Genomic DNA, 43,953 nt, shown 5'->3' with positions numbered 1-43,953 from the left:
GGCGCTGGTTATCGGCTTCCGTCCGAACGCCGATGTACTGGAGTGGCTGGCTGCCTTCGGGCTGATTACCGCAGTGATCTTCGCGCTCAGCTGGTTGGCCGCGGCCTTCGGTCTGGTCGCACAGAACCCGGAGAGCGCCAGCAATCTGCCCATGCCCATCGTCATGCTGCCCTTCCTGAGTCTGGTGCCCGCGAGCACCATGCCCGTCGGTGTGAAGCAGTTCGTCGAATACCAGCCCTTCACCCCGATCGGTGAAACCATCCGCGGACTGCTCATTGGCGCGGAGATCGGGAACAACGGAATCCTGGCGCTGCTCTGGATCGCGGCCATCGCCATCGGCGGATACTTCTGGGCCACCAGTCAGTTCCGCCGCCGCATCAACTGAGGTGAATACCGCGAAACCCCCGCTGCGGCGGGGGTTTCGTATTGTCGCCCCGCGGGCCCACCGCTAATTGCGTTCGACCTCGATGGGGTGGGTCGCCAATAGCGACAGCGGGAGCGGCTGGCGGCGCAACACCTGCGCCCACAGGTCGCCCCGACCCGCGATCGGATCGGTCGGCAGCGCCGACAGCACGAGCCAGTCACCGCGATCCAATTCCCCCTCCAACTGTCCGAAGGTCCAGCCGGCGTACCCCGCGAATATTCGTAGACCCTCGACCAGCGGGGCGATCCGGTCGGGATCGGAATCCAGATCCACCAGCGCGATGCGCCCATCCACCCTGCGTAAACCCGACACCCCGTCGATGTCGGTGCCCACCCTCGTCAGGGCCAGACACAGCGCGGCATCGCGTTTCACCGGCCCGCCGATGTAGAGCGACTGCGGTGTCGCCGCCAATTCGGCCCACTTGGGCAGCACATCGGCGACCGCGGTTTCGCTCTGCCGGTTCAACACCACGCCGAGAGTGCCCGCGTCATTGTGTTCGACGATGTACACGATGGTGCGCCGGAACGAGGACTCCACCAGGTCGGTCGCGGACACCAATAAGGTTCCCGGCCGCACCACGTTTTCGTCGTGCCGGGATTCGCGTCGAGATCTGTCGCCGTGATCCTCTGCGCGTGCCACCCCGCCATCATTCCACCGGGACACAATATTTGGAGTGCCTATTAGGGTGAGGCCATGGAACGTCCCGAGGTAGTCCTCGAGAACAGTGATGCGGTTTACGAGTTCTATCGCGATCATCAGCAGAACCGGTGGCAGGCCCGGGGGGCCTACGCCCTGCTGGCGCGGCGCTATCGGGCGCGCGTCGCATATGCGCCAGCGGCGCGGGAGCGCCTGCGGGAGTTGGTCTCCCAGCGGCGGCCACTGCTCATCTCGATCAATCACCTCTCGCAATTGGATCCGTACACGGTGGCCGCGGCGGCCTGGAGCAGTGTGTTGCGGCCCGTCATCGGACGGACCCGGGTGCTGGCCAAGGACGAACTCTTCCTCGAGGAGAAGCTGCGGCGGCGGATCGACATGATGGGCGGGATCCCGGTATTCCGCGGTAAGGACCACGGGTTGCGCGCGGTGAACGCCGCCGGTCAGCAAATGATCGATGTATGCGCCGAACGGTTGCGTCGCGGCGACGGGGTGGCGGTCTTCCCGGAGGGCACCTGCAATAACGTGGATCCGACCCAGGTGCAGTCGGTGGGCAGCGGTATCGGGCATATCGGTTTCCGGGCCATGAAGCTGGGTGCGCAGCCGGTGCTGGTATCCCTCGGCCTCAGTTACGGTCCCCGCACGGATCCGACGGTGGAGCCCAGCAAGGAGGAGGCCAAATCGGCCAGCTTCTATTTCGGGGTCCCGGTGGAACTACCCGCGCGCCCCGCCGAAATCGCGCGCCTGGTCCGCGCCGAACTCCAGACGGCCCTCGACGGGGCGGTCGCCGCTTACTGATCAGAGGTCTATTGGGGCAGGTTCAATCGTTGTCGGGACCACAGCGGGACCAGCACCAGATATTCCGGACGGGATTCGACGAAGTGATGCACCATCGGACACAGCGGGAGGATGCCGTAACCCTCGTCTCGGGTGGTGTCCAGCGCCATCTGGACGAGTTTGCGCCCGTAGCCCTGCCCCTCGAACTGCGGATAGATCTCGGTGTGGACGAACGCGCGCTCGTTCGCGGTGTCCTGGTAGGCGGCGATACCGGCCACCACCCCCTCGACCAGCAGTTCGAAGCGATCCAGTGCGGTGTTCTTGCGAACTTCCATCGTCTTGATCGACTCACTCGGCATGTCTGAAACGCTATCGGGTGCGTCGCCGTCGGTTTGCCCGGTTTGCGTATCTCCGCCCTACGGGCGTGTCGCGAAGGCCGAAACCGTACACACTGTGGGGGTGACGCAGCAGGGACCACACCGGGTAGTGCTCGCCCCCGACAAGTTCAAGGGTTCACTCACGGCCGCCGAAGTAGCGGCCGCACTCGCCCGTGGCATTGCCCGTACCGCGCCCAGCGCGCATATCCACCAGCTGCCGATAGCCGACGGCGGCGACGGCACCGTGGCCGCCTTCCTGGCCGCGGGGTGGAACCGCGTGGCGCTGCACGCCCCCGGCCCCACCGGCCGTCCCGCACCCACCGTCTACGCCCGGCGCGCCGATACCGCCGTCATCGAACTGGCCGCCGTGGTCGGCCTGTCGAAACTGCGCGGTGGACAACATGATCCGCTGCACGCCAATACCTACGGTCTCGGCGTGGTGATCGCGCACGCCCTCGACCACGGTGCCCGCGAAATCGTCCTCGGTCTCGGTGGCAGCGCCTCCACCGATGGCGGCGCGGGTATGCTCCAGGCGCTGGGCCTGCGGATTCTCGATGCCGAGGGCCATGAATTGCCCAGTGGCGGTGTATCTCTCCGGCATGCCGCCGAGGTGGACCGGACCGGTCTGCATCCGGCGCTGGCCCGGGCGCGCATCACCCTCGCCAGCGATGTGGACAACCCGCTACTCGGACCGACCGGGGCCGTCGCGGTATACGCGCGGCAGAAGGGCGCGGGTCCGGACGACCTGGCGATTCTCGAAGCCGCCCTGACGAATTGGGCTCGACTGGTCGCACCCGAACAGGCCGCCCGCCCCGGCGCGGGCGCGGCCGGAGGTACCGGTTTCGGTGCGATGGCGGTGCTGGGCGCTTCTCCCCGGCCGGGCATCGAGGTGGTCCTCGACCTCATCGACTTCTCCGCCCACCTCACTAACGCCGATCTGGTGGTTACCGGCGAAGGCTCCCTGGACACGCAGAGCCTGCACGGCAAAGCCCCCATCGGTGTCTGTCACGCGGCCCGGGCCGCGGGCATCCCGGTCATGGCCGTTGCGGGTCGCATCCGTCTGTCCCGCGCACAACTGCAGGCCGCGGGTTTCGCTGCCTCCCAAGCGCTTTCCGACCTCGAATCGAACCCGTCCCGCTGTATGGCCAATGCCGCCGACCTGCTGGAACGCGTCGGCAAGCAGATAGGTGCGAACGGCACCGGGCTCGGCTAGGACGCGGCGGTCAGGGGTTGGCCGAGGATTTCGTCGCGATTGCATTCGCCCCATTCTTCGAGGGGCCGCAGGGCTACGTTGAGGCTGTCGCCGAGCGCCGTGAGCGAATACTCCACGCGGGGTGGGATTTCGGGGAAGATCTCGCGGCGGACCACACCGCTGGCCTCCAATTGCCGGAGGTTCTCGGCCAGCACCTTTTCGCTGACCCCCTCCAGTAGCCGTCGGATCTCGCCGAAACGTCGCGGTCCGTCGCCGAGTACCCACATGAGGTGGAGCTTCCATTTGCCGCCGACCACATCGATGGCGACAGACATGCCACAGATTTCGTGATCCGCGTCACTGTTGTCTCGCATCGCGACCTCCTGACCAGAATTCGAACCTCGAGGTAAGCAACCCCACTCGAACGTGCGGTCTTCCCGAGCCTATCCGGCGACGGCAATATCGATCTCGTCGAACAGCTTCCAGCCTTGAATTCCTTCAGGAGAAAAACATGTCTCAGCAGCAGTTTTCCGTATCCGTCATCGGTCTCGGACCGATGGGTCAGTCGATGGTTCGCGCCTTCCTGAAGGCCGGGCACGAGGTGACGGTGTGGAACCGGAGCCAGGGGAAGGTCGACGCCATGGTCGAACTCGGCGCCAAGCGCGCCGCGACCGTCGCCGACGCCCTGGACGCCAATGCGGTGGCGGTACTCAGCCTCACCCACTACGCCGCCATGTACGACGTACTCGGCCCGGCCGCCGAGCACCTGTCCGGCAAGGTGATCGCCAACCTGTCCTCCGATTCGCCGGAGCAGGCGCGTGAGGGCGCGAAGTGGGTGCGATCGCATGGGGCGCAGTTCATTTCCGGCGGCGTCATGTCGGCGGGCGACGATATCGAGCACCCGGCGTCCTACATCTTCTACAGCGGCCCGCGCGAAGTATTCGACGCGCACTCCGAACTGCTGCGGCCATTGAGCCCGCAGGAGTACCTGGGTACCGATGACGGTCAGGCGCAGGTGTTCTACCAGGCTCTGCTCACCATGTTCCACCCCTGGCTGCTCGCCTTCGACCAGGCGACCGCCATGATCGATCGGTCCGGGGCCGATATCGCGCAGTTCGTCGCGTTCGCCGTCCGGTCCGCCGCGGCATACCCGACCTTCATGGAGGAGTTCGCGGCGGCCAATCAGAACGGCGGCTGGGCCGATCTGGCGAGTCTGAAGATGATGGATGCGGGCGCGCAGCACATTATCGACGCGAGCGAAGAGGTCGGTGTCGACGCGACCTTCTCGCACACCGCCCAGAACTACTGGCGCAAGGCCATTGCCGCCAGCGAGCAGGCGGGCCGAGCCGTCTCCACCTACGAACTCATGCGCGGCGATGAGCGCTGAATCGAAGGGGCACAGCATGTCTGAACAACAGCGCATGGTGACGGTAATCGGTCTCGGCCCCATGGGGCAGGCCATGGTGCGGGCCTTCCTCGCGGCGGGTGTGGCCGTGACAGTGTGGAATCGCAGTGCCGAGAAGGCCGACGCCATGGTTGAACTCGGGGCGAAGCGGGCCGACACTGTCGCCGAAGCGCTCACCGCCAATGAGGTGATCGTACTCAGCCTGACCCACTACTCGGCCATGTACGACGTACTCGGGCAGGTCGCCGATCACCTGCGGGGCAAGGTGATCGCCAATCTCTCCTCGGACTCACCGGAGAATGCCCGCAAGGGTGCGGCATGGGCCGAAGAGCATGGCGCACAGTTCCTTACGGGCGGCGTCATCGCCGACGGCGAGAGCATCGAATCCCCGGAATCCTACATCTTCTACAGCGGTCCCCGCGCGGTCTTCGACGAGCACGCCGATCTGCTGCGGCTGCTGACACCGACCGAATACCTGGGCGAGGATCCCGGCCTCTCCCAGGTGTATTACCAGGGCCTGCTCATCCTGATGCACCCGCTGATCCTCGCCTACGAGCAAGCCCTGGCGACGATCGAACGCTCCGGTCAAGCTGTCGACGACTTCGTCCCGCACGCGGTGCGATTCCTCGACAGCATGAAAACCTCATTCACGGTTTTCTCCGACCTCGCGAAATCCGGCGGCTGGGGCGATATCTCGACCATGCGAATGATGGATGCCAGCACCCAGCACGCTATCGAGGCCAGTACGGATGTCGGCGTCGACGCCGCGCTGCTCCGCACCGCACAGGCGTATTGGCGCAGGGCCCTGGCAGCCACCGAGGCGGCCGGGGAACCGGTCTCCACCTACCGCCTCATTCGTGGCACCTGAACTCCGTGGTCCGTGACCCGCTCCGGTCTGGACCAGCGAGCGGAGGCCGGTGCGGTGCCCAGCAGCGTCCAGGGGGTCCGCGCCGCCCCCGTCATTCCGGCATGCTTTTGGCCGGAATCCACACTGCACGTGGTAGATCCCGGCCGAAAGCACTACGAGATGACGAATAGGTTCACCCGCGAACGATACCGACACCGCCCTAGCTGGGCTCAGCACCGAGGCGCGGGAAGGGCTTCGTAGCGAAGATAACCTCCACCGGTACCTCGAAATACTCCGAAATCCGCAGTGCCAGATGCAGACTCGGACTGTATTCGCCACGCTCCAGGTACCCGATCGTCTGATAGTGCACGCCGAGCGCTTCGGCCAATTCCCGGCGGGAGATGCCGCGTTCGGCACGCAGCATGGCGATCCGGTTGTAGATGACCTCAGTAGGCACGCTGCAGTGCTTTCTCCCGGCGGGAAGCCACGGTCGAGCCCGATTCACCCCGGGCCATGCGCCGCAACACCATCGGTGCCACCAGTAGTCCGATCAGTGCCCAGACACCCAGCACCGCGACCGTCTCCAGATGGCGCCAGGACTGCCCGATCTCGACCACCACGGTATCGGCGGGCAGCAGCGCCGATCGCATACCGAGCCCCAGCCAATACATCGGAAACACCTGGGCCAAGGCCTGAACCCAGCCGGGCAGGACCGTGATCGGATAGTAGATCCCCGAAATTCCGATCAGTGCCATCAGTGGCATGGTCAGGAAGAAGGTGCCGCGAGCGCCCTCGATGATCGAGCCCAGGATCGCACCCAGCGGCAACACCGCGAGCAGCCCGAGTGTCACCACCCACGCCAGGGTCAGCCAGCCGCCGACTCCATCGACGGACAATCCACCGACGATCAACCCGCCCACGACCAGCAGGAATGCCACCTGAATCAGCACCTGGCCCGCGCTCGCGCCGAGCTTGCCGATCAGGTACCCCACCATGCCGTTCGGTATTGCCTTGGCGCGCAACAATGTTCCGTCTTCCCGGTCGAGAACCAGGTATTCCGTCATCCAGTACAGACCGTTGAATGCGAGGACGCTGCCGAGTACGCCCGGCAGTGCTAGCGTGCCGAGCTTCAGTCCGGTCTCGTGAAAAGACCCGTGCCGCATGAAGAACAGCGCGATCAGGATGAGGATCGGAAAGAGGAACAGATTGAGCAGGCCCTGGGTGCTGGTGAACGCTTGCCGCAGCTCGATCCATGCGCGGGTGCCCCCGGCCCGGATCGCGACCGTGGTCGGATTCATCGTGTGACCTCCTCCAGAGTGCGCACGTCGGCCTCATTACGGCCGGACTCGTATTGGCGTACCAGTGTCATATAGGTGTCTTCCAGCGATGCACGGCGCACCTCCAGTTCGTTGATCCGATCACCGTGCTGTTGGAAGAGTTCGTGCACGAACTTGGTCGATTCGGTGGTGGTGTGCACGAAACGCTGGCCATCGCAGGTCCAGCGCACCTCGGCTTCCCCCGCGATGCGGCGGGACAGCTCATCGGCCGAGCCGTCGGCGATAATGCGCCCTCCGGCCAGGATGAGTATCCGGTCGGCGAGTTTTTCGGCCTCGTCCAGATCGTGGGTGGTGAGCAGGACGGTGGTCTGCTGGTCATCCGCGAGCCGATGCACCAGGTCGTGGAATTCGCGGCGCGCCTCCGGGTCGAAGCCCGCGGTCGGTTCGTCCAGAAAGAGCACCTCGGGGCGTCCGACAATGCCGATCGCCACGTCCATCCGGCGACGCTGTCCGCCGGACAGGGAACTGATCAGGGAGTTCGACTGTTCGGTGAGGCCGACCATTTCGATGAGTTTGTCGGCGTCCCAGGGGCGTTCGACATCGGCCGTGCCGTAGGGGGCATAGAACGAGCCGAGGTAGGCGAGCAGTTCGCGCACCCGCCACCTGCTGTGGTCGCGCCACGACTGCAGTACGACTCCCACCCGCGCCCGCCACTGTTCGTCGCCGTGGGCGGGATCGATGCCGAGCACTTCGACCCGGCCTGCGGAGCGCGTGCGGAACCCTTCGAGGATTTCGATGGTGGTGGTCTTTCCCGCGCCATTCGGGCCGAGCAGAACCAGCACCTCGCCGAGCTGCGCCTGGAATGTCACATCGTGCAGAACGTCGGTACTGCCGTACCGCATGCGCAGATTCTCGACGTTGAGAACTACGCCCTCACCCACTGTCATGGTTTCCCTCCCTGTCGTGGGTTAGTGATGACTCGTAGTATATGTACTACATTTCATGGCGCACAAGCTATTCCTTGACCGGAGGTGCGGGCACGCAAAAAGCGGCCCTATGACCTTCCGGTCACGGGGCCGCTCGGTGCTCTCGGTATCAGCGCCTGTTCAGCGGGTGCAGAGGTATTCGACCGCCGCCGCGTAGCCCTGGATGCCCATTCCCGCTATGACGGCGGTGGCGATGGGCGAGATATAGGAGTGGTGGCGGAAGGCCTCGCGGGCGTGCACATTGCTGATGTGCACCTCCACAATGGGGACCTCGGGAATGACGAGGGCGTCGCGCAGCGCCACGGAGGTGTGGGTGAGGCCGCCGGGGTTGATGACAATGGCGGATTCCACGCCTCGGGCGGCATGGATGCGGTCGATCAGCGCGCCTTCGTGATTGGACTGGAAGGCGCTGATCTCCCGGTCGAACCGGGCCGCCGTCCCGCGGCACAGCTCGACCACATCGTCGAGGGTGTCGCTGCCGTACACCTCGGGTTGGCGGGTGCCGAGCATATTCAGGTTCGGGCCGTTGAGCACGAGGATCGGGCCGCTGGATTCAGCCATGAACGACACTGTATTGGAATCAGCGCGCCGGGCGGGCCGCGGCTCGGTGCAGACGATCGGCGAGTTCCCGGGCGCGGTCGCGGAATTCGGCGGGCTCTTCGATGGTGAAATCCGCGCCGAGCAGCCCGATCCGGAGGATCAGCCATTCGCAGGCCGACCACATTATCGACCTCTGGCCGGGGCCGGGACGGCACGGTGGACGCCTGGTGTACGAGGACACACCGGACGGTCTCGCCAACCATCCCGAATCGAAAACCGGTCGTGCGCTGCACGGTTGACGTCGACCCTCCGGCGAGCGGCTACAGATCGCGGGGGCCCTCGGAGCGGAGCTCATCGACCTTGCGCATGGCGTCGCGCAGTTCTTCGAGCCACGACTCCGCATGTTCGCCCGCCAATCTCACCGTCCAGGCGAGGGCATCGGAGCGAGACCGGGCCACCCCGGCGTCGACGAGGGTGTCGAGGACCTTGCGTTCGGGCTGGCGCAGCCGGGTCATGACCGGTACGGCCAGGTGGGTGAACATAATTCGTTCGCCGCCGACGGTGACACCCCAGGCCACGCTGCGGCCGTAGCGATGCTGGGCCTCATTGGCGATCTGCATGCGGGCGGGGCGGGTGGATTCGCGGAAACGGGCGATGAGCCCATCGCGGGTGGCCTGGGATACCCCGGCGGGTTCGGCGGCCGCCTCCGGTGCGGGTTCGGCCGCTTCCTCGGCGGCTGGGCGTTCGGCTTCGGTCTCGGGGAGGGGGAGTTCGCCGACCACGACAATCTCGTCGCGATCGATCTCGAGTGTTGCCGGACCGGTGAACCATTCGGATGGCAATCGACCAGCAAACCAATCGGAAGCGTCCGCGGGGTCCGGGAGATCGGCCTGCTGCCAACCTCCGGGTCGTCCGAATCCGCGTCCGCGCTGTCCGTATTTCATAGCGGGCTCTCTCACTTACTGCCTGGAGTTGTAATGCTGATTACAACGTTACAACTCTTCGGCGCGTGTGGATTCCGCTCTCCGAGAACGTGATAGAACTGGTGCGAAGGGTTGGTGACCGCCTCGGGCGGGTATTCAGGACTGGTCTGCCAATCGGTCGGTCAGAGCCGTTCGGCATGGAAGTCGTTGGCGGACCACCTATCCGGTAATCGGCGTCGACCGTACGTTTCCGGCACTATGGTGGTGGTGCTCGGCGTGGCACGCCAGGTGTGAAGGTGGCACCGCGGGCAACCGCTTCGCGGTACCGTGGTCTTGTTGCTGAAGTGGCAAGAGTGAAGAGTGGGCGATATGGATGTGTGGGGCTCCCGCCGCTTCCGGGTACGGGCCGCGATTGCACTCGCGGGGGTGGTTGCCCTCGCGATTGGGATGGGTTCGTGCGCGGTACGCGAGCGGGCGAACGGCCCGGAGGCCGTGGTCGAGAAGTTCACCGAACTGCTCGATGATCAGGACTACGACGCGGCCGCACGGCTGACGTCTTATCCGAGTGGCGCCTCGGCAACCCTGAAGCAAGTTTTCAATGGGCTGAACCCGGGCAAAGCCGACTACGAAATGACCCAGTTCATCAACCTCGACGGCACCACCGGTCTGTTCAGCCTCACCGCTGCTTGGGACTTCGGCGAGAACAAGACCTGGAAGTACGACCTGGAAGGCACCATTCGCAAGCTCAGCCTCGGCTGGCGCATCTCCTGGGAGCCCACGGTCGTCATGCCGCGGCTCGAGAGCAATCGCACGGTGAAACTCGTCCGCACCTACGCCGAGCCGCCCCCGAAGGTCAACGACATTGCGGGCGCGCCGCTGATGAGTCAGCAGACCATCAATGTGATCAAGCTCGACCCGACCAAGACCGGTGATCCGGTGGGCTCCAGCCACGCCCTCTCCGACGCCATCGAACCGGTCGCGCCGCTGATTACCGGAGACTCGCTGCTGCAACAGCTCTCGGCCTCGCAGGGTAAGCCGATTGTCGCCGTCAATCTGCGTGACGGCGATTTCGCCATTCTCGAATCGCGAATGGCGGCCATTCCGGGCGTGGTGATGGAGAAGCAGCCGCGCCTCATCTCCGCCGACCGCCGGGTGTGGTCGCCCATGCTGGACGCGCTGCGCAAGGTGTGGCAGGACAAACGCGATAGTCGCGCCGGTTGGGGTGTGCAGCTGTTCGAATCCGACGGCAGGTTCGTCACCCAGCTCGCCGGTGAGCAGGGTCCGCCCACGCAGGATATTCCGGCCACCATGGATCAGCGATTGCAGCGCGCGGCCGAGGATGCCGTGGTCAGTTACGGAACCCCGGCCTCGATCGTGGCGATTCAGCCGTCCTCCGGCGCGGTGGTCGCGGTTGCGCAGAACAGTCAGGCCAGTGCGCACGGATCGGTGGCGTTCACCGGGCTGTACCCGGTCGGCGGCATGGTGGAGCTGTTCAAGAATGTGGCCGCGCTGGTGAAGAACAAGGCGCCGCAGGATGTCTCGGCCAATGATGTCGCCGAGGCGGCGACCGTGCTGGGTATCGGTGTCGATTTCAAGGTGCCGGGCCTGGACGAGGTCAGTGGCCGGCTACCCACCGGCGGTCGCGGTGAACAGGTCAAACAGGGCGGAGCGGGGGATTCCCTGCTGGCCAGCCCCTGGGGAATGGCCATTGCCGCTGCCGCCATCGCTCGGGGCGAGACCCCCAAACCCATGATCGAGATCGGTAGCCCCGCCGCCGTCGACGGCGAACTCGCCCCGCTCCCCGGCAATGTCACCGACAAGCTCCGCACCATGCTCCGCGACGCCAGCGGTAGCCCGGCGCTCGTCAGCCTGCGTCGTTACCAGGACGTCAATGCCTACGCCGCCACCGCCGGATCCAATGGCTGGCTCATTGCCACCATGGGCGACCTGGCCTTCGCGGTACACATCGACGATGTGGACAGCGCCGACGCCACCGCCCGCATGGCGGCGCGCATGCTCCAGTCACTCGCCAGCCCGGACGACGCCTAGGGGATCAGTTCCCGCGCAGGGCTTTCCGTGCACCACGGGGGCCGAGTAGGAAGAGCGCCAGGGCGGTGGCCGCTACCAGGATGAAGCTGAAGGCGGTGCCCTGGCCGCTGACCACGCGCAACAGCATGCCGATGACGAGGGTGGTCAACCAGATAATGACTCCGGTCGGCCACAGCGCCCAGCCGTCGAAACGTCGCACCGCGGTATCGAACTCACGATCGGCCTGCGAGTAGCACAGCGCGAACGCGATCGCCCAACCCACGATCAACCCGATCTCGAACGGCCAGGCGGTACGTGCTAGTCCGGTCAGAATCGCCTCGTCATGGCTGCTCCGCCCGATTGCGCAAAACAAGACCACCAGCACGGCATCGATGACGAACGGCAGCGGTTTCTTCACGCCGCACAGGGTAATGGGCGGCTGCGCCGCCGCTGCCGCGACCGTCAGGCTGGGCCGGTTTCGGGCTCGGTATCGGTGCGGCGCTCGCTGACCAGCGGGGCGCGGCGTTCCTCGAATTCCTTCTCGTATGCCGCGTCCTCGGCTTGCGGTTTGCGGAAGAGGAAGGCGAAGACTATCCAGCCGACAATGGCGACCAGGATAAAGCTGACCAGGCGGTAGACGAAGGCGGCGGCGACCGCCTGGGCCGCGGGCAATCCGGCGAAGGCGGTGAGGCTGTAGATGAGAGTGGCATCGACATAGAGGATGCCGCCCGGAGCCAAGGGGATGGTGCCGACGGCTTTCCCGGCGGCGAAGGCGAGCATGAGCCCGGCGAGGCGGGGGTCCGCGCCCACCGCGTAGCAGGCCGCGCCCAGGCAGGCGACGTCGGCGAGGCGGTGCACCATGGCCCAGCAGGCGACCCACGCGCCGTCGCGGCGGCCCAATTCCACCGATTCCAGCTGGTTGAGGATCTCATCGACCTTATCCATGCCCTCAGCGGTCGGCCGGTGCCGAATCCGGTTGACGAGATGCAGGATTCGGCGCAATAACCCTTCGACGGTGCCGGGGTGGTTGGAGATGTAGTTTCCGGCCCACACCAGCAGCGCTACCGCGCCGAGCGTCACGATCAGCTTGACCGGCCCCACCTCGGAGCCCGCCAGCAGCGCGCCCAGCACGCTCAGAACGGCCAGTCCGGCGGCGGCCACCACGCCGGACATGACCAGCTGCCACGACGCCACGATCGGGCTCGCGCCCCAGCGCCGTATCTGCCGATAGGTGAAGGTCGTCGAGAACACCTGCCCGGCAGGCAGTGTCAATGCCATTCCGGTGGAGCCGTACACCACCGATACCGATTTGAGCTGACTCACCCGCACGCCGCCCGCGCGCAGTAACCGCTTCTGGATACGGCCGTACCCGCTCATGGAAATCGCCTGCATCCAGACGCAGGCGATTACCCATCCCCAATGGATTTCGGTCAGGTTCTTCCAGGATTCGTGCAGGCGGGGGTATAGATAAACAGCCTCGGAAATCAGCAGACCGCAAAGTGCGACGCCCACTACCCATTTCACCCACCAGAATCGGCGGCGCGTTTCACTCTGGGCCGTCACGTGTTCACCCTAACGAACTGATGGCAGCCGCGTCTGCATCCATCGGGTCGACGCTTTCCTTTGGCCAGGCCAACCGGGTTTTCCGTCTACGTCCACGCAGCTGCACCTCCTCACCGGTCTCCCAATGCCGCTGTTCGGGTTCATCGGCGAAGTACAGTGCGCTCGAACTGGTGAGCACCCGTTCGGTGCGATCCTTGGCGAGTTCGGTCAATCGCGCCGCCTCGTTCACCGGATCTCCGATAACCGTGTACTCGAAGCGATTTGCCGCACCAATATTTCCGGCGACCGCCAGACCTGCGGAAACGCCTATGCCGATATCCAGGCCAGGTACCTCGCGCAGGGCTTCGCGCAGCTCACGGGCCGCGGCCAGAGCGGCGGTGGGCGCATCCGGGCGGTCCAGGGGTGCACCGAAGATGGCCAGGGCGGCATCGCCGACGAACTTATTGATCAAACCGTGATGGCGGTCGATCACATCCACCACGATGCGGAAGAACTCATTGAGCAAACTGACGACTTCGGTCGGCGGACGTTCCGCGGCGGTAGCGGTCGAACCGACCATATCGACGAACAAGACCGCGACGAATCGCGTTTCACCACCGAGTTCGGTGCCATACTCCAAAGCCCGTCGCGCTACGTCCTCGCCGACGTGTTGACCGAATAATTCCTGCAGTTCGCGTCGTTTGGCGGCTTCGTCCATCATGCGGTTGAAGCCAACCTGCAGCAGACCGATTTCCGAACCGTCGAATACTTCCACCTGCACATCCCGCGCGCCTTCCTGCACGCGATCAATGGCCTGGCTGAGCTGGCGAATCGGATCGGAAATACTCGATGCGGTCAACATGGACAGTGCCAATGCCTGCATGATCACCACACCGCACAGCAGCAGAATCGATACCGCCAGCGACTCGGCGGAAAACTGCACGCGCGAGGAAATCTGGGTGACGCACAGCAGCACGATGGCGATCACCGGCGCGAAGGTGCCCATGCCCCAGGTCATCGCCATTCGGGTGCCGACACCGGGGGTCAGGGTGTGGTCGAACGCGCCGACGGTCAGCGCTTCCGCCGCGACCGGCCGCAGAATCCGCTCGCCCAGCATGTAGGTGAAGCCGAAAACAATGGTGGCGGCCATACACAGCGTCACGATCACCGCGGCCGCCAATCCCGGCGCCCGCACAATGATCAGCGACGCCAGCACGCCGCCGCACAGTAGCCACAACGCCAGATGCACGATGGCCTGTCGCAGCGGCGCATGCAGTGCCGCCATCTGCTCCTGCCGACTCGGTGGGCCGCCGCGCATCTGCCAGCGCATCACCGGTCGCAGCATGAGCGCCGACGCGAACAGGCTGAGAAAACCGCCGACCATGAAGACCAGCGCCGGAATCAGCAGACCGGTCTGGCGGGTCGCGGCCGTCTCGCCCTCGGGCACCGGCAGCCCGTACTGAATGAACGCCCACACCAGGACAGCACCGAACGCATTGGCCGCCAGCATGGATGCGAGGTACAGCGGCCAGCGGGTTCGCATGGTCTGTTTGACCGCTTCGAGGGGCGCCGACACGCCCACCAATCTAGCGGGAAGGGCTGCGTTCCCCCGCCTCCCCGCCTCCGCCCTGAATCTTCGTCGAACTTTGCGTCATAGCCCGAACCCGCCCGCTTCCTCAAATCGGGACAACTGATCTCGTAAGGATCGGGGTAACTCACCGGGTACGCCCACAATCGGCTCGGCTCCCGACCGCCGGCACGCGTACACAACAGTCAACGGCTCTCAGCCGTGCGCTGAAGTCTCGGGGAGGCGGGGGAGATCGGGGTAACTCCCGGGGTACGCCCAGAATCGGCGCGGCTCCCACACACCGGCACGCATTCATAAATGTCAACGGCTCTCGGCCGCGCGCTGAAGATTCGGAGAGGCGGGGGAGACAGTAGGCTCGCAACGTGAGTGAGGGGCAGTCAAGATCGGCAGTGTCGGAAACCCGCGGTGCGGGTCGGCGGCGGGATACCGAGGCGGTGCACCCGATTGTGCGGCAGGGCGCGGAGTGGTCCTGGCGGCTCTTGCTTATCTTCGCCGCGGTGCTGGCGGTCGCCTGGATCGCTCAGCGACTATCCACTGTCACCATTCCGCTGGCCATCGCGCTCCTGGGGGCGGCATTGCTGGCACCGGCGGTCGATGTGATGCAGCGGTACGGGGTGCCTCGCTCGATCGGGGTGTTCGTAGTGCTGGCCGGTTCGCTCGGACTGCTCGCGGGGGTGATGACCTTTGTGGTGGAGCAGTTCGTTATCGGTGTGCCGCAGCTGTCGGAGCAGTTCAAGCACAGCGTGCAGGAGATTCAGGACTGGTTGATCACCGGGCCGCCGCATCTGAGCAATGAGCAGATCCAGAATGCGGGCGACGCCATTGTCAAGACCATCGAGGCGAATCAGGACACGCTGACCAGCGGGGCACTCACCACCGCCACCGCGATCGGCCATTTCGTCACCGGTATCTTCCTGACGCTGTTCATTCTCATCTTCTTCCTCTACGGCGGGGATCAGATCTGGGGATTCGTCACCCGGATCGTGCCGAATGTGCAGCGCGAGCGGGTGCGCGAAGCCGGACGGCTCGGCTTCGGGACGCTGACCGGATTCGTGCGTGCGACCGTGCTGGTGGCGGCGGTGGATGCCATCGGAATCGGGGCGGGGCTCGCGATTCTCGGTGTGCCGCTCGCGCTACCGTTGGCGTCGCTGGTATTCATCGGCGCGTTCATTCCGATTATCGGATCCTTTATCGCCGGATCGGTGGCGGTATTCGTCGCGCTCATGACCAAGGGCCTGGTCACCGCCTTGATCGTGCTGGGTATCACCATTGCGATCATGCAGCTGGAAGGACATGTGCTGCAACCACTTCTGCTGGGCCGTGCGGTGCGCATCCATCCGCTCGCGGTGGTGCTGGCCATCACCACCGGTGTGGTGTTGGCCGGAATCGCGGGCGGTCTGCTCGCCGTGCCGTTCGTGGCCGTACTGAATACCGCCATTCGATCGCTGCTGGCCGATTCGCCCGAGGAGCGGTATCAGGAATTGCATACCGGGGATCCGCGCAAGCCGATGTTCGATGCGGGGGAGCCCGATGATCCCGATCCGGATCGGTACGGGCTGAAACCGCCCGTACCAGCCGGGAAGGCCGAACCGGAGCGGTCCGACCCGCCGAACTCCACGCGGAGCGATACCGGTGACGGCGAGGACTGAACTCGATCCGGACTATGCCGCCGCCGCGCCACTGTGGCGGGCGGCGCAGGTATTTCGGCTCGTCACTCTGATCTACGCCATCGGCCAGCAGATCGCATCGGTGCGGTACTACACCCATCAGGGCTTGAGCTGGGCGCTCATCGGGGTGATGGTGCTGTGGTCCCTGGTCTCGGCGATTCTGCTGTCGCAGTGGTTGATTCGAAACGCGCCCCGGCTACGGACCGCGGTGGTGGTGGGCGATCAGGTGGTGGTGATCGCGCTCATGTTCTCCACTCGACTGGTTTCCGACTTCGACTGGTACCACGGGCATCAGACGCTGCCCACCACCCTGTGGGCCGCCAATGCGGTGATGTCCGCCGCCATTGCGTGGGGGCCGCTCGGCGGGATCGGCTCCGGCGCGCTGATTTCCGTTGTCGCCACCACCGTTCGCGCACAATGGGATGTGGATCTGTGGAAGGACGCCACCACACCCGTACTCATCTCGGTCGGGCTGGCAATCGGCTTGGCGGCCAATACCGCTCGGCGTGCGCAACAGCAGTTGCAGGAGGCGGTGCGATTGAATGCCGCGACCCAGGAGCGCGATCGACTGGCGCGCGAGGTGCACGACGGGGTGCTGCAGGTACTCAGCTATATCAAGCGGCGGGGGAGCGAAATCGGCGGACCCACCGCGGAATTGGCTGATCGGGCGGGGGAGCAGGAGGTCGCCCTGCGGGTGCTCATCTCCGAGCAGGTCGGGCGCACCGACAGTGAGGGTGGGGAGGAAGATCTGCGGCCGCTGCTCACCACGCAGGCGTCACCGTCGATCTTCGTATCCACACCGGGCCAGCCGGTGCCACTGGGGCGGTGGACCGCGCGGGAGATAGCCGGCGCGGTCGGCGCGGCCCTGTCCAATGTCGCCGAGCACGCCGGACCGGGCGCGAAAGCCTATGTGCTGGTGGAGGACACCGGTGACGAGGTGATTGTGAGCGTGCGCGACGACGGCCCGGGAATTCCCGTCGGTCGACTCGCTGCCGCCGAAGCCGAAGGACGACTGGGGGTTACCCGGTCCATTATCGGCCGCATCGCCGCACTCGGTGGTACGGCGCAGCTGCTCGATGACGATGAGACCGGTACCGAGTGGGAATTCCGTATTCCGCGACACAATGGGAGGTGAGATGTCGGAAACCGCTGGTGAGCAGCAGATTACGATCATGGTGGTGGATGACCACCCGATGTGGCGCGACGGTGTCGCCCGTGACCTCGCCGAGGCCGGATTCGAGGTGATCGCCACCGCGGACGGTGTCGGCGCCGCCACCCGCCGCGCCGCCGCCGTGCGGCCCGCCGTGGTCCTGATGGATATGAACCTGCCCGACGGCAACGGTGCCACCGCGACCACCGAAATCCTGCGGGTCTCCCCGAAGAGCCGGGTACTGGTGCTGTCGGCGTCGGCCGAACGCGATGACGTGCTCGACGCCATCAAGGCCGGTGCCATCGGCTACCTGGTGAAGAGCGCGTCGGCGACCGAACTGCTCGATGCCGTCCGCGCCACCGCCGCCGGTCAGGCGGTCTTCACGCCCGGCCTGGCCGGACTGGTCCTCGGCGAGTACCGCCGTATCGCCAATGCCCCGCCCGACCGTGACGAACCGCACCGTCCCGCCCTCACCGATCGCGAAACCGAAGTCCTGCGCATGGTCGCGAAAGGCCTGTCCGCCAAGCAGATAGCCAACCGTCTGAGCCTCAGCCATCGCACGGTGGAGAACCATGTGCAGTCCACGCTGCGCAAGTTGCAGCTAGGCAATCGCGTGGAGCTGGCCCGCTACGCGATCGAGCAGGGTCTGGAGTAGTGCTGTAGCCCCTCGTCGTTCCGGCGTGTTTTTGGCCGGAATCCACCCTCATGATTCAGGGATTGCCCTGATGCGCGAGCACCCGGTTCATCGCTAACCTCGAATGCATGGGTGGTCCTGAAACGGTTTCCGAGCCGGGTACCGAGCATGTGGTGGGCGACCGGGATCTGCGGATATCCGACGCCGAACGCGAACACGTCGGACGGCTGCTGCAACGCGCCGTCGGACTCGGCATGCTGTCGCTGGGTGAATTCACCGAACGCATGGATACGGTACTGGCGTCGAAGACACGCGGTGAACTCAATGCCGTACTCATCGATCTGCCCGGTATCCGGCTGGTCGGTCAGCCCGCGCCGCAGCAGCAGCGGTTCGTGAAACCGCCGCATGCGCCGGTACCGCACCCCGCGGCCGCACCGCGCACCAATGCGACCGGGGATGTGATTCGCAGCCGACTGTCCAATACGACTCGCAAGGGTCCGTGGCATGTCGCGCCGACAATGCTGCTGGACAATATTTTCGGCGGTGTGACCTTGGACTTCACCCAGGCGATCATGTCCACCCAGGTGGTGGAGATCCGGATGAACGACAATTTCAGCTCGCTGACGCTGATCGTGCCGGCCGAAGCCACCGTCGACCTGAACGGACTCGACCTCATCGGCTCCAGCGTGAACAATAAGGTCCGCACCGGTCCTCCGATAGGGCCACTGCATCTGGTTGTGCACGGCCGTATCCGTTTCGGCTCCGTCACCGCCAAGCACCCATTCGCGGCGCACTGGCGGAAGTTCATGCACGGGATGTAAGCCCAGCGTCGGACAAACCGGCCGATCGTGGCACGGCGGACGGAAGTCGCGCCCGGTATCGTCACGATTATGGTGGATCACGACTCGGCCGATTCGATTCCGGCACCCGAACCGAGTCGGCGCACCGGCCGTGGCGAGCCGGTGCTACTGCTGCACGGATTCGTGCTCACCTGGCAGTCCTGGGAACCCATTATCGAGGACCTGGCCCGCGACCACGAGGTGCTCGCCCTCACCCTCCCCGGCCACTGGGGCGGACCGGCGGCACAGCGTCCCGCCACCATCTCCGCGCTGGCGGACTTCGTCGAAGCCTGCCTCGACGAAGTCGGTTGGCGCACAGCCCATCTCGTCGGAAATTCACTGGGCGGTTGGCTCGCCTTCGAACTCGCCGCCCGCGGCCGCGCCACCACGGTAACCGCCATCGCCCCGGCCGGATTCTGGCCCGACGGCCTCGCCGCCCAATCCCTCATCCGCAAATTCCGCTCCTTCGGCCCCCTGGTCGGCCTCGGCACCCCCAACGGCCGCCCCGTCATGCCCTCCATGCTCCGCAGCCTCCTGGTCCCCCTCCTCGCCCACCGCCCCGCCGCGGTCTCCAACCGCCTCGCCACCGCCATGTCCGCCGCCCCCGGCCGCTGCGACATCATTACCGACCTGGCCGAAGACCCCTCGGTACCAACGGGTTTCACCGAACTAGCCGATCTGGACATCCCGGTGACGGTGCTCCTGCCCGAACACGACCGCATCCTCCCACCCCACTTCTACGCCCCCAACGCCTTCGCGAACCACCCGACAACCGAGGTCCGCCCCCTACCCGGCGTAGGCCACGTCCCCATGCTCGAAGCGCCCGACCTCATTACCGCTGAGGTGCGCGCTTCTATGGCGCGAGCAATCAGACACGTGGCCTGAACTCAGTTCGCCGGGCCTGCCGGGGATTGCGGCGACGGGGTCGGTTGTTCCTCCTCGAGGCCGCCAGTCCGCACCCAGTCCGCGAATTGCTCGCGCAGGCGACGGCGTACTCGATCAGCCTCATCGGGCGGAGTGTCGGCGATATTCGGATCAGTCATCGTCTGCCTCCTCATGGGCGCAGCGCTGTGCCGGGAACTTTCATTCCTAGCTGGTACGTCGGACCGCAGCAGCATCGTACCCGCCTCGCCATCACCGAGGAGTTGGAGTGGCCGGCGGTCTAGGCAAGTTGGCGGGATACGCAGCGCCAGGGCCGATTTCCGCCGGTTTCGACGCAGTGTCGCCGCGAGTATCGGGGGATGACCGCCGATTCGCTTGCCATTCTGGAAAATTTCTACGCTGCTGAGGCCGCCTATATTCGAGGCGACGCCGGGATCGAGGCGATGACCGACTATCTCGCCGCGGATGTCCTCATGGCCCAGGCTCCTGCGCTGCCCTATGGCGGAGATTGGCGGGGGCGGGACGACTTCGCGCGCTTTCTGACGGCTTTTGGGGACGCCTGGAGCGCATTGGAATTCATCGAACAGCGGTTCGTCGCCGATATCGACACCGTCGCTGTGTACAGCCGTGGGCGGCTTACCGCCCGTGCCAGCGGACGAGTGCTCGAGACCGAGCTGGTGCAGTGGATCACTTTCCGCGACGGGCTGATTACCGCTTTCCGCCCGTTCTACCTCGATACCGCCGGTGTCCTGGCGACGCTGGACACCGGAGGTTTCCGCAGGGACTAATCGCGGTTCTGGCGGCGGAGGAGTTCGTTGACGCTGACCGTGCGGCCCTCGTTGCCGCGGTGGCGGCCCTCATCGTCGTCGACTTTGTCGTCCTTGGCCGGGCGGCGGCGGGAGGTACGCAGGTCGGACATCCACTGTTCGATACTGCCCCGGGTGACGCCCTGCGAGTTGTCCTCGGCGGAGTGTTGGGTCGGCGAGTGCTCGGGGTCGACCGGATCCGACGGGGGTGTGGCCGGGGTTTCGACCGTGGGGTCATCGGGGGTCGCGGTCGAATGCTGGCGTGGCCTGGGTGCCGGACGTTTCGCCGGGGTTGGGTCCGAATCCTGTGTGGGAGTTGGATTCTGGGGCTGCACCGGTGCTGGTTCCGGGGCGGGACGCTGTTCCGGAGCATGCGTCGGTACCGTCGGCTGCGGCTCGGGGGTGTGCGGCTGGTAGAGCTGGGCGCGGGTGGCCGGGTGCGGGGGGAGCTTCGGTACGCCCGGGGGCGGGAGAACTCGTTCGGCGCCTCCGACGGGCGAATCGCCTTGCTCTGCGTGCCCATCCGGCTGCGAGATCTGCGGAACCACACCGCTGGCCGACTGGGCCGGGGTGTCCGGCTGTTCGGCCGATGGTGCGGGGCGGGACGCGGTTTCGCTGCCGGAGGGCGCGCTGTCGAGGTTCGTCAGGGCCCTGGGCTGCACGCCTACACCGGGCTGCGCGGGTGTGTCGGAGATCGTCGCGTTGCGGGTGTTCGCGTCGGAACCTATTGGTGCCGTGGTCGATTCCATTGCGGTCGGTGAGCTGGGCGGGCGCGTGGTCCCGGGTGTGCCGCTGGTCCGGGCGATCGGCACATTGGTCTGCGCCACCGAGCCCGACGGCTTGATGATCGGCAGTACGGCCGTCGCATCGTCCAATCGTTGCGTCGGCGCTTCGCTGTCGACGTCGACCATTCTGGCGGGCCGTGGTTTCCGGAAGGTGCGCGGCTTGGTGCCGGGGGATCCGTCGGTGACAACCGGCATCTGCAGCGTGACCGGATCGGTGACCGGGGTGGTCTTGACCAGGTCCACCATCTCCCCGCCGCCGGGGCGCTCATCGTCGAGGATCGGCTCACCCAGCCCGATCTTCTCCTGGATTCGCTTCATCCAGGCCGGAGCCCACCAGCAGTCGTCGCCGAGCAGCTTCATGGTGGCGGGCACCAGCAGCATGCGCAGAACGGTCGCGTCGATGAACAGCGCCGCCACCATGCCGTAGGCGATGTACTGCATCATCACCAGATCGGAGAACGCGAACGCGCCCGTCACCACCAGCAGGATCAGTGCGGCCGCGGTAATAATGCGCCCGGTCTGCGCGGTACCGATGCGCACCGCCTCGGTGGTACTCGCACCCTGCGTGCGGGCTTCGACCATGCGGGACAACAGGAATACTTCGTAGTCGATCGATAGGCCGTAGATGATCGCGATGATCAGCACCAGGACCGGCGACATAATCGGCTGCGGAGTGAAATTGAGCAGGCTCGCGCCGTGGCCGTCGATAAAGATCCAGGTCAGAATGCCCAGCGTGGAGCCCAGGCCGAGCGCGCTCATGAGTGCCGCCTTGAGCGGCAGCACCAGCGAGCCGAAGGTGAGGAACATCAGAATCGTGGTGATCAGCAGCACCAGCGCGATCATCAACGGCATGCGGTCGAGCAGCGAATTGATGCTGTCCATCATCATCACCGGCTGGCCGGTGACCATTACTTCCGCACCCTCGGGCACTTCCATCGACCGCAGATAGTCGACGGTCTCCTCGGGATCGGCGCTGTCCACGACGGTGGCCTCGGTGACCCACACATTGGAATCGTTCGGCGGCTTGGCCGGAATCCCGAACTGCGCGTTCCGCACCAGCCCCGGGGCCTTGTTCGCCTGGGAGAGGATCGGACCGATGTTCTTCGTATTGTCGGTGACAATGATCAGCTGCACCGGATCGGACTTGCGCAGCGGGAAGATCTCGTCGAAATGCTCCTGCGCCACACGGGTCGGATTGTCCGGCGGCAGATAGGTTTCGCTGATTCCGCCGAACTGCAGGTTCTTCACCGGGATGATGAGCAGCAGCAGCCCGATGGTCAGCGGAATGGCGACCTTGAGCGGATGCTTCATTACCCACGCGGTGAGCTTGCCCCACCATCCGCTCTCCACCTCGTCGGCGGTTTTGGTCCGGCGAATCCACTTGAGGCCCAGCATATCCACGCGCCGACCCAGAATGCTGAGCAGCGCGGGCAGGACGGTGAGCGCGGAAATCATGGCCAGCAGGACCGCGGCGATGGTGCCGTAGGCGACGGATTTGAGGAAGCCCTGCGGGAACAGCAGCATGCCAGCGCTGGCGGCGATAATCATGGTCGCCGACGACGTCACCGTGCGGCCCGCCGTCATTACGGTGCGGCGCACCGCGGCCCGCGTGTCATAGCCCTCGGCCAGCTCCTCCCGGAACCGGCTCACGATGAACAGTCCGTAGTCGATGGCCAGGCCCAGACCGATCATCGATACCACGGCCGAGACGAACGAGTTCACCTCGGTGAACTTGGTCAGCCCCATAATGATGCCGTTGGAGGCGAGGATGGTGAGCCCGCCGATGATCAGCGGCAGCGCGGCGGCGACCACACCGCCGAAGATGAAGAACAGCAGGACCGCGACGGCCGGAATCGCGAGCAGCTCCATGCGTTTCACGTCGCTGGCAATGGTGTCCTGCAGGGTGAACGAGATCGGTTGCAGACCGGCGACCTCGACCTTTACCCCGGGAATCGCGAAGGCGTCGGCTTCGGACAACGTCTTGGTATTCCGCAGCATGTCATTGTCGTTGTCGCCCTTGACGGCGACGGTGGCGAAACCGTACTTCTTGTCCTGACTGCCCGCCACATTCGGAATCCACTGGCCGGTATCGGTTTTCCAGTACGCGCCGTTGACGCCGGTGATCTCCGGATAGTCCTGTGGCAGGGAATTGAGGCTGTCGACGACCTGCTGGCTGAATTCCGGATCGTCGATGGTCTTTCCGTCGGGCGCGGTGTACATCAGTACGACGTCACTGTTGTGATCGCGCCCGTATACCGAATCCTTCAGTTCCGCCGCGTGCACGGACTGTGAGGTCGGGTCGAACCACCCGCTGGCGCTGAGATGGTTTTCCAGCCCGAACCCGAAACCACCGAGTGCGAGCATGCCAGCCGCCACCATGCCGAGAACGGCGAAGCGCAGCTTGTAGACCAGGTCGCCCCAGCGGGTGAACACTAAGCGACTCCTTGAGCGGGGCGGGAGGTGAGCAGTGCGGTAAGCGGCCGGAATGGCTGCAACCACGCTCCCTCGTCGGGCAGCGACTCGAGGCTCACCCTGGGCAGCGGTTCGCGGAACACGCCCGGGATGTCTTCCAGATCGATGAACTCGAGGATATCGGACGTGACCGCCCAGCTCGCGTGCTCGCGGAATCCGAGCACCTGAACGGGAATACCGGTCGCGGCGATCTCCTCGAGCGGGGCACGAAACGCCTGCCCGTCCGCGGAGGCGACCATGATGCCCGCCAGGCCCGCGCCACGGCGACGTAGCTCGATATGGGCGAGCATATCGCTGTCGACGTCGGAATCCTCGTCGATCTTCGGTTTTGCGAAAACCGCGTAGCCCACATTCCGTAGCGCCTCCACCCATGGCCGCACCACATCGGCGGTGCCGGGCGCGATATTGGTGAAGACGGTGGCCTCGGGCTCGACCCGGCGCGGGCTACCTACCGACAGTTCGGCAGTGCGGGCCAGCAGCCAGCGGCCGAGGGCGTCGAAGCGCGGGCGATAGGCGGCGGTCGGGCGCCCGCCGAGGATCGCGCCGAGGCCCATATCGAGATTCGGTGCGTCCCATACGAGCAGGACGCGCCGCACATCCGGGGTACTGACACCGAGGCCTGGGGTGCCGGGCACTTCCGCGGAGGGGGTGCCGTGCATTATTCCGGCAACATCCGTGACCTCCGGGGTCATCTCGCTGACACTCATGATTCGATCTTCCCCCAGATGAACTCGTTGATCGCGCTACCCGCGCGGAGTCCTTTGCTTTCGAACTTGGTAATCGGACGTTCGAAACCGATTGGTGCGGTTTTGCGCCAATCGTCCGAATTGCCCCCCGTGGCCTCATTGAGGCCGATGAGCTGCGGTTCTCCCGCGCCGACTTCGGCGATCCACTCCGCGTAATCGGCATGATCGGTCGCCACGTGCAGTACCCCGCCGGGGCGCAGTCGCGATGCGATGAGCTTCATGGTGGCGGGCTGCAACAGCCGCCGCTTGTGATGGCGAGCCTTCGGCCACGGGTCCGGAAAGAACACCCGAACGCCGGTGAGCGACTGCTCAGCAATCATGTTTTCCAACACATCGACGGCATCGCCGCGCAATACCCGGAGGTTCTCGATGTTCTCGCGCTCGACCCGCTGCACCAACTGCGCCAGGCCAGGCTTGTAGACCTCGATACCGATCAGATTGAACTGTGGCTCGTCGAGGGCCATGGCCGCCGTGGCGGTGCCGGTGCCGCAGCCGATCTCGATAATCAGCGGTGCGCTCCGGCCGAACCAGGCATCGGCGTCGAGGGGTTCGTCGGAGACATCCCGGCCGATCCGCGGCCACATCCGCTCCCAGGACTGCTGCTGAGGCGGGGTGAGCGCGCCCCGGCGCGACCGGAAGCTGGTGACCCGGGGGTAGAGGCGGTTGCCGACCGAGGTGGACCGCGGCCCGGGACCTGACTCGGCGGTGGGGTTCGCGGCGTCGTTCACGGCGTCCATTGTCCAGTATTGGATGATTAGCGCAGCAATCGACCACGCGTTTCCATCCCGGACGGTTTTCAGGCCGCCAGTTCTCTCACCTCGCCGACCAGGGGCTCCGATACCGGGACCAGACGCAGTCCGAGCGTGACTCGTAGTGCGGTACTTGCCATTTCCGCCAGGCCGCGCAGGCGGGCGGGGCCCATCGCTACCGACCATACGGTCTTTGTTGTGGGTGTCTCCAGCGGTTTTCCGGCGAGCCGATCGGCCAGCCAATCCAGGCTGATCGGGGTGGAGAGGGGCAGGAGCGAGAAGTGCTCGCTCAAACGGTCGCGGAGGTACCAGACCGCGGCGCCCGCGCGGCGGTAGCGATCCACCTGACCGTCCACGCCGGCCACATCGATGCACTGGTCGTGGACCGGTTGAATCACCAGCAGCGGGCAGGTCGGAGTGGAATTGCCCAACCGCATATCGTCGAACATGCCGTCCAGGTCGGGCAGTACCTCGGCCAGCGGGCGGGTGAGGTAGTCGTCGATATCGCGACCGATCAGCAGTGGCAGGACCGCGATCGGACCCAGCCGCTCGGCCAGGGCGAGGACGCGGCGACCCTCGTCGGTCATCTCTTTTCCCACCACCTCGGCCAGCGCGGGATAGACCCGATGGAGCGCCGCGATGACGATGGCGGGGAAACCGGCCCACAGTCCGCCGTTCAGGCTGAGGAAGACATGTTTCGGGTCGCCCACGGGCGCACCCAGCACCGCACCCACGATCGCCAATTCGGGAGCGTAGGTCGGAGCCATCTCCACCAGCCACGAACTCGCCATACCGCCGCCCGAATAACCCCAGACCGCGATCTTGGTGTCCGGTCGCAGGCCGAGCGGGGCGAACCGCAGCGCCGCGCGAATACCGTCCAGGGCGCGATAGCCGGGCTCACGGGCCGCGCCGAAGTTTCCGTGCGGTCCCTCATGGTCGGCGATGGTCACCGCCCAGCCGCGCCGGAGCGCGTTGGCGACCAGCAGCCACTCCAGCTGTGTCACCGAACCCGGCGCGAGCGCGCCGCGCCGCAGGGCATAGGAGGGAGCACAGCGATCGGTGACCGCGTCCACGGCGGATTGGAACGCCAGTAGCGGACGCCCATCATCGGGTGCGGCCCCTTCGGGGAGCAGCACCGTGGTGACCGCCACCTCCGGCTTTCCGTGCAGGTCGCTGCTCCGATACAGCAGCTGCCATGCCGATACCCGCTGCGGCACCAGGCCGAACAGGGCCAATTCCACCGGGCGGGTGCGCAGAATCGTGCCGGGAGAATGTGCGGCGAATCCGGCGGGCGCGCGGAGGAACGGGTCGCGGCTCGGTGGCAAAGGCAGGCTGCGGTCCGTCGTGGTATCGACATCCCGCTGTGTGGGCATATCGACTCTGCCGATGACGTCGGTGCTGACGGCCATCGCAACCTCCTCATCGAGTCCCGGACGACAGTCCGGACCCGACGGGCCGCACCGCCGAAGCCGTACATCGGCGGTGGTGCCGACTATTTCGCAACAGTAAGGGAAGTGCGGATGTCTGGGAAGAGTAGTTTCACCGAATTGTGCTGTCGCACAGGTAGAAACGTATGGGGTAGGGAATTGTCGTCCCGTTCAGTGGAACTACCCCGCGGGGCAGTCTCGCTCAGCGGAATCCTCGAAAGTACCGTGTGCCGCAATTTCCGCGTCGTACCGTGGATTCCGTGGCTAGGATTCCGCTGTACTCGCGATCGACCGGCGTGAGTACACGGTTGGCCGTGGGGTGAATCGTCAGCCGATTCGGTGCCCGCACCGTGTCCGAGCGGCATCTCTGCCGGAAAATACGTGACGTAATTGCGTTGAGCGACAGCGAGATACGCGATGGATGAGGGTCGAATCGAACCGGAGCGGCTGGTGGCGACACTGCGCGGTCGCGATTCGCCGACCGCGCCGCAACTGGCCGCGGCGGTGGACCGGTGGCGTCGACCGCCACGTATCCAGGTCGCCGGGCGGGCCCGCGCCGGAAAGACCACCGTGCAGCGGGCTTTGGCGCTCATCTCCGCCGAGGAGACCGCACCCGTGGACGAGCCCGGGCGCGACGCCCCGCTCCTCGATGCCGATCTCGTCCTCTATGTACTGGGCGGAACACTGTATCCGGCGGATTGCGCTGCTCTCGGTGCCGCGGCGCAGCGCACCCTCGTGGCGGAATGCGGTGCCGCGTCAGCGGACACCAGGTCGGACGAGCACGAGGACCGGAGGGCGGTGCGGTCGGTAGACATCCCGGTGGACACACGGTCGGCGGACCGAATTCTACTGGTGTTGAACAAGGCCGACGCCATTGGAACCCGCTGGTCGGACGCCGTGGCAGCCGCCGACAGGTACGCGGCCGAGACGGGGCTGTCGACCTTCCCGGTTATGGCGACCCTTGCCGCCAACACCCGCAGCGGCATCCTCACCGGCGCCGACCTCGCCGTCCTGCGTCGTCACACCGAGCAATCCGACCCAGCCTTCACCCTTGCCGAGGAACGCTTCACGTCCCCCGCGTTCGGCCCCGACACCGCCGAACGCGCCACCCTCATCGACCGCTGGACCCTCCCCGGCATCGCCTACGCCCACACCGCCCTCCGGCACCAACCCGAGCTCCCACCCCGCCGCCTCCTGCAGATCCTGCACGCGGCCAGCGGAATAGACCCCCTCCATCACGAACTGCACCGCCGCTACGAACAACTCACCGTGACCCGCAACGCCGAATTTCTCGACGCCCTCGCCTATTTGGCGGCCCGGGCCGATTCCGACGCTCCCCTTCGAGCTGATTCCGGCCCCGACCACCTGCTATCCGATCGCGACCTCATCGAGCGATACCTGCACGGCGCGGAGGAGCGCAGCCCCGCCGACCGCCCACCCGCCGCCGCGCCACACCGCGCCGCGATGACGGCTGCCTCAGGGAACGGATGACGATGTCCGACTTCGACCACCCCGCGATCGACCGCCATCCCGACCGCCCCGGCAGCGCCCACGACACCGACGAAAGACCTGCCTCGGATGGTATGCCCGGCATCGGTGCGACGCCCGCTATCGACCCGCTCCCTTCCGGTCACCTACCGCTGCGTCGAGGGCAGCCGCGGCCGGAATCCTCAACGCCATCCGACGCTGAGGTGCGGACCGGCCCTGGTCCTGGTTCGGTAAACGCTGATAGTGCGCCCTCGCCGCTCCATCCCAGCGTGTCGACGCCGCGTGTGCTGATTCCGATACCCGCCACGGCGAAAGCCGTTCTGGAACGCTGGAATCCGCAAGGCCTGGCGCTGTTGGAGACCGCGCGGGCCGGGGATGGCGCGGTGCGGGATGCGGTGCTGGTGGGTGTGGACGACGCGAATACCGCTCTGCTGCGGGCCGGATTGGCGAAGTTCACGCCGCGGATCGGATTGTCGGAACCGGTCGTGGAGCCGGAGCGTCCGGTGGGGGTGGCCTTGGTACTGCTCGATGCGGGCGGCCCGGCCGGGGCGCACACCCTGGAGGTTGCGCACAGGCTGTGGGCAGAGGGGGCCCGGGTTGTTTTCGGGCTCAATGGTATTCACGCGCACTCCGAGTGGCGGGCGGTGCTCGATCGGGATCTGGACCTGTTGCGCGCTGTGCGGCCGAATGGGGTCGATGTCGACATCGTGCCGGTATCACCGCAATTGGCCCTGGCTGCGGGCGCCGGTGATGATGCCGCACTGCTGGATCGGTCGGGGTTGGCGCTATTGCACGCGCGGCTCGCGGCTGCGACGGGTGCGGTGACGGCCGCTGACCAGGCTGCGGCGGTGCTGAAACGGGTGATCGCCGATACCCGTCACCGCGTCGACGAGCAGATCGACCTACTGCGTTCCGGTTCCGATGTGGCCGCCCTGCGGGAGGAGCGCGTCATGCTGCTCGCGGCCAGCGATGGCGGGCGCTCCGTCGCCATGGCCACGTTGCACAGTCGGCTTCAGCTCGCCCGAGTCGATCTCGTCCACGAGGTCGGTGCGCGCATCCGGCAACTCAATATCGCCGCACGGGCCGATGTGGAACGCCTCGGCCGCGCGGAACAGCGCGACTATCCACAGAGTCTGCAATGTGCCGTGCATGAATTGACCGCCGTCATCGACACCGAATTCCTGCACCGCTTCGCCGAACTGACCCAGCTCATCGAGATCGCTATGGAGCCATTCGACCGCGTCATTCGGTCCGCCGCAGCCGCCAGCGCCGCCGAATCACTCGATAGCGAGCACGTTCAGGAGCCGACCGGCCCCGACGAACCGGACCCACCCGTGAAATCGCGCCGTACCCAGCGCCCCACCACGCCGCGGGTCGGTCCGGGGCCGGAGCCACGGCATCCCGGCGTGGAGGACCGCTTGATGATCGCGGTCGGCGCCTCCGCCGGATTCGGGCTGGGCCGGTTGATCGTTTCTCCCTTCGCGCTCGTACCCGCTCTCGACTACGCCACGGTCCCGGTGACCCTGCTGCTCGGTGCGGCCGTCGCGGCCTGGCTGGCACGGGCGCGCGGGCAGCTGGCCGACCGCGCGCATCTGCGGCAGTGGATCGCCGACGCCCTGGTCAATGTGAAGGCGCAATTGGAGCAGCGCGTGGCGGCGGTTCTGGTCGACGCTGAGGAACAACTCACAGACCATGTAGTCCGTTCTACGACCGCGCGGATGGTCGTGGCAGACCGCCGAGTGGGTGAGATCGAGGCGCGGCTGCGCACCGCGGCAGCCCGCCGACCGGCGCAATTGGCGGCCTGCGAACGTGACCTTGACACACTGGGATTCGCATAGTCGCAGGTTGGCGGTATCGACCCGGTACCGACTGGACAACCCGATTCCTGCCGGGGGGATATATGGCGTTAACCTCTATAGCAGGAACGTGGGCGTCCGCTTCGTCCTTGTACGTCGTCCAGCCGGGACGTGCTACAGGCAACGCCGGAGCGGAGGCCCGACCGCAATTGGTTGCACCCGGGTGTCGCGAGCTGGTCTGTCGCCCGCTCAGAGCACCCATGCCGCCCATCTCAGGAGAGTTTTCATGACCTCAGCGACCATTCCTGGTCTTCACGATGGCACCGCGCCCACCGAGCACAAGGAACTGCTTGCCTGGGTACAGGAGGTCGCAGAACTCACCCAGCCAGATCGCGTGGTCTGGACAGACGGTTCCGAGGAAGAGGCGGAGCGCCTCTCCGAGCAGCTCGTCGCCGCGGGCACCTTCAAGAAGCTGAACGAGGCGAAGAAGCCGAACTCCTACCTCGCGCTGTCGGATCCCTCCGACGTCGCCCGCGTCGAATCGCGCACCTACATCTGTTCGCACGACGAAGCCGACGCCGGCCCGACCAATAACTGGGTCGATCCGTCCGAGATGCGCGCCACCATGACCGAGCTGTACCGCGGATCCATGAAGGGCCGCACCATGTACGTGGTGCCCTTCTGCATGGGCCCGCTGGGCGCCGAGGATCCGAAGCTGGGCGTCGAGCTCACCGATTCCGAGTACGTCGTGGTGTCGATGCGCGTGATGACCCGCATGGGCGCGGCCGCGCTGGAGAAGCTCGGCACCGACCGCCCCTTCGTGAAGGCCCTGCATTCCGTGGGTGCGCCGCTGGAAGCGGGTCAGGCCGATGTGCCGTGGCCGTGCAATGACACCAAGTACATCACCCACTTCCCCGAGGACCGCGAGATCTGGTCCTACGGTTCGGGTTACGGCGGTAACGCGCTGCTGGGCAAGAAGTGCTACTCGCTGCGTATCGCATCGGCCATGGCTCACGACGAGGGCTGGCTGGCCGAGCACATGCTCATCCTCAAGCTGATCTCGCCGGAGAACAAGGCCTACTACATCGCCGCCGCGTTCCCGTCGGCCTGCGGTAAGACCAACCTCGCCATGATTCAGCCGACCGTCCCCGGTTGGCGCGCCGAAACTCTCGGCGACGACATCGCGTGGATGCGTTTCGGCGAGGACGGCCGCCTGTACGCGGTGAACCCGGAGTTCGGTTTCTTCGGCGTCGCGCCGGGCACCAACCACAGCTCGAACCCGACCGCGATGGCCACCATCGATGCGGGCAATACCGTCTACACCAATGTCGCCATGACCGATGACGGCGATGTGTGGTGGGAGGGTCTGGAGGGCCACCCCGATCACCTGATCGACTGGAAGGGTAACGACTGGTACGAGCGCGAGTCGGAAACCCTTGCCGCGCACCCGAACTCGCGTTACTGCACGCCGATGTCGCAGTGCCCGACGCTGGCTCCGGAATGGGACGACCCGCAGGGCGTGCCGATCTCGGCCATCCTGTTCGGCGGTCGACGCAAGACCACCATCCCGCTGGTGACCGAATCCTTCGACTGGCAGCACGGCGTTTTCATGGGCGCCACCATGTCCTCGGAGCAGACCGCCGCGGCCGAGGGCAAGGTCGGTACCGTGCGCCGCGACCCGATGGCCATGCTGCCGTTCCTCGGCTACCACGTCGGTGACTACATGGACCACTGGGTCTCGCTCGGCAAGGGCGCGGACGCGAACAAGCTGCCGAAGATCTTCTATGTCAACTGGTTCCGTCGTGGCGAGGACGGCCGCTTCCTGTGGCCCGGATTCGGCGAGAACTCCCGCGTGCTGGAGTGGATTGTCGGCCGTATCGCGGGTTCGGCCGAGGCCGAGGCCACCCCGGTCGGCAACGTCCCCTCCGCGGCCGATCTCGACCTCGAGGGCTTGGACGTGAATGCCGCCGATGTCGACGAGGCCCTGAAGGTCGATGTCGAAGAGTGGAAGCGCGAACTCCCCCTCATCGAGGAGTGGTTCGAATTCGTCGGCGACAAGCTGCCGTCCGGCGTTCGCGACGAGTTCGAGGCCTTGAAGCAGCGTCTCGGCTGACGCTCACCCAGCCTGAACGGCCCGCTCGCACCCACGGGTGCGAGCGGGCCGTTCGCGTGGGGTCAGGCTCAGAACCCCATCGGCATCAACACGGACTTCTGCTCGCAGTAGGCATCCAGGCCCTCCGGACCGCTTTCGCGTCCGATACCCGAGTTCTTGTAGCCGCCGAAGGGGGCACAGGGATCAAAGGCGTACCAGTTGATGGCATAGGTGCCGGTGCGCACCTTGGACGCCACCTCCACGCCGTGGTCGATATCGGTGGTCCAGACCGAACCGGCCAGCCCGTACTCGCTGTCATTGGCGATGGCGATGGCTTCCTCCTCGGTATCGTAGGGGAGGACCGAGAGGACCGGTCCGAAGATTTCCTCGCGGGCGATGGTCATGGTGTTTGCGATATCTGCGAAGACGGTGGGCTCGACGAACCATCCGCGCAGGCCGTCCGGGCGACCACCGCCCACGATCAGGCGGCCACCCTCGTCCTTACCTTTGGCGATATAGCCCTCGACCCGTTCCCGCTGCCGTTCGGAGATGAGTGGGCCGAGTGTGGCGGTCGGATCGCTGGGTTCGCCGGTCTTCATGGCGCGCACGGATTCCGCCAGGGCTTCGACAATCTCGTCATAGCGACTGCGCGGGGCGAGAATGCGAGTCTGGGCAACGCAGGCCTGCCCGCTGTTCATGAGTCCGGAGAAGGCGAGTTTCGGCATGCTGTCGGCGATATCCAAGTCCGGCAACAAGATTGCGGCAGATTTGCCACCAAGCTCCAATGAGCAGCGCTTGAGCTGACTTCCGGCGATCGCGGCAATCTTGCGGCCCACAGCGGTACTGCCGGTGAACGTCACCTTGTCCACATCCGGATGCGAAATCAGGTACTCGGAGACCTCGGTGTCGGCGGGCAGTACCGACAGCACGCCCTCCGGCAACCCGGCCTCGGCGAAGAGGTCGGCGAGCAGGTTGGCGCTCAAAGGGGTGAGTGGTGCGGGCTTGAGCACGATGGTGCATCCGGCGAGCAGTGCGGGAGCCAGTTTATTGACCGCGAGGAAGATCGGCACATTCCAGGCGATCACCGCCGCGACCACCCCGACCGGTTCACGCGATACCCGACTGGTGCCGAACATGCCAGTGCGAGTCTCGGTCCACGGGAACGACTTTCCGAGCCCGGCGTAGAAATCGAGGGTGGCCTTGGCGGGGAAATAATTGAGCGTATTGGCCGTCATGGCGGGTGCGCCCATTTCGGCGCTGAGGGCGTTGACCAGGTCTCCGACTCGCTGATCGAGCAGCTGCGAGACGCGGGCGAGCACCTCGGCGCGTTCTTCGGGCGCGGTGGCCGGCCAGGGCCCGCTGTCGAAGGCCCGCCGTGCGGCGGCGACTGCGGCATCCACATCGGCGCGGCCCACTACGGGCACGCTGCCGACGGTTTCGAGGGTGGCGGGGGAGATGACGGCGGTACGTCCGGCGGTTGCCGGGGCGGTCCACTCGCCGCCGATGAACAGGCTCTCGTAATCCATGAGAACACGTTACAGTTTCGGGTCGACGGTTGTATGGATCATGGTCCAGACTGGCGTCTCAGGTTATGTGAACAGCATGAAATTCACCTTGCCGGTAGCGGTTTCGTTTCACGGCCTTTCGCATTGTCTGCGCGGTTCGCAATTCGGTTTGCCCATCGGTGGCTTATGCTCACTGTGGATTTCGTCTCGGAGCTTTCTGCTCAATTGCTACAAGTTAGCTATTCTTTTCAACTGAGGTTGTCACCGCTCGTCTTCGGCAGGTGTGTTCAGCCGGGGGTGCGCTGAACCGACTCGCGAAAGGTAGGCGATGGCATGACCGATCTGGACTTCGAGGCTTTCGTTTTCCCGGAGATAGCGGACATTGCGCCGATATCCGCCAGTACACCACTGCAGCGGGCTGCGGGTAAGTTGCAGCGGGCATTGCCGCCGGGGTGGCGAGTCGAGGTCGTCGAGGGTCCGCGGCGGGATGGCCGGACCGGTCAACCGGTGCTGCGATTGGTCATGTCGGACAGCTGAGGTGCGAGAACCACACGCGCGCAATCGCTTCCGCATACGGATGGCTAACTTCAGGCTTTCCGAAAATCGAATTCCGACCTGTCGGTTCGTGTTTCGCTGAACGCACTATTGCATTCTTCGAGCGCGGCGAGCATGCTTATAGCAACCATGGATAGCTCGCTAGATTCATAAACCGTTATCGCGCAGGGGAGTCCGAGTCATGGCGCTGCAAGTGATCGATCGATCGTTGATGACCAGCGATCTCACGCCGCATCAGGCGAAAAGCGTCGGAATCGGGGGGTGGGTGGTGTCATTCCTGCCAGGGCGGACCCTCACGACCGAACAGGCGACCGCCGCATTGCAAGCGGCCGAAGCGGTAGCTGCGGTGAAGGCGTTCGCCGGACAGGTGGGGCTGACGGCCATGGAAACCGTGGGGCTCGCAACCCAGGAGTCACCATGGAGCGAACCCGAATGCGCCGGTGGATTAGGCCGACTCTGGCGTCGCGGGCAGCTCAACCGCTGATCGCTGGCTCGTCGCGGCGTTCTGCCCGGTAGCGGGCGCGCGTTTGGTGGCGACCACGACCAGATTGCTGACCAGCAACTCGCGCAGCGCGGGCACCCGGACGAGCCACCACGCCCAGCGCGGGTGATACCGCGGGAAGATCGCCAGAATCTCCACATCTTCGGGCACGGCGCGTGCCCACTTCAGTCCGTCGGCCGCGCTCACGGAGAACAGCGACTTCCCGAACCGGTTCTTCGGTTCCTTCCCCGTTCTGCGCAGATACCGCCGCGCCGCGTATTCACCGCCGAGGTAATGCCACGGACCGGTCTCGTGCCCGCCGAACGGTCCGCACCACACCGTGTACGACAGGATCATCAATCCGCCCGGTCTGGTCACCCGCATCATCTCGTCGGCCATTACCCACGGCTGCGGTACATGTTCGGCCACATTCGAGGAAATGCAGATATCCACAGCGTCATTGCGGAACGGCAGGGCCATTCCCGAACCGCGCACCGCCCCCGGTACCGACAGTCCGGCCGCATGCATTTCCGAAGGGTCCGGTTCGACCGGAATGTAGCGCGCACCTTCCCGGGCGAATTCCTCCGCGAAATACCCCGGACCGCCACCCACATCGAGGACCGTGGTCCCGCGTAGTGCCCGACCGGTCAAATCGCTGTAGAAATCGCGCACGAGCTGCGAGGTATCGACGGCCAGTCCCCCATAGAACACCGCCGGATCCGTCTGCTCGAATTTGAAACTGCCCAGCAACCGCAGGGACCGCCGCAAAGTGGCGCGATGGGCGAAGCGCGGACGGCGCGTCCCGATATGCGCGGCTCGAAGCATGGCAGCGAGTCTCGCACAGCGACCCGGTAGCGACATTGCCCGCCCATACCTATTCGCCGCCGTCGAGCCGCCAATAGGGGGCGGTTGGTTTGGTCGAGTGACCACTGACGGTCCGGGAAAAGGCGTGGGCAGTTAGGGTGGAGCCCGTTGTCTGTCTATTCCCGTGAGAACGACCTGGAGAAGCCCGTGCGTGAAGTGCTGCTGCTGTGCTGGCGCGACACCGGACATCCGCAAGGCGGGGGTAGTGAGCGGTATTTGGAGCAGGTCGGGGCGCATTTGGCCGCGCGGGGCGTGAAGGTCACCCTGCGGACCGCCGGATATCCGGGTGCGCCGAAGCGCGAGCGGGTCGACGGAATCGAGATCAGCCGGGCCGGGGGCCGCTACACCGTGTACCCGCGAGCGCTCGCCGCTATCGCGCTGGGTCGGTTCGGAGTCGGGCCGCTCAAGGGGCTGCGGCCGGATGCGGTAATCGACACGCAGAACGGGATTCCCTTCTTCGCCCGTGCCGCTGCCGCCGCGCCGACGGTGGTGCTGGTGCATCACGGGCATCGGGAGCAGTGGCCGGTGGCGGGCCGCCTGGTCGGACGGATCGGCTGGTGGATCGAATCCCGGCTGTCGCCACGGGTGCACCGCCACAACCAGTACCTGACCGTTTCCCTGCCGTCGGCGGAGGAGTTGGCCGCACTCGGCGTCGAGCAGTCGCGCGTCGCCGTGGTCCGCAATGGTGCCGAACCGGTGCCCGCGCAGGTGGCCGCCGGATCCGACGCCACCCGCACCGCACACCCGAGCATTGTGGTGCTGTCCCGCCTGGTCCCGCACAAGCAGATCGAGGACGCGCTCAATGCCGTCGCCACCCTGCGCCCGGGTATCCCGAACCTGCACCTGGACGTTATCGGCGGCGGCTGGTGGGCCGACAACCTGAAGGCCCACGCCCACCGCCTCGGTATCGCCGAAGCGGTCACCTTCCACGGCCATGTGGACGAAACCCGCAAACACGAACTCCTCGCCCGCGCCTGGGTCCACGTCCTGCCCTCCCGCAAGGAAGGCTGGGGCCTAGCCGTTATCGAAGCGGCCCAGCACGGCGTCCCGACCATCGGCTACCGCAGCTCACGCGGCCTCACCGACTCCATAGTCGACGGCGTCACCGGCCTACTGGTCGACGACCCCACCCAACTCACCGAAGCCGTCGGCGACCTACTCACCGAACCCGACACCCGCACCGTCCTCGGCGAAAAAGCCCGCACCCGCGCCCACGAATTCTCCTGGGAGCAAACCGGAAACGGCGTCTACGAGGTCCTGGCAGCCGTCGCCCGAGGCAACCGAGTCTCCGGTTTGGTCGCCACCGCAGCAGCGAACCAGTCCTAGCCGCAGCGTATTTCGCTCACGTGGGCTTCGCGCCGCTGACAGCGGTCGGCCGAGGTGATCGTGTCTTCGTCTTGTGGCCGCCGCGCCAGCGCACCATTCCTGAGCAGGTGGCCGGAAGTACCGCACGTTTCGCGACCGAACCGCCCCGTCATCGCGGCCCGGCCACATACACGCCGGAATGACGAAGGCGGCTGGGCGGCGAATCGGCCGCCGCGGATTCGGCGTCTTCGAGATCAGGTGGTGGATGGTTCTGTTGATGCCGATGGTTCCTGTGGGCGGTTGCGGTGGCGGGTGGGTGTGATCGCGGCGAGGACACCGGTGGCGAGGAGGGCGGCCCAGAGGAGGTGGGCGGCTCCGGCGGTGCGGCGGGCGGTGGGGGTGGCGTCGTGGTCGGTGATGGGGCCGGGGATGCGGTAGAGCTGGACGGCCGGGTCGGTGTAGACCGGGGTCAGTTGTGCCAGGGTGGTTTTCGATTCGCCCAGGGGGCCGGGGGTTTCGCCTTCGACCAGCACCCAGCCGACGCCGAGGCGGGCCAGGGCGGTGGGGGAGCCGCCGCGCAGGAGGAGCTGTTCGACCTCGCGGGCGCGGGCGCCTTCGCCGGTGACCGTCGCGCCCCGGACCGGTAGTTCACCGGTTTGCAGGACGTCGCGGGGGAGCATGCGGGGGGCGGGGTCGAGAACCGGAGCAGAACCGGAATAACGGAATTTGCGGAACATGCCACCGGGGAGGACCGCGATATCACCGGGGGTATCCACCAGGGTGGCGACGCGCTGCCAGCCGGGCGGGTAGTGCACTGGGCGCAGGGCTCCGCCGACGCCCCAGGCCAGGTCGGGCAGGGCGGCGATCAGCAGTGCGATGAAGAGCGCCGCGAGGTAGGGGGTCTTCGGACTGATTCCGGCGGTGTCGGTGGCCGATTCGAGCCGATCGCCGTTGGTTGCGGTTGTTGCGAGTTCCGTTGGGGCACTGGGCTCGTCGGTGCTCCCGGGTGCCGGATTTCGGTGCGCGCGAGATTCCGCCTCGGAATGCGACTGGGCGGGCATCCGACCGCGCCCGGCCAATTTCTCGGCGAGGACCCCACATCCGGCGGCCGCGCACAGGGCGAATGCGGGGACGGCGAGGGCCACATACTTCTGGGTGTCCCGAAGTAGACCCGCTCCGGGCACGTGGACAACGAGGAACTCGCCCGCCGCGAGTCCCCATCCGGTCGCCCCGAGAGCGGGCAGCACGATCGCGATAGCGGCCAGTACCAACAGAATTCGACGGACGTGCAGGGTATTGCGATCGCCTTCGGTGGCGACCCGGCGCAGGCCCGAGACCACCATGGTGAGCAGTATCAATGTCCCGATCAGCGCGAAAATCGTGGTGCGCGAGTCCGGTACCGCTGTGCTGTTCCAGATTCCACCCAATCCGGCCAGACTGCCGATCGTCCCCAGTCCGGGTTCGGCGCGGGCCGCGAAGGCCGCCACCCCGGCCGGATCCGACGGGTCGCCCCCGGCCCCGGACAGCGCGGTGGCTGTCAGCCACGGCAACGCCGTCGCCACCCACAGTGCCGCCGCCCCAATGAGATTGCGCCGCCCCACCAGCAGGAGCCCCGTCAATCCGGCGAGCAGCGAGCCGGTCGGTGTCAAACCGGCTGCGGCCCAACAGCCGCCGAGTATTGCCCACAGCCGCACCCGATCGAACCGGTCACCCGGCTCCGAATCTCGGTCGCCGCGCAGGCGATTGGCCAGCACCGCAATCCACGGCAGCGCCGCATACCCGGTCAGCAGACTCCAATGCCCTTGCAGGAGTCGCTCGCCGACATACGGATTCCACACCGCGACCGTGGCCGCGACCAGCTGCGGACCGAGCGCGACGCGAAGCAGTTCGCGCGCCAGTACCGCGGCTCCCCACCCCGCCAACCACAGCGCCGCCACCAGAATGGCCTTTACCAGGAATCCGCCATCGACCACCGACGACACCGCGGCGACGAGTGCGTCCTGCGGTACCGCCCGCGGCGCAGCGTCCCCTACGCCCAATGCCGCATCGGTCAGATACGACCGCGGCGTGCTGACCGCATCCCGCAACAGTAAGTACCCCGACCTCAGCAATGGCCCGAGCACCACAAGCGCCAGTGTCAGGCTGTACCCGGCGGGCACCAGCCCCAACCATTGCCGCTTGTTACCGACCGCTGTCACGTCCAGCACCCTACGTTCACCGCTGTGGGTTCGGCCGGAGCGCCCGACCGGAGGCGCGTGGAGTGGGTACGGTTCTGGCCGGGTGGGCGACCAACTGCTGTTCTCGGGGCCTACGTGGCCAAGTCGAGAGAGGGCGCTGCGGTTCCAGCGGTATTCGGGAGAAGCAAATGACAAATCAGTGTGGTGACGTCGTGTGCCGTACCCGACCCGGGCTCCCCAGTTGAGAGCCGTCATCTCCGCATTCCAGCCTGGCTGGCTGGCTGTGGTCCCGTTCCGAGACCACAAACAACAAGAACGAAGGAGACCGATCGGTCAGGGGGACATGAGGGCGGGGAGCACTCGGGCGTTGCCGCCACCATGTCCCCCTGACCGCGCGGTCTGTTCTCTGCCCAACTTTGCGGGGGAAGCTCGGGGTGGGGATGAGCCTGGTGGGGGCGGGTGGGAGCATTGCCGTTGTGTCCGCTGTACGCCGTCTGCCTGTTGTCGCGGATCTGACGTTGGTGACGGTTGGGGCGATGACGGCCAATGTGGCCGGGTATCTGCTGCAGCTGCTGGCCAGCCGGTGGTTGGGGGTCGGGGGATACAGCCCGTTCGCGAGTTTGATGGCCGTGCAGTTGTTGTGCGCTGTTCCGGCGTTGGCGTTGCAGAACGTGGTGGCACGCGAAGTTGTGCGGGGTGCGTCGGTGGGGGCGGCGCGTGGCGTGGCTTGGCGGTGTGCGGCGCTGGTGGCGGCGGTGGCGGTGCTGCTCGTGCCCGTGGTGAGTTCGGTATTGAAGGTGGGAGTGGGGGCTTCGGCGGCGGCGTTGGGGGCCGCGCCGGTACTGGTGCTGCTGTCGGGGGAGCAGGGGATTCTGCAGGGGCACAGGCGGTTCCGTGAGCTGGCCATGGTGCTCGGCGGGGCGGGGATCTTGCGGGTGACGCCGGCTGTCATTGTGCTGGCGGCGGGCGGCGGGACCGCTGCCGCACTGTGGGCCGCTGCCGCCGGTATCGCGGCGGCGAGTGTGGGCGCGCGGTTCGCGGCGGGAGCCGCTTCGGGCGGCCCTGATTCGCGCGGCATTCGGAGTGGCCCCGACCGGCCCGCCGACAGTCTCGGAACTCCGGGCGCAGCCGGGGAGTCCGCGAACGATACGGCCTGGGGTGTCGTACCCGTGCTCCGCGCGGCGCAGCTGCAAGCCGCACTCATGGCCCTGTCCTCCGCGGATCTGATCGTGTCCCGGATTGTGCTCGAAACCGATGATGCCGGGCGATACGCCCTCGGCGCGGTCGCCACCAAGATCGCGTTCTGGCTACCGCAGGCCGTCGGCGTGGTGCTGTATCCACGGATGGCACAGCCACAGCATTCCGCGCAGGCGATTCGATCGGCGCTCGCGGTGCTATCCGGGATCGGTGTGCTCGCGGTCCTCGGCGCGGCGATCGCCGCCCCACTCGCCCCACTGTTCGCCGGACAGGACTACGCCCCGGTGCAGGGCACGCTCTGGCTGTTCGCCCTCGATGGCGCGCTGCTCGCCGTCCTGCAGGGCGCGCTGCTATCCGCGATCGCGGCCGACCGCACCGCCCCGGCAGCCCTCACCTGGATAGGGCTGGCCGCCGGAATCACCGCCATGCTCACGCTTGCCCATTCCGTACTCGGGCTGATCACCATCGCCACCGTCACCGTGGCGATCACCACGGTCGTTATCGCGGCCATCGCGCTGAGCGCCACTCGGGTCGCACCGGCGGCGAATCGCCTGCACCGGGGGTGAACCCGGCATCGCCGCGGTCCGTCATCCCGGCCTGCTTTTGGCCGGGATCCACTTCTGCGGAGGTGTGGATTCCGGCCAAACGCACGCCGGAATGACGAGAGGGCACGCCGGAATGACGAGTGGGCGTCGGATGGGGAGGCGGCATGTCGGATGGGGAGGCGGCGCGTCGGATGGGGAGGCGGCGCGTCGGAATGACGCAGGCGGACAGGCGACATCGCCGATCTCGGTTTCGATCCCGGTAGGCGGATGGCACAGCTGCATGCGGGAGGGTGGCGAACCCCCAAGGGTAGGGGCATTCAGGGGGTAGTCCGGCGCGACCATTCCGAAAGCGAAGCGGCTCCCCACCTGTGAAAGGTGGGGAGCCGCTTCGATGTCAGTTCGGCCGATCAGGGCTGCTTATCGCTCTTGCTGATGTCGATCTGCTGGGTCGGCGCTTCCGAGAACGGCTGCCCCTGACCCGGATTCGGCGGCGTCTGACGCGGCGTACCCGTGCGGGCACCACCCGCCCGAGCCGGGGTACCCCGACTGCCGAACAGGCCGAGCACCAGGCCCGCGATCAGCGCGATGGCGCCGAGCACACCGAAGGCGATCGGCAGGACGCGACCGTAGACGGCCAGCTTGTCGATATTCTCCTTGGCCACCGAGATCTGCGATTCGACGGTGTTCTCGTCGAAGACGAGGTCGCCCTTGAGGACGGTCACTTCCGGCTTGTCGGCGCTGCGGGCGTAGTACTGGTGGATCTGCTCGCCACCCTTGACGACGGTACCGGTCTCGGGCTCCACCCACAGGTCGCGGACGTTGGTGTACCAACGCGACATGGTCACCGGCTCCTCGCCGCCTTCCACGCCCCACTTGGCGGCGGGCAGGGAGAGCTTATTGGCGGGGCTGTTGACCACGGTCGACAGATCGACGGGCGCGATGGACTGCTGGAAGTGGTAGACCTTCGTGCTGTTGATCTCGGTCTCTTCGACGAACTTGATGTCGTGGGTCTGCCGCGCGTTCATATCGAAGTAGGGGTAGTCCTTCTTCTCCGTGCCCAGCGGGAAGCGGTATTGCAGACCGACGTGCTGCACCGGATCCATCACGGTCTGACCGTTCTTGTCGACGGTGGCACCGATGGCGCCGTTCGGGCCGCCGTCCACCTCGTCGACCGGCTCACCGGTCTTGCGGTCCACGGTGACGCGGTCGATGGACGCGGTCAGCAGTCCGGTGTCACCCTGCTTGTCGGTGCGGCGCAAAGTCTGACCGGCCTGGATGGTCAGCACGTCGGCGCTGACCGGATCCTCGATGGTCACGAAGCGCTGCGAGAACAGCGGGACGCCGGTGTCGACCTTCGCCGAGCCCTCGGGCGAGGTCAGCGACGTGGCGTCGAGGACTTCGCCGGGCTTATCCGGCGCGGTGGTCGCTACAGTGGTGATCTCCAGGTCGAGCGGCGTCTTGGCGAGCTGTTTGACCGTGTAGGTGGGGATCATCACCGCAGCGACGAGCAGCAAGGCGCCCAACCCCACGAGTAGGCAGGCCACTGTCCTTCTGGTACCGGCACTCAGTGCCATGCGGGTTCTCCTCGTCGTCAAAACAGGTCGTTCCGGCGGTACTGCGGTCGCCGCGCAGCACGCGTGAGCCCCGACACTAACAGGCTGGTCTGCCCTTACGCTGTGCCGAGGCCGGAAATTCCCGCGAAACGGCCTTAAGTCAAACGCGGAGTGCTCACATATGGGCGGACAAGGCAGACTGGAGCCCTATGACCGCAACCCTGAACTCGTCCCCCGAACCGGCCCGGCCGGTCCGGTTCGGGGGGCATTCCACTGCCGCGGGGGATGCGATCGACCGGGATTCCGAACTGTCGGTAGCGAATACGCATAACACGCCGGTCGTCGCGGACCCCGGCACCTCCCGCCGCGTCGGCGGGTTCGTGCCCGCGCTGGAAGGTATGCGCGGTATGGCCGCACTCGGCGTGGTGGTCACTCACGTGGCCTTCCAGACCGGCGCGACGAGTATGCCGGTGCTCGGGCGGGTGTGGGAGCGCTTCGATATGGCGGTCGCGGTGTTCTTCGCGCTGTCCGGATATCTGCTCTGGCGGCCGCACGCCGCCGCCGCGCGTGGACTCGGCAGCTCACCGCCAGCCGGGCGGTATCTGCTGCATCGCGCGGCCCGAATTCTCCCCGCCTACTGGGTGGTGGTGTGCGCGGTCCTGATCCTGCTGCCCAGCGCAGCGCACACGGCGGGATTCCGGGTCTGGCTGTCGAATCTCGGTCTGACGCAGGTATTCGTACCGCTCACCCTGACCGATGGGCTCACCCAAATGTGGAGTCTGTCGGTGGAGGTGGCGTTCTACCTGTTGCTGCCGCTGCTGGCCTGGAGCGTGATGTGGTTGCGCGGAGCGCGGGCGCGGTGGCGGGTTCCGGTGGTGCTGACACTGGGTCTGGTGTGTCTCGGCTGGAATCTCCTGCCGGTGCCGACCCCGGAGGCCATTCACGCCGATAACTGGCTGCCCGGATATCTGCCGTGGTTCGCGGCGGGCATGCTGTTGGCCGAACTCGCCGACCTCGAGGTGCCGCGCCTGCGTCGGCTGGCCCGCAACCAGTGGATCCTGTGGTCGGTGGCGCTGCTGGCCATGCTGCTCTCCACCACCAACCTGGGTGGGCTGCCCGGCCTCACCCGCGGCGAGCCGTGGCAGTACGCCGTGAAGATGGCGCTCGGCATGGTCCTCGGCTTCGCCCTGCTGGCCCCGCTGGTGCTGCGACCGGATATTCGGCACCGCTGGCTGGAAAGCAGCGCCGCCGCAATCCTCGGCCGCTGGTCCTACGGCATCTTCCTCTGGCACCTGGCCGTGCTGTCCATAGTCTTCCCGGTCTTCGGCATCGTGCCGTTCCGCGGCAACTTCCCGCTGATCCTCGTCCTCACCATCGCCTTCACGATCCCCTTGGCCGCCGCGAGCTTCGCCCTCGTCGAAGAGCCGTGCCGCCGCTGGGCGCGCCGCCGCGTCGGCTGATCCCGTAGTCGGGACCCCCGGTCATGCAGGTCACGTCCCGCCATGCTGGCGTCTCCGGTTGTCGCGGTCGTCCTCGGCGGTCCTGGTGCCTCCGGTTGTCGCGGTCGTCCTCGGCGGTCCTGGTGCCTCCCGTTGTCGCGGTCGTCCTCGGCGGTCCTGGCGCCCCCCGTCGTCCCGGCCATGCCCGTCGTCCCAGCCAACCTCGTCATCCCGGCATG

41 protein-coding genes are annotated in these 43,953 nt (G+C 66.3%); 20 read left to right on the top strand and 21 right to left on the bottom strand.

Features of this window, described 5'->3' with window-relative positions:
- Nucleotides 1-385: ABC transporter permease (locus NU1_RS42105; protein ID WP_371859744.1), on the top strand; the 385-nt coding region annotated here is incomplete at its 5' end.
- A 63-nt stretch (nucleotides 386-448) separates the two neighbouring features.
- On the opposite strand, the gene NU1_RS00350 is transcribed toward NU1_RS42105, so the two are convergent.
- Entirely contained in the window at nucleotides 449-1,063 is a 615-nt protein-coding gene (locus NU1_RS00350; protein WP_281221081.1) for a YqgE/AlgH family protein, read from the bottom strand.
- Nucleotides 1,064-1,117: 54 nt separating this feature from the next.
- On the opposite strand from NU1_RS00350, the gene NU1_RS00345 reads away from it, so the two are divergent.
- Nucleotides 1,118-1,876, top strand: coding sequence for a lysophospholipid acyltransferase family protein (locus tag NU1_RS00345; RefSeq protein WP_067516094.1), 759 nt, complete (start codon nucleotides 1,118-1,120; stop codon nucleotides 1,874-1,876).
- An 8-nt stretch (nucleotides 1,877-1,884) separates the two neighbouring features.
- On the opposite strand, the gene NU1_RS00340 is transcribed toward NU1_RS00345, so the two are convergent.
- Nucleotides 1,885-2,214, bottom strand: a complete 330-nt coding sequence (locus tag NU1_RS00340; protein WP_084520845.1) for a GNAT family N-acetyltransferase — start codon at nucleotides 2,212-2,214, stop codon at nucleotides 1,885-1,887.
- 100 nt (nucleotides 2,215-2,314) lie between these two features.
- On the opposite strand from NU1_RS00340, the gene NU1_RS00335 reads away from it, so the two are divergent.
- On the top strand, nucleotides 2,315-3,445 hold the full coding sequence (locus NU1_RS00335) for a glycerate kinase (protein WP_067516092.1): 1,131 nt from the start codon (nucleotides 2,315-2,317) through the stop codon (nucleotides 3,443-3,445).
- Here NU1_RS00335 and NU1_RS00330 read toward each other — a convergent pair.
- On the bottom strand, nucleotides 3,442-3,798 hold the full coding sequence (locus NU1_RS00330) for a winged helix-turn-helix transcriptional regulator (protein WP_067516090.1): 357 nt from the start codon (nucleotides 3,796-3,798) through the stop codon (nucleotides 3,442-3,444). The genes NU1_RS00335 and NU1_RS00330 overlap by 4 nt on opposite strands.
- A gap of 137 nt (nucleotides 3,799-3,935) precedes the next feature.
- Here NU1_RS00330 and NU1_RS00325 point away from each other — a divergent pair, with 137 nt between their 5' ends.
- Both NU1_RS00325 and NU1_RS00320 read left to right on the top strand, forming a co-directional pair.
- A complete protein-coding gene (locus NU1_RS00325; RefSeq protein WP_067516088.1) occupies nucleotides 3,936-4,811 on the top strand; it encodes an NAD(P)-dependent oxidoreductase in 876 nt (291 codons plus the stop codon).
- A gap of 16 nt (nucleotides 4,812-4,827) precedes the next feature.
- Nucleotides 4,828-5,697: an NAD(P)-dependent oxidoreductase gene (locus tag NU1_RS00320; RefSeq protein ID WP_067516086.1), complete on the top strand. Its 870-nt coding sequence runs from the start codon at nucleotides 4,828-4,830 to the stop codon at nucleotides 5,695-5,697.
- Between the two features lie 199 nt (nucleotides 5,698-5,896).
- On the opposite strand, the gene NU1_RS00315 is transcribed toward NU1_RS00320, so the two are convergent.
- The 6 genes from NU1_RS00315 to abmR all read right to left on the bottom strand — a co-directional run bounded on the left by NU1_RS00315 (nucleotide 5,897) and on the right by abmR (nucleotide 9,423).
- Complete coding sequence (locus tag NU1_RS00315) at nucleotides 5,897-6,133, bottom strand: helix-turn-helix transcriptional regulator (RefSeq protein WP_218027800.1); 237 nt, start codon at nucleotides 6,131-6,133, stop codon at nucleotides 5,897-5,899.
- Nucleotides 6,123-6,974, bottom strand: coding sequence for an ABC transporter permease (locus NU1_RS00310; protein WP_067516084.1), 852 nt, complete (start codon nucleotides 6,972-6,974; stop codon nucleotides 6,123-6,125). The genes NU1_RS00315 and NU1_RS00310 overlap by 11 nt, the downstream gene beginning before the upstream one ends.
- On the bottom strand, nucleotides 6,971-7,900 hold the full coding sequence (locus NU1_RS00305; RefSeq protein WP_067516082.1) for an ABC transporter ATP-binding protein: 930 nt from the start codon (nucleotides 7,898-7,900) through the stop codon (nucleotides 6,971-6,973). The genes NU1_RS00310 and NU1_RS00305 overlap by 4 nt, the downstream gene beginning before the upstream one ends.
- Nucleotides 7,901-8,059: 159 nt before the next feature.
- A complete protein-coding gene (aroQ, locus tag NU1_RS00300; RefSeq protein ID WP_067516114.1) occupies nucleotides 8,060-8,500 on the bottom strand; it encodes a type II 3-dehydroquinate dehydratase in 441 nt (146 codons plus the stop codon).
- A gap of 19 nt (nucleotides 8,501-8,519) precedes the next feature.
- Nucleotides 8,520-8,663: a hypothetical protein gene (locus tag NU1_RS41025; RefSeq protein WP_174565928.1), complete on the bottom strand. Its 144-nt coding sequence runs from the start codon at nucleotides 8,661-8,663 to the stop codon at nucleotides 8,520-8,522.
- 136 nt (nucleotides 8,664-8,799) lie between these two features.
- Nucleotides 8,800-9,423: an ATP-binding transcription factor AbmR gene (gene abmR, locus NU1_RS00295; RefSeq protein ID WP_067516080.1), complete on the bottom strand. Its 624-nt coding sequence runs from the start codon at nucleotides 9,421-9,423 to the stop codon at nucleotides 8,800-8,802.
- A gap of 348 nt (nucleotides 9,424-9,771) precedes the next feature.
- Here abmR and NU1_RS00290 point away from each other — a divergent pair, with 348 nt between their 5' ends.
- Complete coding sequence (locus tag NU1_RS00290; protein WP_067516113.1) at nucleotides 9,772-11,451, top strand: NTF2-like N-terminal transpeptidase domain-containing protein; 1,680 nt, start codon at nucleotides 9,772-9,774, stop codon at nucleotides 11,449-11,451.
- A gap of 4 nt (nucleotides 11,452-11,455) precedes the next feature.
- Here NU1_RS00290 and NU1_RS00285 read toward each other — a convergent pair whose 3' ends face one another.
- From NU1_RS00285 to NU1_RS00275, 3 genes are read right to left on the bottom strand one after another with little or no spacing between them, the layout of a single operon-like run.
- On the bottom strand, nucleotides 11,456-11,848 hold the full coding sequence (locus NU1_RS00285) for a DUF3054 domain-containing protein (RefSeq protein WP_067516078.1): 393 nt from the start codon (nucleotides 11,846-11,848) through the stop codon (nucleotides 11,456-11,458).
- Between the two features lie 44 nt (nucleotides 11,849-11,892).
- Nucleotides 11,893-12,993, bottom strand: a complete 1,101-nt coding sequence (locus NU1_RS00280; RefSeq protein WP_067516076.1) for a lysylphosphatidylglycerol synthase transmembrane domain-containing protein — start codon at nucleotides 12,991-12,993, stop codon at nucleotides 11,893-11,895.
- Between the two features lie 4 nt (nucleotides 12,994-12,997).
- Nucleotides 12,998-14,515, bottom strand: coding sequence for an adenylate/guanylate cyclase domain-containing protein (locus tag NU1_RS00275; RefSeq protein ID WP_067516111.1), 1,518 nt, complete (start codon nucleotides 14,513-14,515; stop codon nucleotides 12,998-13,000).
- Between the two features lie 434 nt (nucleotides 14,516-14,949).
- Between NU1_RS00275 and NU1_RS00270 the strand changes: the two genes are divergently transcribed.
- The 5 genes from NU1_RS00270 (at nucleotide 14,950) to NU1_RS00250 (ending at nucleotide 19,735) form a co-directional block, all read left to right on the top strand.
- A complete protein-coding gene (locus tag NU1_RS00270; RefSeq protein WP_067516074.1) occupies nucleotides 14,950-16,209 on the top strand; it encodes an AI-2E family transporter in 1,260 nt (419 codons plus the stop codon).
- Nucleotides 16,193-17,362 carry a MacS family sensor histidine kinase gene (macS, locus tag NU1_RS00265; protein ID WP_170264327.1) on the top strand — a complete coding sequence of 390 codons (1,170 nt, stop codon included), beginning with the start codon at nucleotides 16,193-16,195 and terminating at the stop codon, nucleotides 17,360-17,362. Before NU1_RS00270 ends, macS begins: the two co-directional genes overlap by 17 nt.
- A gap of 1 nt (nucleotide 17,363) precedes the next feature.
- On the top strand, nucleotides 17,364-18,032 hold the full coding sequence (locus tag NU1_RS00260; RefSeq protein WP_067516070.1) for a response regulator: 669 nt from the start codon (nucleotides 17,364-17,366) through the stop codon (nucleotides 18,030-18,032).
- A 107-nt stretch (nucleotides 18,033-18,139) separates the two neighbouring features.
- On the top strand, nucleotides 18,140-18,832 hold the full coding sequence (locus NU1_RS00255; RefSeq protein WP_067516068.1) for a DUF1707 SHOCT-like domain-containing protein: 693 nt from the start codon (nucleotides 18,140-18,142) through the stop codon (nucleotides 18,830-18,832).
- A gap of 69 nt (nucleotides 18,833-18,901) precedes the next feature.
- Nucleotides 18,902-19,735: an alpha/beta fold hydrolase gene (locus NU1_RS00250; protein WP_067516109.1), complete on the top strand. Its 834-nt coding sequence runs from the start codon at nucleotides 18,902-18,904 to the stop codon at nucleotides 19,733-19,735.
- 2 nt (nucleotides 19,736-19,737) lie between these two features.
- On the opposite strand, the gene NU1_RS41020 is transcribed toward NU1_RS00250, so the two are convergent.
- On the bottom strand, nucleotides 19,738-19,893 hold the full coding sequence (locus tag NU1_RS41020; protein WP_157551904.1) for a hypothetical protein: 156 nt from the start codon (nucleotides 19,891-19,893) through the stop codon (nucleotides 19,738-19,740).
- 198 nt (nucleotides 19,894-20,091) lie between these two features.
- Here NU1_RS41020 and NU1_RS00240 point away from each other — a divergent pair, with 198 nt between their 5' ends.
- Entirely contained in the window at nucleotides 20,092-20,520 is a 429-nt protein-coding gene (locus tag NU1_RS00240) for a nuclear transport factor 2 family protein (RefSeq protein WP_067516064.1), read from the top strand.
- Here NU1_RS00240 and NU1_RS00235 read toward each other — a convergent pair.
- From NU1_RS00235 to NU1_RS00220, 4 genes are read right to left on the bottom strand one after another with little or no spacing between them, the layout of a single operon-like run.
- The gene (locus NU1_RS00235) at nucleotides 20,517-23,756 is read right to left on the bottom strand and encodes an MMPL family transporter (protein ID WP_067516062.1); all 3,240 of its coding nucleotides are present in this window, start codon (nucleotides 23,754-23,756) and stop codon (nucleotides 20,517-20,519) included. The two genes, NU1_RS00240 and NU1_RS00235, sit on opposite strands and share 4 nt — an antisense overlap.
- Nucleotides 23,756-24,502 (bottom strand): NYN domain-containing protein, encoded by a 747-nt coding sequence (locus tag NU1_RS00230; RefSeq protein WP_067516060.1) that lies wholly within the window; start codon nucleotides 24,500-24,502, stop codon nucleotides 23,756-23,758. Before NU1_RS00230 ends, NU1_RS00235 begins: the two co-directional genes overlap by 1 nt.
- Nucleotides 24,499-25,278, bottom strand: a complete 780-nt coding sequence (trmB, locus tag NU1_RS00225) for a tRNA (guanosine(46)-N7)-methyltransferase TrmB (protein ID WP_084520842.1) — start codon at nucleotides 25,276-25,278, stop codon at nucleotides 24,499-24,501. Before trmB ends, NU1_RS00230 begins: the two co-directional genes overlap by 4 nt.
- Nucleotides 25,279-25,337: 59 nt before the next feature.
- Nucleotides 25,338-26,699: a lipase family protein gene (locus NU1_RS00220; RefSeq protein ID WP_084520841.1), complete on the bottom strand. Its 1,362-nt coding sequence runs from the start codon at nucleotides 26,697-26,699 to the stop codon at nucleotides 25,338-25,340.
- Nucleotides 26,700-27,134: 435 nt separating this feature from the next.
- Between NU1_RS00220 and NU1_RS42495 the strand changes: the two genes are divergently transcribed.
- The 3 genes from NU1_RS42495 (at nucleotide 27,135) to NU1_RS00205 (ending at nucleotide 32,114) form a co-directional block, all read left to right on the top strand.
- The gene (locus NU1_RS42495; protein ID WP_067516058.1) at nucleotides 27,135-28,208 is read left to right on the top strand and encodes a hypothetical protein; all 1,074 of its coding nucleotides are present in this window, start codon (nucleotides 27,135-27,137) and stop codon (nucleotides 28,206-28,208) included.
- Between the two features lie 266 nt (nucleotides 28,209-28,474).
- Nucleotides 28,475-30,043: a hypothetical protein gene (locus tag NU1_RS00210; RefSeq protein ID WP_157551903.1), complete on the top strand. Its 1,569-nt coding sequence runs from the start codon at nucleotides 28,475-28,477 to the stop codon at nucleotides 30,041-30,043.
- 244 nt (nucleotides 30,044-30,287) lie between these two features.
- On the top strand, nucleotides 30,288-32,114 hold the full coding sequence (locus NU1_RS00205) for a phosphoenolpyruvate carboxykinase (GTP) (protein WP_067516054.1): 1,827 nt from the start codon (nucleotides 30,288-30,290) through the stop codon (nucleotides 32,112-32,114).
- A 68-nt stretch (nucleotides 32,115-32,182) separates the two neighbouring features.
- Here the strand turns inward: NU1_RS00205 and NU1_RS00200 are convergent, their stop codons facing one another.
- Nucleotides 32,183-33,619, bottom strand: a complete 1,437-nt coding sequence (locus NU1_RS00200; protein WP_067516052.1) for an aldehyde dehydrogenase — start codon at nucleotides 33,617-33,619, stop codon at nucleotides 32,183-32,185.
- A gap of 312 nt (nucleotides 33,620-33,931) precedes the next feature.
- Here NU1_RS00200 and NU1_RS00195 point away from each other — a divergent pair, with 312 nt between their 5' ends.
- Nucleotides 33,932-34,135 (top strand): hypothetical protein, encoded by a 204-nt coding sequence (locus tag NU1_RS00195; RefSeq protein ID WP_067516050.1) that lies wholly within the window; start codon nucleotides 33,932-33,934, stop codon nucleotides 34,133-34,135.
- A 199-nt stretch (nucleotides 34,136-34,334) separates the two neighbouring features.
- Nucleotides 34,335-34,637, top strand: coding sequence for a hypothetical protein (locus NU1_RS00190; protein ID WP_067516049.1), 303 nt, complete (start codon nucleotides 34,335-34,337; stop codon nucleotides 34,635-34,637).
- Here NU1_RS00190 and NU1_RS00185 read toward each other — a convergent pair.
- A complete protein-coding gene (locus NU1_RS00185; RefSeq protein ID WP_084520840.1) occupies nucleotides 34,599-35,459 on the bottom strand; it encodes a class I SAM-dependent methyltransferase in 861 nt (286 codons plus the stop codon). The genes NU1_RS00190 and NU1_RS00185 overlap by 39 nt on opposite strands.
- Nucleotides 35,460-35,645: 186 nt before the next feature.
- Here NU1_RS00185 and NU1_RS00180 point away from each other — a divergent pair, with 186 nt between their 5' ends.
- Nucleotides 35,646-36,824 (top strand): glycosyltransferase family 4 protein, encoded by a 1,179-nt coding sequence (locus NU1_RS00180; RefSeq protein ID WP_067516103.1) that lies wholly within the window; start codon nucleotides 35,646-35,648, stop codon nucleotides 36,822-36,824.
- A 233-nt stretch (nucleotides 36,825-37,057) separates the two neighbouring features.
- On the opposite strand, the gene NU1_RS00175 is transcribed toward NU1_RS00180, so the two are convergent.
- Nucleotides 37,058-39,001: an MmpA family trehalose lipid delivery protein gene (locus tag NU1_RS00175; protein ID WP_174565927.1), complete on the bottom strand. Its 1,944-nt coding sequence runs from the start codon at nucleotides 38,999-39,001 to the stop codon at nucleotides 37,058-37,060.
- A 515-nt stretch (nucleotides 39,002-39,516) separates the two neighbouring features.
- Here NU1_RS00175 and NU1_RS00170 point away from each other — a divergent pair.
- Nucleotides 39,517-40,743, top strand: a complete 1,227-nt coding sequence (locus NU1_RS00170; RefSeq protein ID WP_245719883.1) for a polysaccharide biosynthesis protein — start codon at nucleotides 39,517-39,519, stop codon at nucleotides 40,741-40,743.
- Nucleotides 40,744-41,129: 386 nt separating this feature from the next.
- Here NU1_RS00170 and pgfA read toward each other — a convergent pair whose 3' ends face one another.
- On the bottom strand, nucleotides 41,130-42,296 hold the full coding sequence (gene pgfA, locus NU1_RS00165; RefSeq protein ID WP_067516048.1) for a cell envelope lipid trafficking protein PgfA: 1,167 nt from the start codon (nucleotides 42,294-42,296) through the stop codon (nucleotides 41,130-41,132).
- Between the two features lie 188 nt (nucleotides 42,297-42,484).
- On the opposite strand from pgfA, the gene NU1_RS00160 reads away from it, so the two are divergent.
- Nucleotides 42,485-43,735: an acyltransferase family protein gene (locus tag NU1_RS00160; protein ID WP_084520839.1), complete on the top strand. Its 1,251-nt coding sequence runs from the start codon at nucleotides 42,485-42,487 to the stop codon at nucleotides 43,733-43,735.
- Nucleotides 43,736-43,953 lie beyond the last annotated feature (218 nt).

The sequence above is a fragment of the Nocardia uniformis NBRC 13702 genome (assembly GCF_001613345.1).
In the GTDB taxonomy this organism is placed as follows: Bacteria; Actinomycetota; Actinomycetes; order Mycobacteriales; family Mycobacteriaceae; genus Nocardia; species Nocardia uniformis.
Note: the sequence above shows the minus strand (reverse complement) of the source record. Positions and strands in the feature narration are given on the sequence as shown.

What these genes read in the sequence shown, in the direction of transcription:
- pgfA (WP_067516048.1), bottom strand. Translation starts at nt 42,296, where the DNA reads ATGGCACTGAGTGCCGGTACCAGAAGGACAGTGGCCTGCCTACTCGTG.
- NU1_RS41020 (WP_157551904.1), bottom strand. Translation starts at nt 19,893, where the DNA reads ATGACTGATCCGAATATCGCCGACACTCCGCCCGATGAGGCTGATCGA.
- NU1_RS00250 (WP_067516109.1), top strand. Translation starts at nt 18,902, where the DNA reads ATGGTGGATCACGACTCGGCCGATTCGATTCCGGCACCCGAACCGAGT.
- abmR (WP_067516080.1), bottom strand. Translation starts at nt 9,423, where the DNA reads ATGAAATACGGACAGCGCGGACGCGGATTCGGACGACCCGGAGGTTGG.
- NU1_RS00275 (WP_067516111.1), bottom strand. Translation starts at nt 14,515, where the DNA reads ATGCGAACCCGCTGGCCGCTGTACCTCGCATCCATGCTGGCGGCCAAT.
- NU1_RS00260 (WP_067516070.1), top strand. Translation starts at nt 17,364, where the DNA reads ATGTCGGAAACCGCTGGTGAGCAGCAGATTACGATCATGGTGGTGGAT.
- NU1_RS00345 (WP_067516094.1), top strand. Translation starts at nt 1,118, where the DNA reads ATGGAACGTCCCGAGGTAGTCCTCGAGAACAGTGATGCGGTTTACGAG.
- NU1_RS00340 (WP_084520845.1), bottom strand. Translation starts at nt 2,214, where the DNA reads ATGCCGAGTGAGTCGATCAAGACGATGGAAGTTCGCAAGAACACCGCA.
- NU1_RS00290 (WP_067516113.1), top strand. Translation starts at nt 9,772, where the DNA reads ATGGATGTGTGGGGCTCCCGCCGCTTCCGGGTACGGGCCGCGATTGCA.
- NU1_RS00195 (WP_067516050.1), top strand. Translation starts at nt 33,932, where the DNA reads ATGACCGATCTGGACTTCGAGGCTTTCGTTTTCCCGGAGATAGCGGAC.
- NU1_RS00240 (WP_067516064.1), top strand. Translation starts at nt 20,092, where the DNA reads ATGACCGCCGATTCGCTTGCCATTCTGGAAAATTTCTACGCTGCTGAG.
- NU1_RS00230 (WP_067516060.1), bottom strand. Translation starts at nt 24,502, where the DNA reads ATGAGTGTCAGCGAGATGACCCCGGAGGTCACGGATGTTGCCGGAATA.
- aroQ (WP_067516114.1), bottom strand. Translation starts at nt 8,500, where the DNA reads ATGGCTGAATCCAGCGGCCCGATCCTCGTGCTCAACGGCCCGAACCTG.
- NU1_RS00305 (WP_067516082.1), bottom strand. Translation starts at nt 7,900, where the DNA reads ATGACAGTGGGTGAGGGCGTAGTTCTCAACGTCGAGAATCTGCGCATG.
- NU1_RS00200 (WP_067516052.1), bottom strand. Translation starts at nt 33,619, where the DNA reads ATGGATTACGAGAGCCTGTTCATCGGCGGCGAGTGGACCGCCCCGGCA.
- NU1_RS00310 (WP_067516084.1), bottom strand. Translation starts at nt 6,974, where the DNA reads ATGAATCCGACCACGGTCGCGATCCGGGCCGGGGGCACCCGCGCATGG.
- NU1_RS00325 (WP_067516088.1), top strand. Translation starts at nt 3,936, where the DNA reads ATGTCTCAGCAGCAGTTTTCCGTATCCGTCATCGGTCTCGGACCGATG.
- NU1_RS00205 (WP_067516054.1), top strand. Translation starts at nt 30,288, where the DNA reads ATGACCTCAGCGACCATTCCTGGTCTTCACGATGGCACCGCGCCCACC.
- NU1_RS00255 (WP_067516068.1), top strand. Translation starts at nt 18,140, where the DNA reads ATGGGTGGTCCTGAAACGGTTTCCGAGCCGGGTACCGAGCATGTGGTG.
- NU1_RS00170 (WP_245719883.1), top strand. Translation starts at nt 39,517, where the DNA reads ATGACGGCCAATGTGGCCGGGTATCTGCTGCAGCTGCTGGCCAGCCGG.
- trmB (WP_084520842.1), bottom strand. Translation starts at nt 25,278, where the DNA reads ATGGACGCCGTGAACGACGCCGCGAACCCCACCGCCGAGTCAGGTCCC.
- NU1_RS00185 (WP_084520840.1), bottom strand. Translation starts at nt 35,459, where the DNA reads ATGCTTCGAGCCGCGCATATCGGGACGCGCCGTCCGCGCTTCGCCCAT.
- NU1_RS00160 (WP_084520839.1), top strand. Translation starts at nt 42,485, where the DNA reads ATGACCGCAACCCTGAACTCGTCCCCCGAACCGGCCCGGCCGGTCCGG.
- NU1_RS00220 (WP_084520841.1), bottom strand. Translation starts at nt 26,699, where the DNA reads ATGGCCGTCAGCACCGACGTCATCGGCAGAGTCGATATGCCCACACAG.
- NU1_RS00330 (WP_067516090.1), bottom strand. Translation starts at nt 3,798, where the DNA reads ATGCGAGACAACAGTGACGCGGATCACGAAATCTGTGGCATGTCTGTC.
- NU1_RS00320 (WP_067516086.1), top strand. Translation starts at nt 4,828, where the DNA reads ATGTCTGAACAACAGCGCATGGTGACGGTAATCGGTCTCGGCCCCATG.
- NU1_RS42495 (WP_067516058.1), top strand. Translation starts at nt 27,135, where the DNA reads ATGGATGAGGGTCGAATCGAACCGGAGCGGCTGGTGGCGACACTGCGC.
- NU1_RS41025 (WP_174565928.1), bottom strand. Translation starts at nt 8,663, where the DNA reads ATGTGGTCGGCCTGCGAATGGCTGATCCTCCGGATCGGGCTGCTCGGC.
- NU1_RS00190 (WP_067516049.1), top strand. Translation starts at nt 34,335, where the DNA reads ATGGCGCTGCAAGTGATCGATCGATCGTTGATGACCAGCGATCTCACG.